We start from the raw sequence: 56,672 nt of genomic DNA, 5'->3' as shown, positions 1-56,672 counted from the left end.
TTTTGAGTTATGATATTCATACCGTTTTTCAGAAACAATATTGTCTAAAACAACAAATATTAATTCAGGTAATATATTTCCATCTAAATCGTTACTGCCCAACTCGGAAGAATTATGTTTTGACTGTGATAGTATATTATTCGCAATATCATTAATTCTCTTAGCTGCATTTCTAATCATAATACGCTTATTTTCTGAAATTGAAGTCACATCAGATAAAGCTGTATTAATTGCAGCTAATGGTGACCGGATGTCATGAGCAACTTGCTCAGCAATTTTTTTTCTTGCATCATAGTAAGCCTTTTCCTTTTGTAAGCTTAATGTCTGGCTATGTTCCTCAATAAATTTAGTCGCTATTTGTCTATACTCATCAATATCTACTTTCGAGAATTCAGTGGCATTATTATTTTGATGTGAAGAAATAAAATCAAGTAAATATCCTGTGCTATTTGAAATAGTCTTTCTCATAGATAAGAATAAAAATAGAAAATTAAAAAGAAATATTCCAATAACTGTTATTAAAATCAATAAAAGACCATGAGAAGCAGGTATTAAAAAAATCGAGTTATATTGCTTTTTGGATATCACATATCCAAGTATTTGGTCATCTTTTTTAATTGCAGTTATACCGGAAAACTGACCATTATCTGCTTTGCAAATAGTATGGATATTGCCACTAATTGACTGACAAGATCCAAGATTCTCCAATGGTTTTTGATCTGAGACAAACTTTATTGAGTCTAATTTGCGTTCATTTTCTAAGTTGTACAATGCCAAATCTAATGCATGTTTATTATTCAGCAGTTGATATCTTCCGATTTCATCCGTAGTAAATGAGTCATTTATAATTAAATTTTTCGATAATGATCCTATCTGATTATTATCGAAATACTCTTTTGCCAGTAGCAAAATCAATCCAAAAACAAAAAACTGAATAAATGCTGAGTATGCCATTTTTTTTATAAATATAGTTTTTATTGAATGGCTTTTATTTTTCATATTTATATCCATCTTTATTGACAGACAAAATTATATAATTTGTCGAACGATGGAACTTACCATTATTGATATATGCCCCGGTGATCCCGTTATAATTAATCTGAGATATACTATGTGTATCAATGAAACCAACCACCTTAAATGCTTTTAAAATCATTCGCATCGCATCGTATGTATATGCAGCTAATATTGTAGGTTGTTCATGATATTTTTTAGTATAAATACTTTCAAATGCCTGCAAAGCAGGGCTTGGTTTTATGAAATCTAAATTGCGAATAAAATACGATTGGATCAATTTATTATTAAGCCGCATAAAAAAAGTTGGACTTACTGATGACCCAAAGTTCTCTGTCCCGATAAATATTGTATTTTGATTATTCATAGCATCGGCAATCTTTGCTGATGCGATTGCACCCGACAATAGAAAAACATAGTTATATTTCTTTTTCTTTAAAAATGTATGTAACTTATTTAAAATTTCTTTATCATTTTCTAAAAAATCGAATGTGTCATATTTAATATATTCTTTATTTAAGACATAAGAATATACCTCTTTATATTTTAACATTTCATCACGATTAATCTCTGTAACTAATAATACGTCATCTATTTTATTAAATCGGCTCCGTAAATAATTTAACATTTCTTTGGCTTGGGAATCATAGCTTGGCATAAATATAAATACATTATTAGGCAGTTTATCTACTTCAGTAGTGCTGGCATACGAGGTAAATATTGGTATATTATTGTTTTTCTGTTCTTTAATTGCCAATAAAAGATCGGAAAGATATTCAAATCCAATGATTGCTGAACAGCCCTCACTTACCATTTTTTTATACGCATGCATTGGCTCTAGAGGCCTATTATTGTAAAAATAATTTTTAATCTCTACTTTACCAAATTTTTCACCTTGGTCTAAAGCAAGATTCGCAGCATTTTCAAATGATTGACCATAGGATTTTAAGTTTTCAACAACTCTCCCTGTTAAGCATATTTTAATTTGATTATTAGCCATGACAGCAGGGCATACTGATAAAAAAAATATTAAGACAATAATTTTAAGAATGTTTGATAAATTCATTTAAAATCTCACTAAAATGATTATTTTCTTCTATGTGTGGATAGTGAGCAGATTTATAGAAAGTTAAAATATTTTTATTTTTTGACAACGCTGCTTCATGTCCGTTCATAACAAAATCATGAAAACCATTTATCCATAATTTAGAGATACCAAGCGTATCAATATCAACTAGAAAATTTAATTCACTTGAATAAAGATCTTTTCTTACACTAATGAACGTTTCTGTATCTGTGGGAAGTCGAATGCGTTTTTGAATTTCCTGAACCATATGAAAACACTCTAAATTTGCCCAGTACAAGTATGGCCTATCTTCGTTTTCTTGAAATAGAGGTGTTAATTGTTCTGATACTTCCCATATTTTATTAAGATCAAGATCATTTATTACATTGAATAATTTATTATATTCAACCAAATTACTCTTTTTTAAATAGGATAGATCAAGCATCAAGTTATTTAGTCGAGGGGTAAGTATAGAATTGGCTGTAGAGACAAAAACACCTGGGATAAATGATGAGAATTTTTTATAGTAATCAAAAAGTAATTTTGCACCATAACTATGTCCAATTAAAGCTTGCGTTTCAATTTCACAAAATTCTGTTATATATAAAATTATTCTTTGTAAATCCTCTATATTATCCTGATGCGAAACGACCATAGATGTTTTCTTAGATTTACCGCAGTTTCGTTGATCATATAATATGATATTATAGTTTAGCGAACTAAATAATTTATTATTATCAATAAGATATTCTAGAGTTCCGCAATTAAACCCAGGACCTCCATGAATAAAAAGAACATAAGGCATACTTGAGTTTTTGGTGAATTTAACTATATAAAAATCTGGATGATTTAAAATGTCTTTATTATATTGTTCCATCAAGAGTCGCTCTCTAAAAAAACTCTACGTATCCAAATGATGGGGGCAGCAATTCTTACAGATATGTTCTTAATTTCTTTTTTTACAAGACTTGGATTTTGATTGAGACAAACTAAATTAAATAAGTTTTGGTCGTTACCTGGCTTCAGAATTCTGATGTATATATCATTGTTATCATCAATAACAATGCATTCTTTTCCTATAGCATTTTCAATTTTATTGTATATTATTCCTGCAACATAATTGCCTGGGTATAAAAGGGGGGTCATTCCATCATCTTTAACAATAGCATTAACAGAATTATGGAGTTCGCTAAATAACAGTAATTCTTTAGCGATATGATTTTCATCGGTCTCTTGTATATCCAAATCTTTTGTTAAATGAATAGCCTCTCGCCCAATGCCATGCATAAGCCATGAGTCTGAGCAATACACATTGAGTTGTTTAGCACGTTTAGCAATTTTTTCAGCCCCCTGCTGAGTTAATCCCCCTCCCCAGCCCAATTCCCATCCTTTGATTGCTGCAGAAGTAATATCGCTATCTTGACAGAATTCATTCCTAGTAAGAGATAAAAGATGGTCACGAACAAATCTTATTCTTTTTCCTCGTGATTCTGCACTAGATGGATTATCGAGTAACGAGTTTTTCATATTATAAAAATAACTAAGTTGGTTGTTTTATAAATACCATAGTATACCAACGGAGTTAAAAAATCATCGTTAAAACTACCTTAAAACAATTATAGATTATATATCTCACAAATTAATGGATAATTTTATCACATCAAAAAAGCCTTCGTGGTTAAATTTTCATTGACTTTTTAACCATTAATAGATAATATTTTATTCTATAGTACGGGGAAAGGGAATTTGATGTGAATTATTTTGAACCATATCAACAAGCACGAATAAATATTGAGAATAGATTTAAAGGGTTATTACACGCGCACACAACTTTAATAAAGTCTCTTATAACGCTAGCAAATCCGCTAACAGGAATAGTTACTGGTATTACTTACCGTGACATTGCCGATTTGTTAACTATCAGCAAAGCTCCTGGAAGAACTGAGTCAGGAACTCCTCAAAAAGAAACAATTCGAAGTTATTTGCGATCCATTGAAAAACAATGTCCCGAAGATTTTAAAGTTATTAGTGAGGGCCAAAAACTACAATTTCAGTTCCCAAAATTACCAGAGATTTATGCCGGTTTTCTTGAAAAATCAGAAGTGTACACAGAGCGCAGGGATGAACAATCCATATCTAAGTCCATTGAAAATCCTAAGAAAAATGATGAATTAAAATCGCTTGAGAACACACAGGAATACACGGAGCTGTACACAGATGACTCCGCAGTAAAGAATAATAATATATTTAATATAACTAACTCAAACAAACAAACTCAAACTGCGGGCAATGATTTTTCTTGCAGCAAAAAACAAATTAGCGACGACTTTTACCCAAAAACAAAAACCATCGAACTGGCTTTGTCCATGGGACTCACCAAGGTGACGGATTTCACGGAAATTCAGGCGTTCATCAAACACAACAAAAAACTAAACACCCAATGGGCTGATTTTAATCCAGTATTCATTACCTGGCTGGAACGAGATGCCCAATACATGCAAAAACAACAACAAAAGGCACAAGGACAATTAAGGAGTAATCACAATGAGCGTGGTACCAATCAAAGCAGTCTTAACCCAACAGCACTTGAACGAGTCAGCCAGCAGCATGGCATTTCAATCGAATCACTCTGGGGCACCTCAGGCAGTGAACTCAACTCCCGTGCATTTATCGAAGGAACACTTGTCCAGCCTATGGATGAAACTGACAGCAATCTACGGACAGCTTTTTATTAGTAAGCATGGGGTTAAGGATACGGGCGTTTGGTTTGCTGCACTTAAAGATTTAACACCTCGTGCATTAGACAGTGGCGTGGAGCGATTAATGACATTGAGTAAAGGCGATAAGTTTTGTGAGTTTCCACCAAATTGCCTGCAATTTCGCGCGTTATGCCTTGGTTTTTATAGTGAGTTGCGTATGCCGAAGCCCTCTGAGGCTCATAGAGAAGTTTTAAATCGTGCCTACACTACCAACCCACAATGGAGTCATATAGTTGTTAAATATACTGCCAAAAAATTGGGTTATAAATTTTTAGAAATAATAAATGAAGGGGAGTCCTTTGCCGTGTTTAAGGAAGCCTATGAGCAAGTTTGCCACTTAGTTCGCCAAGGGCATAGTGTTCCTGAAATTAAAGAAGGGGTAATGCTTCCTAAACCTCAATCAAAAGACGTTGCAACAAAACACTTAAACTTAATGCGCCAACGACTAGGAATTGCATCATGAGACAGATACCAAAATTAAAGCTCTTTTCAAAAGAAGAACTCTATTGCCTTCTAAGCGCCTGCTCTGAATCGTTAACCTTGGCGTATCAAGAAAGTAATGATACTGATTTTTGGCACATTGCAATCCAGGCAAGGCTTGCCTGTGAAGCCTTGGGCTTTGAAATTAATTCACAGAAGAAAACACACCAAATCCATTAAAAAACTTAAGGAAAAACCATGCTCATTTTAACGCGCAGAATAGGTGAAACAGTAGTAGTAGGTGATGACGTATTTATTACGATACTCGGAATTAAAGGCAATCAAATTCGCTTAGGCTTTGATGCCCCTGACCATATTTCAATTCATCGCCAAGAAATCTATCTAAAGGTTCAGGAAGAAAAAACAATGCGCCTTGATTCAGAGGATACTGTAAATGGCAATGGCGTGCCAATAACACCATTAAAACGAACAGAGTCTCATCAATACACTGCTCATTAAGTGATGTAGCTCTAAATGAAGTGCAAATAACCCTTTGCACTAATTAAGCAAAATTAAATCAAAAATCGGATGTTTATCATCTGATGGGAATTTTTTGACTTTAAAAAAGGAATTAGGACATGAATGAAGGAGTTCAAAGATGAACAATGATGAAGAACAGTCAACGGTAAAAACCCGTGCTAAAGAAAAATTGCGCCGTGATTTAGGGTCTGTCATTGAGAACGCTTTAGCCGATCCTAAAACAGTGGAGATCATGCTCAATGCGGATGGGCGTCTTTGGCAGGAACGGCTGGGCGAAAAAATGCAATGCATTGGAACCATGTCAGCAAGTCGTGCTGAATCGGTTATTAAAACCATTGCGGGTTTTCATGGCAAAGAAATTACCCGCTTCAAACCAACCCTAGAAGGGGAGTTGCCACTGGATGGCTCACGCTTTGCAGGCCAGCTTCCTCCTGTTGTTCATGCGCCAACCTTTGCCATTCGTAAAAAAGCTCTATCCATTTTTTCGCTGGATGAATACGTTTTGTCTGGTGTGATGTCAAAAGAGCACTGTGAAGCCATTAAAAAAGCCATTGCAACCCATCGAAACATCCTTGTTATTGGTGGCACAGGCTCCGGTAAAACAACTCTGGTCAACGCCATCATCAATGAAATGGTTTTATTTGACCCAACAGAGCGGGTTTTTATTATAGAAGACACCGGTGAGATTCAGTGTGCAGCAGAAAACTGCGTGCAATACCACACAACCCTTGAAGTCACCATGACCATGCTGCTTAAAACAACCTTAAGAATGCGCCCGGACCGAATTTTAGTAGGAGAAGTTCGAGGCGCTGAAGCCCTGGATTTACTGGATGCCTGGAATACCGGGCATGAAGGAGGGGCGGCCACTCTTCACGCCAATAACCCTGCCGCAGGTTTGACGCGCTTAAAATCACTCATTACGCGTAATCCTTCCGCACCTGCAGACATTGAACCGCTCATAGGCGAGGCAGTTCATTTGGTAGTCCATATCGCCCGAACTCAGGATGGTCGTCGCGTGCAAGAACTCTTAGAAGTCTCAGGCTTTAGCGACGGCCACTACATTACCCGAACTTTATAAGGAGAATTATTTAATGAATAAACACGCTCTGTTTTTAAAACCCCAAGTATTCATTACCTTAGGCTTAATGATGTTGCTCTTACTAGGAACCGAGCCTTCTTTTGCATCAAGCACCAGTGGAGGAGGGTTGCCTTTTGATAGTTGGCTTACAAAAATCAGTAATTCGATCACAGGACCTTTCGCTTTTTCCGTATCGATTATAGGTCTTGTTGCCGCAGGTGCTGCGTTAATTTTTGGTGGCGATATGAATGGCTTCATGCGGTCGTTGATTTTTATCGTGTTGGTCCTTGCTTTCATCATTGCTGCAAAAAACACCCTCTCAGCCATTACAGGAAAAGGGGCGCAAATTGGTTCACATTCGGTTCACAGTCCAAGGGTTGCATCATGAGCCTGCGTTCCATTCCCATTCGACGTGCTGGAAATCGTCACAATCTGTTTATGGGTGGCGACCGAGAACTGGTGATGTTCTCGGGCCTACTGGCCGCAATCCTCGTATTTGCTACCCAAGACTGGATTGCGTTGTTTGTGGGTATTGGGCTGTGGTTTTTATCCCTCTGGATGTTAAGACTTATGGCCAAAGCTGACCCACAACTGCGATTTGTCTATTTACGCCAGCGTCGCTATCAACCTTATTACCCAGCACGTTCCACTCCATTTCGAGTGAATACTGGGTCCCAGGAGAGGCAATATAAATGATTGAATTCATCCTAGTGTTTATTTCGGTATTGAGTATTGCGCTTATTTGGATTTTATTTGCAACTGTGCGCAAATCCTCTACTGAACTTCGTCTTAAAAAACATCAGCAAAAAGAAGCGGGGCTTTCTGATTTACTCAATTACGCAGCCTTAGTTGATGATGGGGTCATTGTCGGAAAAAACGGGGCATTCATGGCCTCTTGGCTCTTCCGTGGTGAGGACAATGCGAGTGCTACCCATCATCAAAGAGAACTGGTTTCTTTTCGCATCAATCAGGCTCTTAGCGCTCTTGGCAGTGGTTGGATGGTTCATGTGGATGCAGTGCGCCGGGCAGCACCTGGCTACAATGAAGGAACCCAATCTCATTTCCCTGATGCACTATCCGCAGCTGTTGATGAAGAGCGACGTCGCCATTTTGAGCGTTTAGGGACGCTTTATGAAGGGTTTTTTATCCTTACCGTGACCTGGTTTCCGCCAAAGCTTGCGCAACGTCAATTTGTGGAGTTGATGTTTGATGACGATGCTGAGAAACCCAACCGCCATGCTCAAACCACCCAACTCATCGAGTCGTTTAAACGAGAGTGCCATAACATAGAATCACGTTTGTTTGGTGCAGTGTCTTTAACCCGATTGGGTAGCGAAAAAGTTCTGAAAGAAGACGGCGGTGAAGTGATGCACGACAATTTCCTGCGTTGGATTCAATTTTGTGTCACAGGCCTTAATCACCCAGTTCTTCTGCCTGGTAACCCAATGTATCTTGATGCGGTGATTGGTGGGCAAGAGCTATGGACCGGTGTCATTCCAAAGATAGGGCGACAATTTATTCAATGCGTTGCCATTGAAGGTTTTCCTTTGGAGTCTCATCCTGGAATTTTAACCACTCTTGCGGAGTTATCGATTGAGTACCGTTGGTCATCACGCTTTATTTTTATGGATAACCATGAAGCCGTTGCACACCTTGAGAAGTATCGAAAGAAATGGATGCAAAAAATACGGGGCTTTTTTGATCAGGTATTTAATACGAATAGGGGGGTCATTGATACAGACGCTATGGACATGGTACAGGATGCTTCAGATGCCATAGCTGAAACCAACAGCGGCATGGTGGCTCAGGGTTATTATACCAGTGTAGTCGTGTTGATGAGTGAGGACAGAGCAAGCCTTGAGCGCGCCGCACGTCACATTGAAAAAGCGATCAACGCATTAGGATTTAGCGCCCGCACTGAAACGATTAATACCATGGATGCCTTCATGGGGACGTTGCCAGGGCATGGCGTTGAAAACGTCCGAAGACCTTTGTTAAATACTATGAATTTGGCTGATTTACTTCCGACCAGTACCATTTGGACCGGTCAAAATGAAGCACCAAGCCCTTTATTTCCTCCAAGCTCACCCGCTCTTATGCATGGAGTAACCAGTGGTAACTCTCCATTTCGCCTCAATTTGCATGTCCGTGATTTGGGTCATTCCATCATGTTTGGACCAACCCGTTCAGGTAAATCAACGCATTTAGGTCTCATTGCTTTGCAATGGCGCCGTTATTTAGGTTCTCGCATCTATGCATTTGATAAGGGAATGTCAATGTTTCCTGCATGCTTGGGTAGCGGCGGAAATCACTACACGATTGCTGCAAAAAATGAGCGCCTGGCTTTTGCACCGTTACAGTTTTTAGAAACTAAAGCAGATAGAGCCTGGGCTATGGAGTGGATTAATACCATTTTGGCATTAAACGGTGTAATGACGACGCATACCCAACGCAATGAAATAGGTTACGCCATCATCAACATGCATCAAAGCCACTCCAAAACCCTATCGGAGTTTTGTCTTACGATTCAAGATGAAATCATTCGAGAAGCTCTAAAGCAATACACCATTGATGGATTAATGGGGCATTTGTTAGATGCGGAAACCGATGGTCTTGGTCTTTCTGATTTTATGACCTTTGAGATTGAGGAGTTGATGAATTTAGGCGAAAAATTTGCGCTTCCTGTATTACTTTATTTGTTTCGTCGTATTGAACAGTCTCTGGATGGTCGTCCGACGCTCATTATTCTTGATGAGGCGTGGCTCATGTTAGCTCACCCGGTATTTCGCAATAAAATCGCCGAATGGCTCGACAGCATGGCCAAGAAAAACTGTTGTGTCCTGATGGCCACCCAACATCTGTCCCATGCGGTCAACTCAGGAATTCTTGAAGTGATTGTGGAATCCACCGCATCCAAAATATTTCTACCTAATCCTAATGCACGTGCTCAAGAATCCGCTGCAACCTATGCCCAGATGGGACTTAACCCAACTCAAATTGACATTATTGCCAGTGCTGTTCCTAAACGAGATTACTACTACGTCAGTGAAAAAGGCCGTCGTTTATACAGTCTGGCGCTTGGACCACTGGCACTTTCTTTTGTTGGGGCCACCGATAAGGAGTCCATAGCCATGATTCAACAATTAGAAAAAACACACAAGGCCAATTGGGTGCATGAATGGCTACGCACCAAAGGATTGGCTCTTAACGATTATGGGGTGACTGCATGAATATGCTCAAAAAAATAAGCTTTAATGGATTCAACAAACAGTCTAAAAACTTAATGCAATCGAATGATAATCCCTACTTAAATGCTAGGCGAACCTGGAATGGGCATGTAGCAGGAGTGATGTCTGCCCTTCAAGTATGGCAGGTGGTAGGCATTACTTCACTCATGATTAGCCTTGCATCCGTGGGTGGCATGATTTACATCGGCAACCAATCAAAATTCATTCCTTTAGTGTTTCAACAAGATTCTTCGGGCAATACCGTTTCAATCACCCGTGCTGACCGTATACCTGATGCAAAAACCGATGATTACCGCACCACCGTAGCTCAGTTTATTGAACACATTCGCCTGGTCACTGCAGATGCGGATTTACAACGAAAAGCGGTGTTGCAAACGTATGCTTTTTTAAATGCACAAGACCCGGCAACGTTAAAAGCCAATGAATACTTAAACGCCAACAAAGAGGTGAATCCTTTTAATCGTGCAGCCAATGAAACCGTCAGTATTGAGATCCGCTCTGTATTACAGCAATCAAAAGAATCATGGCAGGTCGATTGGTTAGAAACAGTAAGAAGTCGTGATGGCTCACAAAAGACAAAACCTACTTTAATGCGGGCAATCGTCTCTATTTATCAAAACGAACCCACCAGCCAAACCACGGACATTGAGGCGCTGCGTAACCCGCATTTTCTCTATATTCGTGATTTTAACTGGTCTAAACAAATTTAACTTAAGGTGATCTCATGAAGAAACAACTGCTTTTTGCATTAATGTGTGTCCCTGTTGTGGCACTTGCTGGCGCTTCCGAGGATATAGCCGATCGCTATTTTTCTAAAAAAGTGGTTCAGCTCACCCCACAGGAACAATCAGCCCTTTCCATTGGTAAAAAATGGCAAACTGGAATGGCGACTAGCAAACCAGTTACGGCTCGAGATGGGTCCATTGCTTTTGTTTATGGCTCAGGCCAGACCCAAATCTTATGTGCCGTACTGCAAGTCTGTGACGTAGCTCTACAGCCTGGTGAGCAAGTGAATAACCTCAATGTGGGCGATCCACGCTTTCTTGTGGAGCCTGCAATCACCGGAATTGGTCCTGCCCAACGATTGCATTTGCTGATTAAAGCGCTTGATGTGGGTCTTGATACGTCTTTAGTAGTCACCACCGACAGAAGAACCTATCACTTACGTCTTCGCTCTTCTCGCAAACAATTTATGCCTTATGTGTCCTTTATTTACCCGGAAGATGCCCAAGCCAAATGGGATGCCATTCGGGTGAAAGAAACCATTGAGCGTCATAACAACACCATACCCCTTACCGGGGAATACTTAGGCAATCTGAATTTTAACTATTGCATCACAGGTAACACCCGCTGGAAACCCACTCGGGTATTTAATGATGGGGTTAAAACCATCATTGAAATGCCTCAAGCGATGCAACAAACGCAAGCACCTACCTTGCTGGTTTTGCGCCATGGGGGATTATTTAAAAAAGCTGAAACGGTGATGGTTAATTATCGGGTACAAAACAATCGGTTTATTGTAGACACCGTTTTTGATAAAGCCATTTTGATTGCCGGTGTTGGCCGAAACCAAGAAAAAATCACCATCACCAGGAGAAAATAATGAGACTCAAACTACCCTTTATCCTGCTGCTTACTTTTAATCTTTTAGGATGTGCCACAGTCCAACAAGGGAGCTTTACTACAACTCCAGTGACCCTAAATAAAGCAATAACCAAAGATTGCATCAATCGTTTGCTTGCTCTTTATCCTCCGGCCCGAACCCGGTTTCAGTTCAAACAGTCCGTTAAAGACTCTTTTGGTGTGTCGCTCATTGAAGGCTTACGACAAAAAGGCTACAGCATCAATGAATCATCAAGTCATGGAGCAAGCTCTCAAGGATCACAAAATGTGGCTTTGTACTACGTAGTCGATGAGCCCATCAAAGGAACCTTATATCGAGTCACCCTCATAGTGGGGCAACAGTCTCTTAGCCGCGCTTATAAAATTAAAAACGGCACATTGACCCCTTTAGGGTTTTGGGTTCGAAAGGAGTAAACACCATGAAAAAAAATGATGATCTGATGTTACCTAATGCATCCCCTGGAACTTTAAACCAAAACGGGGTACGTCGAGTCAATAATCTTCCTCTAATCCTTGTTATCGCAGCTTTTGCGCTGTTTGTACTCATCATTGCCTTCGTCGCCATGAAGCGCGCCAATCAACAACACCCAACAAAGCAAGATCCCATTCCTGTAGAGCGCCATATGGATTCTTCATTAATGGCAGCTGAGATTGTAGCAGGGCGTGAAGGAGGCATTATTATGCCCGCCAAACCGATTGAGAAGGTGAATACCAGCCTGGCACTGCCTGTGGCCTTAGTCGATAATCCAGATAACCCACCCGTTATCCGTAATAAACCTCCTATTTTACGTCCAAAAACGATACGTTCTGGTGAGCTGACCTCACCCGATCTCGATCGCATCAAGATGGCAAAGATGGAACAATTTGAGGATGCGGTAAAAGCAAAAATGAGCATCCCACTTCCCGATCAACTGAGCACTGCATCAACGTTCAAAACGCAACATGCAGGGGATGATGCCCAGTCAAAACTGGCAGCCCTTAAACGTCAAATGGAACTTCTTAATTCAGGAGATCCTACTGCTTCATATCAAGCACGATTACAGCAAATACGCGCTGCTATGGGAGGCCATGAGGGGGATGCGGGGATGCATCTGATTCAAAACCCATCGCAAAATTCAGGCGATCTTTCCGACCGATGGGAGCTTCACTCTACAGTGGAGGCACCGAGTACACCTTTTGTTTTGAGAGCAGGAGCTGTGATTCCCGGAATAATGATTAGTGGTGTCAAACCTGATTTACCGGGGCAAATCATTGGTCAAGTCTCCCAAAATGTCTATGACACTGCCACTGGTAAATACTTATTGTTCCCGCAAGGAACACGCCTCATAGGGATGTATTCAAATGAAGTGTCCTATGGACAGAGCTCAGTGTTGATTGCCTGGCAGCGCCTGGTTTTCCCTGACGGAAAGGCATTAGATATAGGTTCCATGCCGGGTGGCGATAGTGCAGGTTATGCAGGATTTCATGACCAGGTAAATAACCATTACGTGCGTTTGTTTGGCTCGGCTTTACTCATGTCAGGTGTTGTTGCTGGCATCACCTACAGCCAAAACCCAACACAGACGGGGGCCTTTGGCCAACCCGCTCAACCCACTGCAGGCTCTGTGATGAGTGCCGCATTAGGCCAGGAATTAGGGCAGGTTACATCCCAAATGATCGCGAAAAACTTAAATATAGCGCCAAGCCTCACCATTCGTCCAGGCTATGAATTTAATGTCATCGTGGTCAAAGACATGACCTTCACCAAACCTTATCAATCATTTGATTATTAGCATTAAGGAGATAGCACCATGTTGATTCAAAAAATACTCTCTTTAACGGTTAGGACATCAGTTACCGCGATCATCTTGGTTCAAGCGGTCTATGCGAATTTACCAGTCATTGATTTTACTAATTTACTTGAAAGCGTGACTCAGACATCACAACAACTTCAACAATATAAAACGCAATTAAGCCAATATGAAAACATGTTAGAAAATACTAAAAATCTGGATAAATTCACCTGGGATGAAGCCACCAACACCATGGATAACCTAGTCAACTCCATAGATACGCTGAACTATTACAAACAGCAAGCAGGCGGCATGAATGAATATTTATCCCGATACCAGGACGAGAACCATTACCGAAACATGCCTTGTTTTAATGGAGGACAATGCAGTGAAGCAGAGCTTAATGCGTTACTGCAACAAGAAGCAAATGCCTCAGAAGCTCAAAAACGAGCCAATGACGCCATGTTACGGGGCTTAGAACTTCAAGAAGTAGCCATGAAATCTGATGCACGTCAATTGACTCGTTTACAAGAACAAGCACAAGGTGCCCCAGGGCAAATGGCAGCCCTTCAAGCGGCAAACCAATTGGCGAGCGCTGAAACCAACCAACTACTGCAAATTCGAGGCTTAATGGTGGCAGAGCAAAATGCCCAAGCAACACGCCTTGCGGCCATCGCAGATAAAGAAGCGATACAGGCTGCAGGAGATGAGCGCTTCCGCCAAGGGAGTTTTAAAAAAAGTTCAGGAAAAACCTGGTAATTCACTGACATTCAAAAGGAGCACAAACATGAATCAATCACACTTAATGGCGTTGTTACTGGTAGGACTACTCACAGGCTGCGACCAACCACCAAAACCTGCAACCGAACTAACGTGCAAGGACTCTCCAACAGGGCGTTCTAAAGCCGAGCAAACCCTAATAGCAGATGCGTGTTTTCGCCAGGGGAGTTTTAAAAAAAATTCTGGGATGGAGTGGTAAGAACATGAAGAAATTTTTTGCCTCAAGTGTATTCATCTGTTTTTTGACGCTGATGTGTCACTCAGCACATGCAGGAGCATCAGGAATAAACAATGCCGATCTCCTAGACAGCATTCTTGTACGTTTTGCAAATACTGCATCAGGGTGGGGAAAGCGACTGGTTGAATTGGGCACCTGGTTATTTTGGGGATTAACCTTAATCAGTATGGTATGGACTTACGGGTTAATGGCTTTAAAAAAAGCGGATATTGGCGAATTTCTTGCTGAAACCGTACGCTTTTTTGCAACCACGGGTTTTTTCTTGTGGATTCTAAGAAATGGTCCTGCGATTGCAACGGCCATTATGGATTCGTGTCGAATGATGGCATCACAAGCCTCTGGACTTAATAAAGTGGTCTCCCCTTCAGGAATTATTGACATAGGTTTTGATATTGCATCCAAGGTAGTTGATAAATCATCCATTTGGTCTCCCGCCACATCCACTGTGGGCTTATTAATTGCCACCGTGATTCTTATCGTGCTGGCCTTAGTCAGTATCAATTTATTAATCATCCTGATTACCGGATGGATTCTGGCCTATGGTGGGGTGTTTTTATTAGGTTTTGGTGGTGGTCGTTGGACTCAGGACATTGCGATTAGTTATTACAAGATGGTTTTAGGCGTAGGTGTAGAGATGTTTGCCATGGTTCTTTTAGTCGGAATTGGCAAGTCCTTTATCGATCAATATTACGCCGCCATGGGTAATGACATGGCCTTTAAAGAACTGCTGGTGATGTTAGTCGTGGCCATCATTCTCTTACTTCTTATGGATAAAATCCCGTCTAAATTAGGCGCCATTGTAAGCGGTGGAGGAGGCGGTAGCGGCGGTATGGGTGGGTTTGGGCTTGGGGCGGCCCTTGGTGCTGCTGGTATGGCCGGAGCTATGGCGTCCGGTGCCGCAGCTTCGGCAATGGGTGCGGCTACAAGCGCTGCAGGCGGCGGGTCTGCCTTAAAAGCAGCGTTTCAAGCCGCACAAAGCGCTATGGCAGACAGTTCATCAGGTGGCGGCTCATCAAATCAATCCGGTGGAAGCCTTGCAAGTGCTATGGGAGGTGCCAGTCGAATGGCGGCACAAATGGGATCTCAATTAGCCATGGGGGCAGCTCAAACTGTCAAAGATAAATTCGACTCCATGAAAGATGCAGCCCAGGCACGCATTTCTGAAACCTTTGGTGGCCAGGTCGCACAATCCATTAATAACATGAGCGATAGCGGTTCAGGTGGAGAGCACAACACCCAAACTCCGCAGTCAGCAAGTAATGACAGCGCTCCTGATTTTAGTGGCGACAGTCTAGGTGCAGGTAACGTGGTGAGCATAGCCAGTCAGAATGAAGAAGTAGCTCATTTTGTCAATCAATCTCCACGTATTGATGCGGGGGATGAATGATAGCGATTGATTTACCTCCACAGATTGAAGAGCGCGTGGTGTGCTCCATTATGGCTGCCGTGAAATATGAAGTGCCTGCGAACATCGTTCTGGCTGTTGCTGAAAAAGAAGGGGGAACGCCGAAACAGTGGGTTAAAAACAGCAATGGGACCTTTGATGTCGGCTCCATGCAATTTAATACCACCTACCTTAAAGATTTAAAAAAGTACGGCATTACCGCGGACGACGTAGCACAACCAGGCTGTTATTCCTTTGATTTAGCCGCTTGGCGCTTGCGTGGGCATTTGCGTCATGACTCTCAAGACTTATGGACCCGGGCTGCCAACTATCATTCCAGAACCCCTAAATACAACCAGATTTATAGGGAAGATTTAATTAAAAAAGCAGCCAAATGGGGGCAATGGTTAGAGGTGCGTTTTCCAACCTATGGCGTGACCCAACCGGGTAGTGCACCACTACGAGCCATTCATACCAGCATAGCGGTACCGCAACCGCTGAATAAACCAACTAAAAGTGAGACGGTTTACGTCAATCGTAACGCACTAAAGGCATTAGATGCCTTTTATACATCAAACCCGATGCGAGGTTTTTCATGAGACAACACAGCCAGTATAAAAGTGGTCCAGAAGGTAGGAATCACCAAGCACGACACAGCAAATCAATACCCTTATTAGCAATAGCCTCCCTTGCGGCTGGCCTTCAAGCTGCCACTCAATACCTTGCTTATCTTTTTGATTATCATGACGCTTTAGGTGCTTCATGGAACCATGTCTATCTACCCTGGTCAATTGTTACCTGGTGGCAACAAGGATATGTACTTTATCCCCAGCAGTTTACCACCGCAGGAAGTCTGGGTGCCATGCTCACAGCGGTTGGCTTAATAGGGTGTGCCATGTTGAAGCGGGTGGCGCAAAACTCATCAACAACCAATGCACATTTGCATGGCTCCGCCCGGTGGGCCAATCGAAAAGACATTATTGAATCAGGTCTTTTAGGTACCGAGGAAGGGGTTTATGTAGGAGCCTGGGAAGATAAAAACGGCCAGCTCCACTATTTACGCCATAATGGACCTGAGCACATTTTGACTTATGCCCCGACTCGCTCAGGAAAAGGACTGGGGTTAGTTTTGCCTACTTTACTGTCCTGGCCTCACAGCGCACTCATTACCGATTTAAAAGGGGAGCTTTGGGCGATGACCGCAGGATGGCGAAAAAATCACGCGAATAATAAAGTCATTCGCTTTGAGCCAGCTTCTTTAAAGGGTTCTGCCCGCTGGAATCCTCTGGATGAAATTCGAATTGGGACAGAATATGAAGTGGGTGATGTCCAAAATTTAGCAACGTTGATTGTTGATCCTGATGGCAAAGGCCTTGAGTCTCATTGGCAAAAAACCTCTCAAGCCTTATTAGTTGGTCTCATTCTTCATGCCTTATACAAACTAAAAAATGAGGCAATTCCTGCACATTTCCCAAACATCGACCGCATGTTGGCGGATACCCATCTCAGCGTTTCAGATTTATTGAAAGAAATGACGCAATATCCCCATCAAAATAACGTCACTCACCCCGTCATTCATGCAGCCGCTAGAGACATGATTGACCGGCCAGAAGAAGAAGCCGGCTCAGTATTATCCACCTTAAAATCCTATCTGTCGCTTTATCGCGATCCGGTTGTTGCACGAAATGTTAGCGCATCTGATTTTAGCATCAAAGACTTAATGAACCATGACCAACCTGTAAGCCTTTATATTGTCACCCAACCAAACGATAAGGCACGTTTGCAGCCGCTAGTTCGCGTACTCATCAATATGAGCGTACGTTTACTGGCAGATAAAATGGAGTTTGAGCGCTTCCTTCCTGAAACCTCATTCTGGCAACGATTTTTAGTGCGCTGTACTCTGCGTCCTGAACCATCACACACGGTGCGTACCAAAAAAACCTACAAACACCGACTCTTAGGCATGATTGATGAATTTCCAAGCCTTGGAAAACTCGATATTCTGCAAGAGTCTCTTGCCTTTGTTGCAGGCTACGGCATTAAATTTTATCTGATTTGCCAGGACATTAATCAACTCAAAAGCCGTGAGAGGGGTTATGGTCCTGATGAAACCATTACCTCTAACTGCCACATTCAAAATGCATTTCCTCCTAACCGCCTTGAAACTGCAGAGCATCTATCAAAACTCACGGGACTTACAACCGTGATTAAAGAGCAAATCACCACCAGCGGCCGACGTGCGGGACTTATGTTAAGTCAAGTATCACGCACTATTGCCGAAGTACAACGTCCATTATTAACTGCCGATGAATGTTTACGCCTTCCTGGACCTAAAAAAAATTCAATGGGTCTGATTGAGCAGGCGGGGGACATGGTAGTTTATATGGCCGGATTTCCTATGATTTATGGTAAGCAGCCTTTGTACTTTAAAGATCCTGTTTTTACTGCTCGCGCAGCCCTTGCCCCTCCCGCAATAAGCGATACCTTGCGTCAGAGTCTTAGTACAAATGAGGAAATTCATTTATGAAACGACTGGCAAAAAAAGCAAGCATGATGGTGGCCATCGCAAGCTTAAGCTTCATTTTTTTAACTGGACTTCTCACTATCAGTGGCGCTCGGTTTAATACCTCCAGAAGTATTCCACTAGGCCTTTATTGGATAACCAAACACCCCATTCAAAAAGGAGAGTACGTTCTATTTTGTCCACCACAAAAAAGCATCTTCCAAAAAGCATTAAAACGGGGATATATCCATTCTGGTTTTTGTTCTGGTGGCTTTGGTTACATGATGAAACGTGTTCTAGCTTCGCACAATGATGTCGTATCCATCAATCCATGGGGTGTCTGGGTAAACAATCGGTTCGTAGAACATAGTGTTCCGTATCCAACAGATGAGCAGGGGCGGCCATTGCCTGAACTGACTTATCAACAATACCCATTAAAGAACTCTGAATTACTGCTGATGACCGACCAAAACGATCTGTCCTTTGATGCGCGGTATTTTGGCCTCATAAAGCGTTCTCAGGTTAAGGCGGTGATTTCGCCCATCCTCACTTGGGGATCTACTTCTTAAAAAGGAACAAACCATGCGTTTATTTATTGCAGAAAAACCATCCGTGGCTAGTGCGCTAGCCCAAGAGCTTGGAGTAACGGGTAAAGGGGAGGGCTATATTGAATGTGGCACTGATAAAATCACCTGGTGTTTTGGCCACATGCTGGAATGTGCTGAGCCTGATGAGTACACCGCCAATGACGTTCCAAGGCATCCTAAAACCGATAAAAAAATATGGCGAGTTGATGAGCTGCCCATCATCCCAGCAACCTGGATTATAAAACCCAAAGATGAGGCCAAAAAACAACTTAAAATCATTGGGCAATTGCTCAAAGAGGCACAGCTCATTGTTAATGCTGGAGACTCCGACAGGGAAGGGCAGCTCTTGATTGATGAAATCTTAGAATACTTCAATAACCAAAAGCCTGTAGTTCGTTTTTGGGTGTCTGCTCATGATTCCATCTCGTTGCAACGTGGATTCGCGTCCATGAAAGACAATGCACACTATAAAGGATTAAATCTGGCCGCACTCAGTCGAAGCCGTGCGGATTGGTTAATTGGCATGAATTTAAGTCGTGCTTATACCTTAAGTGCTCAGCGTGGCGGGTGTAATACTTTACTGACGGTGGGACGCGTACAAACACCGACCCTGGCCTTGGTTGTTGCCAGGGACCGAGAAATTGAGGCCTTTAAATCAAAGGATTATCATACCATCAAGGCTGCGTTCCAGGTTGAAAACCATGCCTTTTTAGCGACCTTTCATGCAGATGAACATCAGCAAGGTTTAGATTCTGAAGGTCGTTTGATTGATCCTGATATTGCCAATCAAATCCTTAGTCAAGTGACAGGCTACTCGGGATTAATTACCCAATACACCAAAGAACCAAAGAAGAAAAACCATCCCCGCGCTTACTCTCTATCCGATATTACCCTAAGTGCCTCCCAAAAATGGGGCTATACAGCTTCTGAAGTACTTGATGCCTGCCAATCCTTATATGAGACGCACAAACTCACAAGCTACCCCAGAACCGATTGTGGGTTTTTACCCGAATCCCAACTCAATGATGCACCAAAGATTTTAGAGGCTCTAAAACAGGTTATTCCTGAGTTGACTGCGCTTATTGAACGGTGTGATACGTCCATTAAATCAAACACCTGGGATGACAGCAAAGTAGGGGCGCATTATGGAATTATCCCAACTCAGCATCTGGGCAACAGCTCCAGATTAAATGAAAAAGAACGAGTTGTTTATGATTTAATTGTCCGTGCCTATCTTGCCCAATTCTACCCCGTGCACGAATACCTGAGCACCACAGTTCACATTGAAGTGAATGGTATGACCTTTAAAACCGCTGGAACAACCATTATTCATAACGGCTGGCGAGATGTGTATGCCGTTGCAGATGAAGAAGAAACCGCAGGGACTAATGAACAGCAAAACCTGCCTGAAATGAGGGTAAATGAGGCAGTGACATGCTTAAAAGCCACCCGAATCGATGCCAAAACCAAGCCACCAGGTCGATTCACTGAAGGGACCCTGCAACGAGCGATGGAAAACATCCATAGATATATCGTAGGAGAAGAACATAAAAAAATGCTCAAAGAGGGTGATGGAATTGGCACATCAGCAACTCGTGCATCCATTATTTCAGAATTAAAACGTCGTGATTTTTTGGAAACAAAAGGGCGAACTATTATCAGTACTTCATTAGGAAAAAGCATCATTGATGCACTTCCCGAAGTGGTCAAAAGCCCAATTCTAACCGCCATTAATGAGCGTATTTTAAAAGACATAGAAGAGGATGAAACCCTATCTATGGGATTCATTGAAAGGCAAACCCAGTTTGTAAAGGAATGGGTAAAAAAAGCGAATGGTACAGCCATTCACATATCAGGAACTAAAAACGCGCTGACCATTTCCAATCAATACAGCTGCTCAGTGTGTGGCAAAGGACTTGTTCGACGCCCTGGGAAAAAAGGATTTTGGTGGTCCTGTAGCGCTTATCCGCAATGCAAAGAGAGCTATCCCGATGCAAAAGGAAAACCCGCTTATACCCCTAAAAAATCAAGATAAACAAGAGGAACACTTCATGAAAAAACACTTATTTCTTTTAAATATTTGGTTTGGTTTATTGGCTTACAGCACTGTTGCCACATCAAGTCCTGCTTCCACAGAATATGTGAACAGCAAAATTAAAGAAGCTGTTGATACGATTCTCATCCAAGTGGCTAAGGAAAGCCAAAAAACGGAGTCTAAAATCAATGCGATTCCAGTGGTCACGCTCCACGAGATAGGGGAGTCCTATCAAGGGGGGATTGTTTTTTGGGTTGATGAAACCCGACAACACGGGCTAATCGTTGCCAAAATCGATGCAAATCAAGGTGTCGGGATGTCATGGCAAAATGGAGAAAGTGGCGACAAAACAACGAATGCTCTTGGCAACGGAGTTTATGCAGGTCTATCCAACACCCACTTAATCGTTAGTCAACAAACCATTGACGATCAGGAAGGGCGTTTTGCAGCATTGATCGCTCAAAGTTTTTCTGTCCTATCCGATGGGGTTTTTGCGTGCACTGAGAATGAATTATGTTATGGCAACTGGTATTTGCCCTCATTAAACGAATTACATCTTCTAAGAGCTAATCTTTATGACAAAGGGCTTGGAAATTTTTCACCCAATCTTTATTGGTCCTCAACGGAAGCAAGCGTCAACCAATCGTTCGCTTTAGATTGGATCACTGGTGAATCCAGTTCTCTTGATAAATCAAGTACTGAGCCTAAGGTTCGCCCCATTCATTCTTTTTAATTTTAATGAGGAAATCATGAACAAATCAATTCTTACCATAATGTTATTAACCAGTCTAAATGCCCATGCCAGTCACACCGGACTTTGGCGAGCAATAGGTGCATTAGGCGGGCAAATATCGGCCCTTCAAGCTCAAGTCAACCAGCTTCCACAACCCATTCATTATCAGGCAGGTCCAGGAATTGAAATTCAAGGTGCTGTAATCACTGCCAAATTATCCAATCAGCACCATATTGGCGAAGAATATCGCGGCGGTATTGTTTTTTATGTCGATGAAACAGGCCAACACGGATTGATTGCCAGCAAAAGAGATGTTCTAAGCGATGGAGTGCAATGGCGAAATGGGCCCTCAGGAAACAAAGTAACCAATGCACGAGCAGATGGAATAGGCGCTGGAGAAACCAATACACGAGTCATTATTGCAGAGCAAACGATTGATAATCAAAAAGGAACATTTGCAGCCCTAAAAGCCGTATCCTTTCAAGTTCTAAGTGATGGAATAACGCCCTGCCAGACCCCAATTGCCAATGACAGCATGTGCTATGGCGGATGGTATTTGCCAGGTGCTTTTGAATTACAACTCATGCACACCCATTTACAAGAAGCCAACCTGTCCTCCTTTGCGCCAGACCTATATTGGAGTTCAACAGAAGCAAACGCATCCAAAGCCTGGCTCATTAATTTTTCGACCGGAGAATTGGTTGCCAGTGACAAATCCAACACGAATGCTCGGGTTCGCGCTATATCCCATTTTTAATAAATGAAACTAAAAAGGATTAAAAAATGAAAAAAATACATCTGTTGTTTGCCTTGTTGTGTGTTTATCTGCATCCATCCTATGCGTGTTCAGATTGTGACATGCCCTTAAGTTGGGGGTTTTCTGGTAGCTTGGGCCTCACTCATTATGATTCTGTATATAACAATGATGGACAAAGCGTCATGGGAAGATTGAGCTTGAATACCCAATACAATCTGTCTAGTTTTTTTGCTCTTGGAATAGACGCAGGAATACAAAATGGCAATACCATGCGTTTGGATATTCCTAAATCAACCCTGGATGAATTAGGAGGCGAGCCAGTCAGCATCCTTGTTAAACCGATGATAGATATTCTGGTAACAGCACAAATTACTCCTTTTGAAGACGAGCGAATATTTGGTTTTCTCAAAGGAGGAGTGGCCTATCGACAAGCTCAAGTCGATAGAAATGAAGTCAATGATTTATCTCAAATCAGTCCAGAGCTTCAAGCAGGAATAGGCTATAAATTAAACGACAATTTAGCCCTACATATAGAGTATCAACAGGTATTTGGGGGCAATCCCGACTATCAGGTGGATTCTTTAACCGAAACGGCGCGTATCACTAATATTCCTACTCAACAAGCAGTATTACTTGGACTTTCAATCCTTATTTAATCCGTAAAAATGAATTAGAGCGTTTCAAAACTAGCGGCAAATCACTAATCAAAGGAGTTAACTCATGAACCCGAAAACCCAAACACCAAATGACCGTCATTTAAACGTGAAAGCCAATGAAACTCAAGTGTTGTCTGAAAAACTGCTTGATGCACTCACCCCAGGGCTGCAAGTGGAATTTGATCCTGATGAAGCGATGAAAGCTGGCGCCTTCATTGAGGACGCATTAACTGAAGCGGATGCCAAAGACAGCTGTTTTGATGAAATGGATATCATCAATGCAGGTACTAAAGACATAAACATTATCGGGAAGGATCAATAATGAATAAAAAACCGTTTCATGAAGTGATCGCTGAACGATTAATTCAGCAGTTAAAGCAAGGAACAGCTCCATGGCAAAGACCATGGGAACCAGGTGCTCCCAATGCGTTTATACCGATGAACCCAATCACCGGAAAACGTTATAAAGGAATAAATGCCATTGCACTAATGGCCCAGGATTATCGCGATCCGCGTTGGATGACCTACAAACAAGCAGAAGAGGCTCAAGCGCAAGTGCGAAAAGGTGAAAAAGGTTCTGCTATTCAATATTGGAAATTTACCGAAGAACAGATCAAAAAAGATGAGCAAGGTAAACCAGTACTGGATCCTCATGGTAAGCCCGTTAAAATTGAAATTCGCCTTGAGCGGCCACGAGTGTTTTATGCCACCGTATTTAATGCAGAACAAATTGATGGATTACCTCCACGCACTCAAAAGGAAATCGCCTGGAATTCCATCGACCGGGCTGAACAGATTCTAAGTTCATCTGGAGCTGCTATTTTACATGGTGAGAACAACCGCGCGTTTTATAGACCCTCCACGGATACCATCCATCTGCCTGACAAAAGCCAATTCTTAAGCGCAGATAATTATTATGCGGTTGCTTTACATGAACTCGGCCATTGGACTGGGCATTCAACACGAATGGACAGGGATTTGATTCATCCTTTTGGAAGTGATGGCTATGCCAAAGAAGAATTGCGGGCTGAAATTACCAGCATGATTTTAGGGGATGAATTGGGGATTGGTCACGATCCAGATCAACATGCAACTTATATCGAGTCTTGGATTAAAGTATTACATGACGATCCATTGGAACTGTTTCGTGCTGCTGCAGAGGCTGAAAAAATGCAACAATTCATTCTATCTTTCGAACTAAAACAAGAACAAGTACAAAATACCAATCACCCTTTGCCAAACGAGCTGGAAAACAAAATGACATTGGCAAATGAAGTAGAACCTGTAAATCATGATAATCATTTAAATGAAAATCCACCCACCTTAGACGATGAGATTGCCACGCTCAATAAAGCTCAAAGTCAACTCCAAACCCAAGCCCCAACCAACCAAACTCCAGTCACCAATAAGTCTGCAGAGATTGAAAAACTATGGCTCGATATTCCCTTTAAACAAAAAGAAGTAGCTAAAGAACTAGCGGGTGTTCTTCCCGATGGCAAAAAAGCCATTGCATGGGATAAAGAACACTCTCGCTGGTTTGCTCACCCTGGTGCTAATTTAGAACTCTTAAAACCTTGGATTATCAGCCCACAGCTTGATACTGGCTCTAAAGCTCAAGATATCGAGCCATCACAAATCGCCACTGAAAAAACATGGCTTGCTGTACCATACGAGCAAAGAGAAGCGGTCAAACATATTGCAGGAAGGCTTGAGGACGGTAAAAAGGCAGTAGAGTGGGATAAGGCCGCAAAATGCTGGTTTGCACACATTGGCACCAATTTAGAACCTTTAAAACCCTGGATTTTAAACACGAACCTAGAACGGCAACAGCCTGCCTTAACACCTGAGCAGGAATTTTCCGATATATTGAAAAGTATCGGCAGTATTGTTACAGGCGAACATCCTATTATGGATGGAAAAAAACATCGAATCAGCGTTGATGGGGATAAAAAAGGTGAAAAGTCAGGGTTTTATGTGGGGCATCTTGATGGTCATCCTGCGGGTTATGTTAAAAATAACCGCACGGGTATTGAGACAAAATGGAAAAGTAAGGGCTACTCATTAACTGATGAAGAGCGGGCCACATTGCATGCACTTGCAGCCACAAAAATTAAAGAACGGGCTGAGGAACAAAGGCAAGACCAGGAAGAAGCGGCCAAACGAGTAAGCAAACAATTATCCGATTTAGTACTCATAACAACCCCAACGCCTTATTTACAGACCAAAAAAATCGAACCCCATTCTGAAATATTCACAGATGTTAACGGACAAACGACTTATATTCCTGCAACCGATGCAAGTGGCAAACTATGGACTATGCAATACATTAAAGAAGATGGGACCAAACGATTTGCTAAAAACTCTCGCAAGGAAGGATGCTTTCATGCTTTGGGCGGGCTTAACGCATTAGCCGAAGCTCCTGCCCTTGTAATCGCAGAAGGGTTTGCTACTGCTGCAAGCATCTCTCAAGAACTTGGGTTTGCTACAATTTCGGCCTTTGATGCAGGAAACTTAGAGCCAGTAGCGCGAGCTTTGCAAGAACAATTTCCTGATAAACCCATTATTATTATGGGGGATGATGATAAGCATCTTGAAATAAATCAAGGAATTAATCCAGGAAGAAGCAAAGCGCTTGACGCTGCAAAGGCCGTTAATGGCATTGCCTTGTTTCCAATTTTTGCACCTGGTGAACAGGCAGGAGATCCAAAGTCATTTAGCGACTTTAACGATTTGGCATCCAAAAGTGTATTGGGCTCTGAGGGAGTAAAACGCCAGATTAAACCTATTGTCGATAAAATAATTCAAAAAAATGAAACGTCTATTATAGAGCAGAAAGAAATCAAAATGACCAGGCATCAACACAGCACGTTGACCTTATAAAATCATATTATCCAAAGGGTTCCTTGCAAAGAATCCTTTGGAGGATTATCGAGTCACATGAAAATTCAATCTTCATCCTCGTGCGTCTTCCACTATTGAGTTTTTGGACAATGCCATACTTTTGTCTATTTTTGCTAATCACGACTCTTTTTATGTAGTTGTCGAATCACTACTTGGTGTGCACCTAAGCTTAGGATTAGTTCATTTTTAGGGTATTTGTGGGTAAAGACAGTCCTTGTGGACAAATCAGTTAACTCAAACTTGATTTGTTACCTAAATTAGGGTACAATTATAGAAAAATAAGATGGTTGCAATGAATACTTGTAAAGTCACCATTAGTGAACAGGCAAAAAAGGACTTAAAAAAAGTATCTCAGTATATTGCCATTAAGTTGTATCAATGGGTTGAATCAGTATCTCATGATGGGTTATTAGAAGTTAGAAAAATTTCTGGCTACCACGATGAGCCATTACAGGGTAAAAGAAAGGGACAGCGTTCTATTCGATTAAATAAGGCTTATCGGGCTAATGGGCAAATGGAACTTGTTGAAGTGATGGAGGTAAATAAACATGATTACTAACGAAAGCAAAGAAGCACTTGCTTATCTGGAGTCCCTAATAGGCAAAAAACCGACTCTTGGAGATCATTTATTGGCAATTCGTCAGGGTGAAGAAATGACGCAAGCCGCTTTTGCCAAACAACTAGGGGTTTCTCGTCATTATTTATGTGACATCGAGCATAATCGCCGCTACGTAAGTCCTAAAGCTGCTGCTGAATTTGCTGATAAACTAGGATATTCAAGCAAACAGTTTGTGCGTTTGTGCTTGCAAGACATGCTTAATCGAGAAGGCTTAGATTTATTGGTTGACATTCAAAGTGCGGCTTAAATAAGAACATTTAGTAAGTTACTAATAACAGGGGGTTCTATAATAGAGCCCCTTGCGGTTGAAAGAAGAAATGGATTTAAATTGCACTCTTTAGGCCAAAATAAATGATTAATTCAATCAAATGGATTCGTGGTTTTTTTCTGAAAAGCTGAATATTATCTTCTTCAAGAAGAAATACCCGTTATATAAAGCAAAATACACCCAATACATCCAAGCCAAATCAATCCATGAGGCGCCTTTGGGGCTGTTCTCAATTATCTTATATAGTGGGAATTTCTGTTCTATTCCAAACAGAAGTATTGTAAGAAACACACCCACCATTGGAGAAAAAATCGATTTGAAAGGTTGTTTTTTATTCATAAAATTCAGTCCCTATTATAATTTTCACAGATTAACCTACATTATCTGGTGCGCCCTCTTGATGCAATGGTGCCTCTTGCGGTTAACTTGACCATCTCACCAACAGACAACCTCTTCATTCGATGAGCCGTGTCCGAATCAATGGGCAATACCACAATGACATTATCTCGCTTTAAAAGAGCCAACAGTTCACCATCGATTTGACGAATCCCTGCAAACTGCATAAGCCCCTCATCATTTTTATTATACCGTCTATGCTTAGGAATGTCGGCTATTTTTTGACGCTTTAATTCACGCTCAGCAATGTATTTGTCTGCAGCATCCGAAATAAAATTTACTGCTCCTGGCCTAGATACATTCCGTCGCAGCCCGTCATCTGATTGGGTTCTTTGGTGCTCCAGGTGACCAGGTACATGACTCGGCAATAACACTTCACATCGAGTGGAGAACTGAACCATACCGAGTTGGGACAAGTCTCGCAAACGGTTTTTACTTTCGGGCGGCGGTTGCTGTCCAATGCGCCCAAGGTAGGGCTTGGGTGTCCCGCCAGAACTTGATTTTCTTCTGGTTCTTCTGCTGTCAGGGTTGATGACTCTGATTGATCCAAAGTTCTCATTACTGCCTCGATTTGTTCCTCTGCCGTTAAGATCAGATTGTCTTCTTGATTCATGATTATTTTCCTTTGGTTTTGGGTTTTTTATTAACTGTTGACGTTGTAACTCAAGTTGTTCGTTATCAAACCTAAGGTTTAATTTTAACTGTGCTGCAACATTGACGACCTGCTCTTTAAACACATCACTTCCTTTGACAGTAATGCATTCACCATAACGATTCATGGCCATGTGCAAGGCGGTCGCAATTCCTTCTTCGGAAGAACCACGTGACATATTAATCAGCTCTCCGTCATCCCTAATCGCAGAAGTTCCCACGCGATAAATGACGGTTCCTGTTTTAGTAATATTATCGTTTTTTATCTTAAGGTTAGGCTCACCACTTTGCATTCCTTGCCCCGTAACAACATTCCCTTTAAGATTTTGGCGTACTTCACGAGAACGCAGTGCATTAAGCGCATCGGCATCGCCTTCTAGGGCTTTTAATTTCAACCAATCAGCCCAGGTGCTGCGCTGATATTTAAGATAAATGGATTCACGTTCTTTCGCATACTTCTTTCTTGCTGCTTCAATATTGGATTGAACTGCTTGACTGGTCAGAGCATAAAGAGCTTTCTTGGTAACAGGAGTTCCATGCAATAATTTAATTGCCGCACGCTTTAACCGACCGCCTCGCTTCGCTGATTCGATCAGTTGTTTTTTCCGTGTGCGAGCACGAGAAAGCTCAGAGGCACAATTAAATTTGGCGTGGTTCTGTTCCTCTTGATACCTGGCGTAAAGAATCGAGGTATTTATTTTCATGTGAACAGGTTTGAGTGAATAATGAATACCTTGCTCAATAGAAAGAGTTTCAAGCTGATCTAGCCTATACAAACGATTTTGACTACGCGGTGGTGGATTATGACCCACTTTTGCAACCCTTGCTTTTTTTGCTACGGGAGCTACGAAGTCTGGATGAGTCGGGGTATGGTTTTCAAAAGACCCAAATACTTTTTCAAGCTTCGCTTTAGAAAAATCACGTGATACTGAGCTTGCCTTAACACCAATTCCTAAACCATCCACAATCACTAAACCACTACCTCGCACGCGTAGTTCAAGACCGTGTTGCGCCAATACATGATGAAACTGGGACCAATTATTAGCGGCCTTAAGTTGCTCCAAGCACTCAGATTTAATCCAGTTTAAAAGACTCCCGATACCCGCATGATGCTCCATATCATCCGCTCGATTCTCAGAACCCACCTTATGAGGAATATGATTCACCCGTTGCAGACCATGTTCGATTTCAAGCAAAGTTGCAATCTCACCCAGCTTTTTATAGGCCAGATACGGCTCATTCAGGGTATAACGCGTGGGATGGATTTTATTAATGCCCACATGGATATGAAAATTATCCGTATCATAATGCACCACGCTAATTCGTTGATGCTCCCCTAAACCCACGGAAGAACAAACCCTCTGCTCAATATCCTTTAATACGTCAGCTGATGGAATTTCTCCTGCAGGAAAGGAAATTAAAAGATGATAGGTTTTATCACCTTTTGCACGCTGATTAAGTTCTTGCGTTGCCTGTACTTCATGGATTGCCCATTCAATCTCATTGCTCTGGCAATTTGTAATGCGAATTTCGCCAACACGTTCCTGTTTGCCATGCTCATTAGTCATATACTGGATGAGTCCTGCAAAGTTACTTTTCCTAATAACTTTCATTGGAATGTGTCTGACTATCATGTACTAACCCCCTGCAGCGCTTTTGGCTATAAACACGTTCATAGCTTGTTCACTACTTCAAGCATGGCTGCCTGGGTTGCTTTGATACGCTCTAATACGACGGTTATTGTTTTGGGCTCAATATGAGCTAGCCGCTCATCATTGGTAAGCCACAACTTGAGCAGACCACCCAAGCGACCTAAATCAGCATTTATTTTAGAAAGTTCGATGATGTGCTGTTGGTCGATGGAACTCTTTATTTCATAACCTAGAGCCAAACGACGAAGATATACAGCGGTGGCCAATCCCGCATGTGCCGCGTTTTCTTTGATTATTTGCTCTTCCTCTGGAAGTACGGGAATTCGAAGCCGTCGGGCGTGTTTTCTGCTGAGTCTTGTTTCGCTGTTGTTCATCGTAATACCTTTTTTCAAGCGTTGTCCTGACATTAAAACGGCGGCAGCCGTTAGCCTCGCAAGAGCAAGATTTCCGTTGAGCACCGAAGGTGCGAATAAGGAAGGATGTGAAGTGGATACCCAGCTCGCTGGGTGGCCATCTTCACCTATCTTGCCCTGTTTTTTAAATCCATTACGCCAAGAAATAATACCACGGTGCATTCGATTTATCCTTGTTTTTTATAGGAAAAAATTATTTTAGCGTAAGTCATATTAAAAAAGAGGTTTATAGGTTTATAATCGAATTTGAACCGATGTTAGTTGACATGAAATTGACATTTAATTGATTTTATAACAGGTAACTAATTGATATGGGAACATCCTATACAGACCAGCTGGCCAAGTGGGTCAAGGAAAAAAAATCAACACCTCGCAATAAGAATTTGGTAGCATTCTTAGCTGTTCGAGCTGATATAAAAGAAGCGCTTGATGCGGGATATCCAGTTAAAACCGTGTGGGAAAACATGCATGAGTTAAAGCGAATTGAATTTGGTTATGACACCTTTTTGAATTATGTGAATCGCCAAATTCGTCGGCCACAAGCAAATCAACCAACCCCTCAAGTTGAACCCGATTCAGCCCAAACATCAAAGGACAATAAATCCAAATTACCAGACGACCACACAAAAAAAACAACGAAACCAGGAACACTGTCAGGCTTTACCTTTAATCCAGTACCCAATGCAGAGGAATTATTTTAATGGCTAAAATTAATATGGTCTTGCAAGGAAAAGGAGGGGTCGGAAAATCCTTCGTAGCATCAACACTGGCACAGTATATGAAAAACGAGGGGGAAGAGCCTCTTTGTATCGATACCGATCCGGTTAACACCACTTTTTCGGGCTATAAAGCACTGAATGTTACCCGACTGCAAATAATGGATGGCGATGAAATTAACTCTCGTCACTTTGATGACCTCATTGAACTGATTGCGCCAACAACCCATGACGTCATAATTGACAATGGAGCAAGCTCCTTCGTACCACTGTCACATTACTTAATCAGCAGCAACATCCCTTCACTGTTGGCTGAAATGGGGCATGAGCTGGTAGTTCATACCGTCATTACGGGTGGGCAAGCCATGCAAGACACTGTGAATGGTTTTTCACAACTTGCCAGCCAGTTCCCAGAAAATGCTTTATTTGTAGTTTGGCTAAACTCTTACTGGGGACCAGTGCAACACGAAGGTAAAGACTTCGAACAAATGAAAACCTACAAAGAAAACAAAGAAAAGATTTCCGCAATAATTCATATACCGGCACTTAAAGAAGAGACTTTTGGTCGTGATGTAACTGAAATGCTTCAAGAACGTCTTACTTTTAGCGAAGCCATCGCTTCACCCGCTCGAACTATCATGACAAGGCAACGTCTCAAAATAGTGCGAGACGAACTTTTTAATCAACTAACCAATGCGGTAGTAATGTAATGGCCGATCAATTCGAATCACTCATTAACGAGGTTGCCATAAAACATGGGGTTGTCCTTGGACGAAACGATCCAATTCTTATATTGCAGACCATGAATGCCAAACTGATGGAAGACAACGCTAAAACACAACAACTGATGCTCCATCAGTACAAAGAGGATTTAGAGGGGATCGCTTTACGCTGGGGAAATGAGGCAAAAGAAAAATCTGAACGAATTTTGAATGCGTCTCTTGCTGCTGCTAAAGAAACTATGGCAAACGTACTAGAGGAAAGTGCAAGATCCACCGCTTTAACCATACAAAATGATATAGAAAAATTGCTGTCTCATGCAAGTGGGGCATTGCGACGCACAGAACGGATCGCCATGATTAACCTTGCCGCATCAGCGCTTACACTCGTGGCCGCTGGTATGATTATACTTGGCCTCTTAGGATGAAATGGGTCGAGGCCTCAAAGAAGGCCTCAAAATGAAAATGGTTTTTAAATTATTTTGAAAGAATTGCTTCGGCAGTAGTTTGAGCAAGTCCTGTTGTAATATGAGTAATTCCATTAGCACCCATTGAGGCCGCTTGTTTTTTTAATTCGGCCATTATCGATTCTTGAGAAATGGTCATTCCAATCATATTATAATTTGAAGCAGAGACTCTACCAACAACAGTATGGTGTTTTGGCATTGAAGATTTTGAATGATATATCTTTACTTGCTCGGAACTGATTGGCTTTATATGACGGTTAGTAGTTGTTGATACTGCATCCCCACTCCCCATGGTCGCTTTGATATCTGTCGTATTGCATCCTGTTAAAACAATAGCTGATACTGCAATCGCGTTCATTAGTATGAATCTTATTTTCATTGTGTTCTCCATTTTTGTGTTATGGTCTACTTGGCTACAGGGAGTATCTCAAAAAACTTATATCGTGACACGACATACCTACCAAACGTCTTAATTAAAATTAACTGCATCGGATATTTTTCAGGGTATATGCCATCATCTTTCGTTGGCCACGCTTGTAGCGGATGGTGTCCAAAACAAAATAAATCGGTAAAGAAGTTTTTCGCACAATCTCTCTAATCATTTTTAATGTCCTTTGTAAAATATGATATATCGAATACAGTATTATTATATCACTTACGACATTTCACGCAAGCCATATTTGACATTTTTATATCGTATTTGAGATAATAATTTTATTAAAGATATTTTCAGAGGATTTCTATTGAGTACTATGGACTGGAATAAATTAGCTTCTGGGATGCTTAAAGCCGAATTAAAGCGACGCAACATCAGTTATGAGCAACTTGTTACCCTGCTCAACTCAATTGATGTACATGAAACCCACGCCAGTATATTAAATAAAATGAGCCGTGGTGCCTTTCAATTTGCCTTCTTTTTACAATGCGCCGCTGCAATCGGAATAACCAATTTACGACTGGATGATCTGGCGCCAACAACACCTGATGCTAAATCACGTTAATGAACACATGGCCTCATGTTGTTTTTGATGTTTAATTAGGGTTTAATCACCACATCCTTGTTCCCAATAAAAGAGCCATGAATAAAGACGCAAACTGGTATGGTCTGAATATGCTGCCCTTGTATATCGAGATAAGTGAGGGCCAACTTGAAGCATCAGCTGAACAACTCAATAATCTAAACCAAGTCCAATCGAAACCCCATGTACTTGATAGCGAGACCATTGAGCGAATCATTAAACTGCACAGCGCTCAAAATGCTGATAATTGGGTCTTCTTCGAACAATGTAAAAAATGGCGCAATGAAAATCCCACAAATGAGGAATTAAAACTCATTGCTCAGGTTGAAAAAAATACTAATCAGCTTGAAGAGGTGAATAATGAAATTTTAACTTTAGCTAATTCATTTAAGGGTAATACTATTAACAGCATACTTGGTAAAGGGGATTTTGAGTTAGGCTTGGAATACCTGTTAAAACGGCTAGGAAAATCTAACTTATAACAAATGAGACCATCACAAACCAAACTCACCTATGAAAATCCGCTGACCCAAAACGCCCTTAGTTTAATCAATCACTTATAATATAGCGTTTAGTCCTTTTTTTTCTATTAAAGAAAGTAATTTCAAAGAAGTACCCGCGGGTTTTTTAAGCCCCCTCTCCCATTGACTAATAAGATCTTTAGATACATTAAGACAATACGCAAATATAGGTTGGCTCACATTTTCTCGTTCACGCAATGCTTTTATTTCCACAGGTAAAAATTCATGTATCGGGGTTAAACAAGCGCGATCAAATTGCCGCATCGTTTTTTTATCAATAACGCCAGCCTCAAACATATCAACGACCGTTTCATGTACGACCTCAAAAACCTCACTTTTATATGTTTTATTTGTGCTCATTATATAGTACCTCCACAAGTGCACCTGATTGGAGCAATCGCTCAATATCATCACCAGAAAAGCCCAGCATCTGCTGAGATAAATCTTTAAATATTTGCTCTTCTTCCTGACTTATATTGTCACGTTCATTTTTTGGAAATCCATACACCAAAAAAGCAAGATCTTTATATCGATATAAAATAATACACCGATAACCACTCGACTTTCCTTGATTAGCTCGGCCAAGCCTTTGCTTTATAACGCCACCACCATAATCAACATCGATTAGCCCTTTTTCAATCTCTTTTATTAAATTACATAATTGAGAATCTAAAATACGCTCTTTTTTTGCAAATTTAGTAAACCATTTATTTTTAAAAATCCGCAAAATAACATTCCATATTTCTTTTATTATATGTGTAATTATATAGTACTTGGTTCTATACTTCAACAAATACCGACAGAAATACTGAACCAATTCTTAATAGATCAATTCTAAATCATTAATCCTGATGGATAGATGGATCGTAATCCAGAATATTAACACTATAGAAATAAAGGAAAATGCTGAATATTTTGGAGAATTTCACCATCCATAATGGCTATTCCAAAGCTCCGAAATAATGTAAATCCCCTCTTCATCAAGGTAGGATCGAGCATCAACAAAGTTTGATGTACCAACTTTTTCAAGTAGTTCTTGACCGCACTCAGAATCAAAAAAAGAGTACATCATAGCAAGCAATACTTGTTTGCTATGGCTATAACCCCCTATGGCCTCTTTAATGAATTGATAGTTGGGTTCTAACTACCATCTTTTGTGGGCATCATTAAGTGAGGATGCTTTTAGGTTAAAAAATTCAACACCCACTTTTTTTACACCTTGCTTCCAAGCACTATCAAAGCGGATCATGAGATCATTTCTGTTATTCATTAGTTGTTCACCGTTTTGTATTTTAGTCTCATTAACATCTACACTACCTTTAGTGCCTTAGATGAGGCCAAATTATGATTCAAATAATTCTTCTATTGTTTCCTGCATTTCGTCCTGACTGGGCTTCGCATAACGAAAAATTTCTTTTATTGAAACATTTCCACTAAGTTCCTGAGCAAAATGCACCCCATGCTTGTCAGTTACTTTCTTTAAGAAAGTATGCCGAAGTTTATGGGGTGTAAATTCAAATCGCTCATTTTCTGGTAATAGTGCTAGCACTTGTTTTAAGACACGCTGACATATGCGAAAAATATTCCGAGTATTAATACGATTCCCAGCCCTATTAATAAATAATGGTTCGTCAGGTTCTGAAACGCGGCTTTTTAAATAATGTTCCAAGTGCTCTCTAGCTTCTTGAGGTAAAGGAATCTTTATAGTCACCCGTTTACTCTTATGTCGTACTACAGAATGCAGTCCTTTCGAATGATACTGGTGTACATTTAATGAAACCAGCTCAGATTCCCGTAAGCCTGTTCCTAGTAACACATAAAATACTGCCGTTTCCAGTAATGCATTTTGATTTTTTCGGGTGCATATTTTGGCTCGTTGTTCACACGCTGCTTTTAAACGCATAAGTTGTTTTGAATTTAAGCCATTCCATTCTGGCGCATCAGTTTGTAAATCCTTAACCCCGGATAACGGGTCACCAGCAATTAAGGGTCTTTGTTGATAAAGCCATCGGCCTGCATGACGAATTGTTGCCATTGTCCGATTAATGGAAGTCGCTTTGTATGCTTTTCCGGTTTTCTCCGAAATGGTATTGCATAAGGAACGTTGAAATTGTTTACTTACTGCTGGTGTCCAATTATCTACCTGGTCGTGCCCTACTTCGACCTGAAAAAAATTTAAAAATTTAGATAAATCTTTTTGTTTCGCCTGGACTGTTTTTTCCGGTGCACCTTTGACATGAACCTGAACATAAAATGACAACCAGGCTGACAAAGAATTGGTATCAAAATGAACATCCAATGGATGGAAAATCTTATCTACCCCAAACTTCCGATTTTTGTTATTTTGGTCATCCAATAAATTCAAGACATGCTCCATGAGTGTTTTTCTCATTTTACCTCATTTGGGGTAGATAAGGTACGTTATCTGCCCCAAATATGATATTATAAATGAAACTACAATTAGAAATAATTAATCTTGGTGGCGAGATGATAAGACTGTTAAATTGCCCTACAAAATTATTATTAACTTGTACCTTAAATGCTTCAACATCCTGTACAAATAATGAGCCTATTATATTGGTATGTAAAATGTGTAATTTTAATGATAAAAATTCTAATCCTCGTGTAACTACCTCTACTATTTTATTAAAGCCTAATAAACATCAATGAACAATGATCGTCGATTTATCCGATTTAGTTGAAAATGGTAGCTTAGAAATAAAGGAACACGTTTATGTACTTACTTTTAAGAATTTAAATAATGCACAAGCCACATTTATCGATTTAGGAAAGATATTGCTTATTCAATGGGCATCACCCAAGATAGGGGTTCATGTAAAATCGGTAAACAAATTTGATATCAGGAAATTAAGACATGTTTAAATTTCTAGATTTTTTTAAAAACAGTAAAGACCAGATTGTTATATTCCAAGCACCTAATTTGCCACTCATTTGCTGGCTGATACTTACAATATTGAATTTGCTTTGGAGCAATAATCAACCAAAAATCCATAATTTTTTTAACTTGCTCAGTTTTGGCTTTATCTTTACCTGGGCATGGCTAGAGATAACAAGTGGGGTTAACTATTTTCGCCAAGCACTTGGTGTGTTAGTCATTATTATTGCAGTTGTTTTTAATAATTAGCTCTAACGCATGGTCACTGAATTTCTCTCAAATCCTAAAGTCTTCATGAATCTACGCGCTGCTCCGAAACAGGCGTGCCAGCTTCAGCTTGTTTTAGAATTGATTGGATTTGAGTGTCTGTAAATTTTGATTTTTTCATAAGAGTATCCTGTATATAGTTTACGAGAAAATTCTACTTTTGGCACCAGTTATTTTTCGGGGGGATTACCCCCTAATCCTTTAAGAGCTATTTCAAGGCCACTGATTATGAACACATTAAAAAAAATTTCCTTATCCATGAAGAAATATATTTGGGTGTTGTATTTTGCTAAACGTGATCCCAGAGTAAGTTGGAAAGCAAAATTAGTGGCGTTTATAACCTTAGCTTACGCATTAAGCCCCATAGATCTTATTCCTGATTTCATCCCAATTTTAGGTTTTCTGGATGATCTATTAATTATACCGCTAGGTATTTACCTTACGATTAAATTAATACCTAAAGACATTTGGGATGAGTGTAATAGTCGCGCTGCAATAGCTATCAATAAGGGCGAATCATTGCCAAAAAGATGGGGATTTGCCGTGATTATTGTTCTATTGTGGCTGTTCATTCTAGGAATAGTCGGAAGATGGCTATGGAATGCCTATTTGATTTAAACTTAAGAAAATATTTTTTAACACCGTCATGTAATTTTGCAGATCTTATTTCAATTTATGTTATTTCAATCCAAGTGTATTTATAGCTTGTTTTATCAGGAGAGATTATAGATGAGGCGCTTTCGACTAATTTCCCCAACTATCGCAGCACTTGGTGCTGCAATGTTCTTTGGAGCCAGTACGCCTTTTGCTAAACAACTTGTGGGACAGGTATCCCCCGTACTGCTTGCGGGATTATTGTATGCGGGTAGCGGGATCGGATTAATTTTAACGCGTTTAGTTAAAGACCGGGGCTGGAGTCATTCAGGACTATTAAAAGTTGATTGGTTGTGGCTAATCGCTGCCATCAGCTTTGGTGGAATTTTGGGACCAATATTGTTACTGTTTGGCCTACAGCAAACAAGTGCTGCAACTGCGTCACTACTATTGAACCTTGAAGCCGTACTCACCGCGTTATTAGCCTGGGTAGTTTTTAAGGAGAGCACAGCTTCTCGAATTGTACTTGGTATGATTTTTATTGTAGCTGGTGGCATTCTATTATCTTGGCCACAAGGTGAAGCCACCCAACAAAATATGCCAGGAGCTTTAGCCATTGCGGGAGCATGCCTATGTTGGGCGATTGACAATAATTTTACCCGTAAAGTTTCTGCCGGCGATCCATTGTTCATTGCGGGAAGTAAAGGGCTCGTTTCAGGCATCGTGAATATAAGCCTTGCCCTTGGTTTAAATATGACACTCCCTTCTGGGCTAGTAGTAGGTTACGCTTTTCTAGTCGGTTTTATTGGCTATGGAATCAGCTTGGTTCTATTTGTACTGGCTTTACGGGGACTTGGTACAGCAAGAACAGGAGCTTATTTTTCAACAGCTCCTTTTATTGGGGCGGCAATTGCCATTCTGTTTTTTCAAGAAACACCCTCAATTTTGTTTTGGCTTGCCGCAAGCTTAATGGGAATTGGCGTATGGCTACATCTCACGGAACACCATGTCCACGGACATACGCATGAACTACTTAACCATGAACACAATCATATTCATGATAAACATCACCAACATACCCATGACGTTCCTTGGGATGGTGAGGAGCCCCATACTCATCCACATCATCATGATGCTATAAAACATTCACATCCGCATTATCCAGATATTCATCATAGGCACGACCATTCTTGAGACTGGTTAATCCTGTGCCTGCGCTGATGCGGTTTGTGACATTTTTAGAAATTCCACTTAAAAAGCCTGGGTAAATGCTAAGATTCATTCCCTCGCTGCCTTGCATTATAATCAATCACTGGAATGACCATAAGTGATAATTACTCTAGAATTATTGTAGGGAGCAAATATACTGTAGTATGCGCCTCATTTTATTAAGTTAGAAATTTCATGCCAAAGTCTTATTCTTTTTTAATAGTAGAGCCTTCATTGGCAGCACGAATCGTTATTCGCTCACAATTCTTGGATCTGGAGCATCACATAGATTTGGCTTCGGATTTTGAATCTGCAATGGAGTACATAACCGCTAAGCTATACGATCTTATTTTAATTGATATAAACCTTAATCATCGAAACACTTTGATTCATCAAATTAAGAACAATTGGCATATTAGCAAAGAAGCACCTATTATGGGTTTATCTTCATACGAAGATTATGCATTATCAGAAGAGAAGAAGGAGCGAGTCTTTCGTAAGCCCTTCACTAAAAAAGATGTAATAAAAATTATTGAGTTCCTAAATAATTCGAAAAGGAACCATTAAATCATTTCTTTAAACTGGACAAGGAGAAGCCTAATGTTTAAAAAATTATTAATTATCAGCAGTCTTGCGCTTACTATTACAATCCCTAATACACTTTGGGCAAAAGAGAATTGTGCTTGTATGATGGGCTCAATGACCAAATGCCAAAGTGCCATGGATCAAATGATGATGGAGAAGCTAGGTAAGAAAGATAATCAATACGATAAACGCTTCATTGATATGATGATACCTCACCACGAAGCTGCCATTATGATGGCAGAAGATGCTTTAAAAAATGCAACACATCCTGAAATCAAAGAAATGGCTCAGAAAATCATTGACACCCAACAAAAAGAAATTGAGCAATTAAAAACATGGCGTAATCAATGGTATGCAAATGAACCATCAAAAGGAGAATAGCATGTCCCACCAACAGTATGAGGCCTGTATTAAAGCCTGCCAAAAATGTGTGGCTGAATGTGAGCATTGCGCAACGGCTTGCAGCGAAGAAGACAACCGTAAAGACTTGGCCTGTTGTATTACATTGGATCGTGATTGTGCAGCAATCTGCGCCCTTGCAGCAGAGATGATGGCCAGGGGTTCATCCTTTGCTAAAGAAATTTGTGGATTATGTGCTAAAATTTGCCGTGCTTGCGGCGATGAATGCAGTAAGCATCAGCACATGGAACACTGCAAGCGATGTGCCGATGCATGTTATCAATGTGCTGAAGAATGCGAAAAAATGGCTTAATGTTCAAGCTCCTTGCAGATACTGCAATGGAGCTTACAACGAATGGTGCATCATTAATTTTGGCAATTTAATATCTTGATAATTCACCAGCGTCATCATGCCCGTTTCTTGATGATACAACATATGGCAATGCATCATCCAATTACCAGGATTATCAGTATCGAATTGAATGTTCACTGTTGATTTCGGCAACACAATAACCGTATCGTGCAACAAGCCATTCTTTATTTTTTTACCATCAATCTCAGTTACTTCAAATACATGACCGTGCAAATGCATAGGATGAGCCATGGTGGTTTTATTGTTAAAGACCATTTCGACGCGTTTATTTCCAGCAACGATTAAAGGTTTGATGTCTGGCCATTTTTGGTTATTAATAGTCCATATATAGCGCATCATATCGCCTTCTAGATTAACGGTTAAGATTTGGCCTGGTGTTTTATCAGACAGTGGGTGTAATGCTTTAAATTGAAACTCCTGATCATAATTTAAAGCCCCTGCTTTACTTGAACTTTTTTCATTAAGTTTAGGAATAATCGCTTTAGGCGTTGCGAGTATTAAACCAGTTTGCATCTGAGTCCCCTCGCCTTGAGCAAGAATAGGATATGCCGCTTCACCCTGGGGAATAGTCACCAGGACATCAAGTCGTTGTCCCACAGCCAGTTGAAATTGCTCGGATTGTACCGGTTGAATCGATTGGCCATCGAGTGCGATTGCCTCTCCTTTCAAAATACCTGTATTTATAAAAAAATTGGACATTGCAGAACCCGCAATGAAACGTAATCGAACAGTGTCTCCTGGATGAACAGGAACGATTTGAGGATTTTTTAAAGTTTTATAATTGGTTAGAAAAGCATCATAATTGACATCATTTAAATCAGGTGCCGCATTATTCATAGGCATAGAAGACATCCCATTGCCATGATGCATGTGGGTCATTTGCCCTTTTTTTAACTCACTTAGAATCACTTCTGGTTTTTTAAAACTAAAATCTCCGATAAATAAAGTAACCTCTTTATCACTCACCTTATCGTTTGGATCAGCGATAATCAAAGGCGCTGATAAAAATTGCTGTACTTGTAAATCATGATGCGAATGCATCCAATAAGTCCCAGACTGTTTAAGTATGAAATGATAATGATACTCGCCACCTGGGGGAATAGGTGCTTGCGTCACATAAGGTACCCCATCTTGATCATTAGGAACAATAAGACCATGCCAATGTAAGACAGTCGGCTTATCCGTTTGATTTTTTACAATCGCATCAAATACTTGACCTTTGACCCCTTTATATCCCCATGTGCCATCGGGCTGTTCAATGCGAAACAACTCGGCAGGTTTCCCATCGACTTCGGTTTGGAATTTTTTAATCAACAATACTGTAGGGTCACTCGCTTTAGGAGGTACAGGCTCTTGATTTGCAAGAGCCTGTCCTAAAACCAACGTACTTAATAGTACTCCTTGAACACAATAAGACAATTTCATCTAATGTAATCCTTAATTAGACTGTGAGGTTTGATAAAGCTCGCGTAATCCAGTTAATATCTTTTCCAATTTATCCCAATTCGCTTGTGTCCCCTCTTTATCGTTTGCATCACCTGTTTTATCAAGACGTGTAGCCAATTGCGCAACAAAGCTTAAGTTATTCTGCAACGTCTTTTTCTGTTCATCCGATAAATCCAGGCTTTTAGCAGGAAGTGCATTGACTAAATCGCGAATAGCAAACGCATGCTCATGAATGGAAGCTAATTGGTTTTCTTTTAATGCCTGATTTATCGATGCACTATGTTCCTCTATAGCCTTCCAAATGGCAGGAACAGTGGAAGGGATAGTTATTTTGGGAGGTTCATTTGTATTGGCAAAAAGTTCTAAGGGTATTGTCCAAATAAAAAGGCTCATGATTAAACTAAGCCATACCGATTTACTGTTACGCTGTATTTGCTTCATAGTGTTTCTCCTCGTTGTTTATCCTTTAAAGCACTTCGTTTTTCGCGCCATTGTTCGATGGCATTATAGACTGTCGGTACCACAAACATATTAAGCACCGTTGACGTCAATAACCCGCCTAATAGTACTTGGGCTAAAGGCCGTTCTAATTCTTTTCCGGCAGGTGATCCCCAAAGGAGTGGAAAAAGGCCAAGCGCTGCGGTAGCTGCCGTCATGAGCACTGGCACTAATCTATCGAGCGTACCATCAATAACCACTTGCTCACGAGTTTTTCCTTGCAAACGCAATTGATTATAGTGACTAACTAAAATAATCCCATTTCGTGCGGCAATCCCAAACAAGGTAATAAAACCAATCATTGCCGCCACACTCATCTCACCACTGGCGATATAGAGCGAAATGACCCCACCAATTAACGCTAAAGGTAAATTAAACATGACCAACAGAGCTTCTCTAAAGGTACCAAAGGCTTTGTGCAGCAAAATAAGCATAATAAAGATAACCAAACTACCAAAGGTCAGAATCACTTTGGAAGCCTGTTGCTGGCTTTCAAATTGGCCACCGTATTGAATAAAGTACCCCGCTGGAAGTTTAATTTTTTCTTGCACTTCTTGCTCTACTTCTGCTATTACGCTGCCTAAATCACGTCCCTGGACGTTAAAGCCAATCACCAATAACCGCTGGACATTTTCCCGATTAATGGCAAAAGGTTGTGGTTCGACCTTAATTTCAGCCACCGCACGCAAAGGAATTTGGCCTAAATTTCCCTCTGCCTGACCATGCGCATCAATGAGCATGTTTTCAATCGCTTTAATGCTGTCACGACCGGTCTTATCCATACGAAGGTATAAATCAAACGTACGCTGGCCTTCCAGAACACTCGACACACTCACCCCATTTAAAAGCACCTGGACGTCTTCAGAAATCTGCCCCACATTCACGCCATAACGTGTTGCTTTTTCACGGTCAATTTTTATAATGACTTGTGGCACATTAATTTGCTGCTCTTTGTTGACATCGACCACACCTGGAACGGATTTTAAGACTGCTTCTAAAGAGCGTCCCAACTCATTTAACGTGGATAAATTATCACCAAATAGCTTCACTGCCACCTGCGCACGAACGCCAGAGAGCACTTCATCCATACGATGGGCAATAAATTGACCAACATTAAAAACAGTCCCTGGAATATTGGCTAAATCAGCGCGAATACGTCGTAATAATTCATCAGGAGGCATGGATTTATCTTTATCAAAATCAAGACGCACATCAAATTCACTGACATTGGGGGGCAATGCATCTTCATCAAGCTCACTTCGTCCAGCACGTTGGGAAATAGAGATAACTTGGGGGTAGCGCATTAAGGTTTTTTGCACCTGTTGCCCTAAGCGAATTGATTCTTCTAACGACGTGCCAGGCAAGGTACTCATGGCCACAATGAAATTTCCCTCATGAAACTCCGGTAAAAAAGAAGTACCAAAAAAAGGAAGTAAGGCTAAGGCAAACAAAAAAGCGGCCAGTGCGATGGCAACCACCGTTTTAAGGTGTGCTAAAGACCAGTGTAATGCAATTAAAAAATAACGCTTAAGCCCCACTACAAAACGTGTTTCAGACTCAGCCTCCTGCCCATCCTTTTGCTCTAATCCGTAGTGACGCTCTCGCTGAGACAATGCATGCAAACTCACCTCAGTATCGCGTGTTTTTTCCTGACCTCGAACCAATAAGAGATAACAAAGAGCAGGTACCATGGTAATGGACACTATGAGTGAGCCCAAGACAGAAGCAATATATGCAATGGCTAAAGGACTAAAAATGCGCTCAGCAATTCCTGACAGAAAGAAAATGGGCAGAAAGACGAGACTAATAATAATGGTGGCATATACGACTGAGCTTCGTATCTCAAGAACGGCGTCAAAGACGACTTCGATGGCGGGTAGTGGATGGGCATCTGTGCGGTTTACTCTTAATCGGTGCACCACATTTTCTACGGTGATGATGCCATCATCCACCACCTCCCCAATGGCAATGGCCATCCCACCTAGCGTCATCGAGTTAATACCAATGCCAAAATAGTGCAATACTAATAAACCAATAACAAAGGATACAGGCATGGAAAGAAACGTAATGAATGAAGCTCTCCAATTCATTAAAAACACAAATAATATGGCAATAACAATAATGGCGCCCTCCAAAAGGGCGCGGGTTAAATTATGAATTGCAGATTCAATAAAATTGGCTTGACGAAAGACCTCGGTATTTAACTCAACCCCTGCGGGAAGTGTTTTTTTAATGTGTTCTAATGCCTCCTCCACTTTGGCGGTCGTTGTCACCGTATCGGCACCAAATGCTTTAGAAATAGTGCCAATCACCGCAGGCTTCCCATTATACGCACCATCTCCGCGCTTAATTTCCCCACCAAAGGCGACTATTGCCACGTTATTGATAGTGATGGGAACCCCTTTTCGTACGGTAATGGCGGTTTTTTTAATATCCTCCAAGGATTGGATTCGTCCCATCGTCCCTACAACAAGCTCGCTACCTGCTTGGTGAACAAAGGCACCAGGCACATTTTGGTTGGCTGTTGTTAACGCTTGCCGTACCTCTTCAATGGTAATAGCATACGCAAGCATCCGTTCAGGAATTAAACGCACCTGGTATTGTTTCACCTCTCCGCCAATGGACACAACAGATGCGACCCCGCCTAACGCCAAAATCCTGGGTCTAATTGTCCAATCCGCAATCGTACGTAATGTTTCAGGACTTTGTGTATCACTGATTAAGGCATATTTTACAAGCCAGCCAACAGCTGAGGTAACGGGGAGCATCACCGGTGGATTTACGCCTGGGGGAAGTCTGTTGCTCACTTGTTGAATACGCTCATTAACGAGTTGCCGATTTCGATAAATATCAGTTTTATCATCAAAAACCACCGTAATCGTTGATAAACCAACGGAGGTTTTAGAACGTACACTAGCAACCCCTGGCGTGCCATTAATGGCACTTTCCAATGGATAGGTAATCAGCGTTTCAATATCTTGGGTTGCCATGCCAGGCGCTTCGGTTTGTACAACAACTTGCGGTGGAGCAAACTCCGGAAATACATCCACCGGCATTTGTTTTAAGGTGTAACCACCTAAAAGACAAAGAACAAGCGTTAAGGCTAAAATCAAAAGACGATTATGGATTGACCAAGCAATTAATCGAGTAAACATTAGTGGGACTCCTTCTCACCCTTTTTCTGGGTGCCGCCACCGCTTAAGGATAAAGTATACAATTGGCGATTTCCTTGAGTCACCACCTCATCACCCGGTACCAAACCCTCTTTAATTTCGGTGTACTTCTCATCACGAGCGCCAATACTGATTACCGTTCGGTCATAAGCTTTGCCATTCTTTACAAAAACAAAAGTAGCATTGTCGATTTCAAGTACGGCGTTATTAGGTATAGTGAGTGCCGCTTGGGTAAACCGTAATACCACATTGGCACGCACAAACATACCAGGCTTTAGTAGTCCTTCTTTATTATCCAGCCCGATTTGTACGTTCACACTGCGCGTTAAGGGATCTAAATTGGGTTCGATAAGTGTTATTTTTCCTGGAAAAACCCGTTTTGGATAGCTTAAAACATGTACATTGACGTCTTGGCTTACTTTAATTTTACCTAAATCTTCTTCATACACTTGGGCAATGGCCAACAATTGCGCGCGGTTACTGATGTGAAACAAAACGGTATTAGGTTCTACTGCTTGTCCTAAATTGACATTGCGTGCATCAATAACACCTGATATGGGCGCTTTGACCGCCACACTGGGTGGAGGATCGCCAATTAAACGAGATTGCACCGTGGCCAAGACTTGTCCTTTGGTCACTGTATCGCCTAAATTGGCAACCAGTTCAGTCACAGCACCACTAATGCGTACACTGACATCGGCTTGTGCGTTGGGTAACAATTGGATTTGACCATTTAATGTCAAATACTCACCCATAGGACGAGGAGTTGCTTGAGACACCTCAATGTCCAACATCTTTGTTTGTTCAGGCGTCAGTGTAACAGTCTGTGCAGGACCCGATTCATTTACTTCAATTTCCTCTCCATGCGCCATCAGGCATGAGGGATGAAAGAGAGCGCCCAGCAAAAAAAGAAACCCTACCCTTTGACAGATACGATGAGATGCATGAATCATTTGGTCACTTCCTTGGTTGGGGATAAATAAGAACAGAATCCACTTGAATGCGGTGCTCCAATAGCGGTACATAAGGCGACATAGGATTGAAAATACTGCCCCACGGTCGTTAAGTAGGCCATTTGTACCTCGTTTTGTTGCCGTTGGACTTGCAAGACGTTAAGAAAAGAGACTTGCCCATTTTGGTAGGCTTCACGGGCAAGTGTCACATTCTCAAGTCCTAAACGAAGAGAGGTTCCTTGCGTTTGTACCACACTTGTTTTAAGTGCATTAAGTTGACCGTAATTGCTGGCGACTTCTGTTTCAATAGTAAGATTTAAGGCATCAATGGACATCATTGCCTGGGTGCCTGTTGCACTTGTTTCTAAAACTCTTCCCTGGTTACGATTCCATAGCGGCAGTGGAATCGATAACGAAATACCTAAGGTGCGGTCTGCTTGTTGGGGAGGCGCTCCTTCCACCACAATTTTATCTTGCGCTACCCCAACACCTACATTCCAATCGGCAAAACGTTCAGCTTGTGCCAGGCGTCTATCAGCCATTGCACGTTGGCCTGTGAGAAATAAACTGCGTCTGTCAGGACGGTGATTCAAGGCGTACTGAGTAAGCACTTCTAAAGAAGGGCTATTTTTTGCTATCTTAATGGTTTTTTGAATTGACAACGGTGTATTAGGGGCTTGTCCTATCAGTTGATTTAAGAGTGCGTATTGGCTAATCAACTGACTTTTTAAAAGTTGTTTTTCTTGTTTAATGCGTGCGTATTCGATGCGAGCAGAGTTATCATCCAATTTAGAAATCTCAGCTGCATGATAACGGTTATGAATGACACGCACCAATTCCTGATTAATGCTTTGTAGATAATTAAGTTGTTGCATGCGATTTTCGGCAACTACCACTGCATAATAGGCATTCGCGACTTTTGCATTGAGTAGGCGTGTTGCCTCAAAAACCTCAGCTTGTGCGCGAACAATATCGATACGCGCGATGGTTTTTTGCTTCGCTATACGGCCGGAGATGGGAAAAGCTTGGTTAAAACTGATGCTGCGAGTATATTCGCCCTCGTTATTAAATACCCTATCATCATTATTATTTAAATTTAAAGTCGGATTAGACCATAAACCTGCTTGAATCAGACGAGCCTCGGCAATTGCAATGGCGAAACGCGCTGCTTTTAAATCTTTGTTGTGTTGAATAGCCAACTGGGTGAGCTCTTTAAGACCTAAAGGAGGCTTGGCATACACTAGGACTGGCATTAGCACCATAATGCTCACCACCCAATACTTAAAGCCCCAGCTTTGATTCATCATGATGTATACTCTGTCCCTAAAATACATTGTTTTTTTTATAGAGTTATTCTTGTTCTATCATGCCAGTTTATGGCGCAAACGCAACGCATTGACAATCACTGACACGGAACTTAGCGCCATAGCAGCGCCAGCTATCATCGGGTTAAGCAATAACCCTGTTAGTGGATAAAGAACACCTGCCGCGACAGGCACACCCAGTGCATTATAAATAAAGGCAAAAAAGAGATTTTGATGGATGTTTTTTACCGTATGCACGGAGAGCTCATAGGCTTCCAAAAGCTTATTTAAATCGCCCGATAATAACGTCATACCAGCACTTTCAATCGCTACATCACTACCCGTTCCCATCGCAATACCAATATCTGCTGTTGCCAAAGCAATCGCATCATTAACGCCATCACCAACCATTGCGACCACATGTCCTTTTCGTTGTAGTTCGCGAATCACATTGCTTTTTTCATCCGGCAATACTTCAGCAATGACGTTATGAACGCCTACGTGTTGAGCCACCGCTTTAGCTGTCATGGCATTATCACCGGTGAGCATGATGACCTGAATGCCCTTTTTTAATAAGGAGGCGACCGCATGTTGGCTCGACTCTTTAATAGGGTCGGCTACTGTAAAGACACCGGCTAATTGTTTATTGACCGTCATATAAATCACAGTAGCTCCCTCTTTTTGTGCTGTTAATGCCGCATCAGGAATCTCATCATCAGGAACAGACAACCAATGGGCATTGCCAATGGCAATAATCGCATCATTGATTTTGGCTTGAGCGCCTTTACCTCTGACTGCAATAAAATCTGTAGCCTCTTCCAGAGTAATTTGGCGTTTTAGCGCTTCATCACGTAAGGCTTTAGCCAGTGGATGTTCGCTATGACGCTCAAGGGATGCCGCAAGACGCAACAGTTCATTTTCTTGCCAATTCTTACTTGGGATAATTTGGGTTAACGCTGGATGGCCTTGAGTCAATGTTCCTGTTTTATCCACAACAAGTGTGTCGACTTTTCGTAATTGCTCTAAAGAAGCTGCGTTTTTAATTAAGATACCACGTCGTGCGCCTTCACCAATCCCCACCATGATCGACATAGGTGTTGCAAGCCCCAAAGCACAAGGGCAGGCAATAATCAGTACGGAAATAGCAGCAATTAGTCCATAACTTAAAGAAGGCTCAGGCCCTATTAAAAACCAGACGAGAAACGAAAGCCCTGCAATCCCTAAAACCAATGGCACAAACCAGGCTGAAACAGCATCGGCCAACCGTTGAATAGGAGCTTGACTGCGTTGCGCTTCGCTGACTTGGATAATAATACGAGCAAGTAACGTATCTTTGCCCACCTGGGCGGCTTTTATAATGAAGCTTCCTTGTTGATTGAGTGTCCCGCCAATGACGTGATTACCTATTTCTTTTGCCACAGGCATAGGCTCACCGGTTAGCATGGACTCATCGACATCACTTTGACCCTGAATCAACTCCCCATCAACCGGGATTTTTTCACCCGGACGCACTAGCAATCTGTCCCCTACGCGCACCTCATCAAGCGTAATATCCTCATCTTTGTCATGATCATTTAATCGGTGAGCGACTGTAGGATTTAAATGAAGCAATGCGCGAATAGCATCTCCTGTGCGCTCTCGCGCCTTCAACTCCAATACTTGACCTAAAAGCACCAGAGTCGTAATGACTGCTGCCGCTTCGAAATATACAGGAATCATCCCATTTTCTTGCAAATGAAGGGGAAACCATTGGGGGAAAATAACTACTACTAAACTATACCCCCAGGCAACTCCCGTACCTAAGGCAATTAGAGTAAACATATTCAATCGTTGTGATCGAAGCGATTGCCAACCTCTAACGAAGAATGGCCAGCCACAACCCCAAACCACCACTGTGGCAAGCATTGCTTGAAGCCATAAGGATAAAGGCACTGGAATCGATGCGCTCAACCAGCGTTCACCCATCGCTAAAATCACAATGGGAATACTGGCGACAAATGCCACAATGAAACGCCAAAACATATCCTGATATTCAGGATTTTTTTGCTCTGTTAAACTCACTAATTCAGGCTCAAGGGCCATTCCGCAAATGGGACAAGTACCTGGTTTTTCTTGACGGATTTGCGGATGCATTGGGCAGGTATACATTGTATTTCCTGTCTCTTTATCAACAATAGGCATAGGAGGGTTTTTATGTTGATGAGCACAACAACTGTGCTCCTCTTTGGTGTGCTCGGTTTTGTGGTTATGTGTACTCATCATTCACCTCAATCGTATTTTTTAAGCAAGCCCATTATCTCATCCATTTTTTCCTGACGCGATTCCTGACTGCCATGGCAAGCAACCTCATTAAGACAATTTAAAACATGGCGCTCAAGCACGCCAAGTTCAATAGTTTTTACCGCATTACGAACAGCACGCAATTGCGACAAAATATCCACACAATAACGCTGCTCTTCAATCATCCGCTTAATACCTTCAAGTTGGCCTGTCACTCGATTTAGTCGGGATAATTCCTGATGATGCTCTGGATGTTTGGGCATAATTTTTTCTCCTATATACCCCTATAGGTATATACCTGGATGGGGTATATGTCAAGGATACAAAATGCTACTAAAAAGCTAATAAAAATATACTTGCCCATGGTTTTCTATTGGCCAGACTATTTAACAAAACTTCCTCAGCGAATCTTCACCATCTTATTTTTCACGTGCACTAAACAGGGTTATCCTTAGAATTTTGTAAGTTTTATATTTATTTGGCAGGAAAATTCATATTTTAAATGGCAGATTGACTAAATTAAATGTTTCTACTATTCTAGAAGTATGGACATAAAAAATTCACTAAAAATATTCGATACCCTTTCTCAGGAAACTCGCTTGCAAGTGTTTCTATTGCTTGTTCAAGCGGGACCAGAAGGGTTATCCGCAGGAGCAATTGGCGATGAGTTGGGTATTTTACACAATACCCTATCATTTCACTTAAGCCATTTGTCTAATGCCCAAATTGTCACGTCCTATCGTCAAGGGCGTTATGTATTTTATTCAGCAAATTTTGAGTTAATGCGCGATTTTATCACCTTCATGGTTCAGGATTGTTGCAGCAAACAACAAGTTCAAATTCAACAACCTGGGAAACAAGATTGTCTAGTTATTGAATTAACTGATTACTGTAATTCTAAAAAGGAGTAAGTCATGAAACGTTTTCATATTCATATTGGTGTTGAGAACCTTGCTGATAGCATTCGTTTCTACAATGCCCTATTTGGAGCCAAGCCAATAAAAGTTAATTCCGATTATGCCAAGTGGATGCTGGAAGACCCGTGTATTAATTTTGCTATTTCAACCCGTGCTGGAAAACATGGTGTGGAACACTTAGGCATTCAAGTGGATGATGCCGCCGAATTAGACGCACTGAGAAACCAATTTTCTCAAGCTAATATTTCAACCCATAGTGACGGTGAAACAACGTGTTGTTATGCGAAATCAGAAAAATCATGGGTGAGTGACCCTACTGGAATCGCATGGGAAGCCTATCATACTATGGAGGATGCTCAATTTTTTTCTGGAGATAATACAACAGAAAGTTCGTGCTCAATGCCTACCAAAAAGACATCAACCTCTTGCTATGATACACCGTTAAAAACAAAGGGATGTTGTGATTAATGAATACGGAGCCAGTTAAATTATTATTTCTTTGTACAGGTAACTCTTGTCGGTCCATTATGGCCGAGGCAATAACTAATTATTACTCGAATGATCGCTATCTGGCTTTTAGCGCAGGTAGCGCCCCGACCGGAAGCGTACATCCGAAAGCGATAGAAACTCTTGCTCGCCATGGTATCAAACCAAATACACCTCGCAGTAAATCCTGGAATGAATTTAAATCAGAATCTATTGATTTAGTCATTACTGTCTGTGACCAGGCGGCTAGTGAAAGCTGTCCCATTTTCCCTGGTCAACCAAAGAAACTCCATTGGAGTATTCCTGATCCTGCCAAAGTAGAAGGCTCTGAAATGAGAATTAATACATCATTTGAAGCTGTATTTAATCAACTGAAACAACGAATAGAAAAGGAGTTGCTGTCATGACCACTTGCAGTAATCATCGTCTTTCTTTTTTAGATAGATATCTAACATTATGGATTTTCATGACAATGGCTGTAGGCGTTGTTATCGGCTCTATCTTTACAGGCACGCCAAAATTTTTAAATTCCTTATCTATTGGTTCCACCAATATTCCTATAGCGATTGGCCTAATCTTAATGATGTACCCTCCTTTGGCCAGGGTTAAATATGAAGAATTACCATTGGTGTTCAAAGATTGGCATATTCTTCTATTATCATTGATTCAAAATTGGCTTGTTGGACCATTTCTCATGTTTGGCCTTGCTGTTTTGTTCTTACATGGTTATCCCGAATACATGACCGGACTCATTCTCATTGGCTTGGCACGGTGTATTGCCATGGTGATTGTCTGGAATCAACTAGCCGAAGGAGATAATCAGTATGCTGCGGCATTAGTGGCATTTAACAGTATTTTTCAACTGTTGTTTTTTAGTGTCTATGCCTGGTTTTTTCTAACAGTTTTACCACCCCTGGTTGGCATGACAGGGCAAATAGTTCACATTCATTTTATGACAATTGCAGAAAGTGTTTTTATTTATCTTGGTATTCCTTTTTTTGCTGGATTTCTGACTCGCTTTGTATTGATAAAGCGAAAAGGTCTAGCTTGGTATGAAACCAATTTTTTACCAAAAATTTCTCCTATTACCTTTGTTGCTCTGCTTTTTACGATTTTGGCGATGTTTTCTTTGAAAGGCGGGATGGTGTTACAACTTCCATTTGATGTGATTCGTATTGCCATTCCCTTGGCTATTTATTTTGTTGTGATGTTTTTTGTCAGTTTTGCAATGGGAAAAATCATCGGAGCAAGCTATGAGAAAACAACGGCAACTTCATTTACGGCAGCAAGTAATAATTTTGAATTGGCTATTGCTGTAGCCATTTCTGCTTTTGGACTTAACTCTGCCATCGCATTCACAACAGTTATAGGCCCCCTTGTTGAGGTGCCTGTGCTAATTTCACTCGTGAACGTAGCATTTTGGTTACGACGACACTGGTTTTATAACGCAAATCCTGGGTGCTAATCAGCATATTGGTTAAGCGGTACTGGTGCTGATTAAACTTGTTGGTTTTCGACATCATCAGGCAGTAAGTACTATAGAAGAAACCATCACCTATATTGAGGGCTGGTTGCAAAGGAATACTCCATGAATAAAAAATTGTTTCATGCGCTTGAGCGCGAGTGTTTAATTTATTTATCCAGAAAAGAGGTGACGCAAGAACTGCTTCGCCCGCTAATTAATGAATTTCTTTCCACACAACCAGAGCATCTACTGTTAATCCTGGCCAAAGAAGAACAAACGACTGATGCAGTCAGTGATGTAATCGCCCATCAATTCACCGATACCCATGATATTTTAATGCATCGAGTGATACACCACCTTAACGACCTGCTTTATGAAACCATCAAGCCTTATTATTTCCAGAATAAATGCTAATAAAAATCCACTCATCTCCTGATAACAAAAGCCATCAGGAATCAGTTTATGTCTTCCCCTTCTCTTTCTTTAATTGTTCCTGTTTTCTTAAATAAATTTCCTGCCTGTTAATGCTCACCTGTTTAGGCGCATCAATTCCCAATTTGAAATTTCCAGGTTCATGGGTTTTAAAAGGGGTAATCACCACCTTTTGATTGTTCTCCAAAGTAATAATTAACTCAGATTCAAAAGCTACTGTTCTTATTTCCATGTTGGCTTACTCGTTTTAGTTCAAAATAATTGCCAAAAAAGGCATTCATTGATGGGTTTTCCCTATACAGATATTCTAATTTCAAGACACTACCTATTCCAACACCGTCTTCAAAGAAGAATAGCCCCTGTTATACTACAGCAACCATCGGAGTCCCATAGGTGGAGACTGCCAAAAAAGGAGGTTCTTTTTTAATTGCATAAAACCCATTGATGCTAGGCTTAACCTCATTACTTAACTCTTGCACCTCATTGGATTGTTCTGCATCCAGTTGCTCCAGACGAATAATCTGTTGTTCCTGCCTGTCTAACAATTTGCGATACCTTTGATTGCTTTGTTCTAATTGTTTCGTAACCACTGCGAGTTTGCGTTCGGCCTCACATATTCGTTCCGCAACCTGATCAAAACTTTTTTCTTTATTGGTAAGAAACTCATTGAGTCTTAATTGAAAGGAAGTTCTTTGTTCTTCATCTGCAATGACCGTTTTTGATAAGGCCTCCACAGTACTTCTCAGAACAAGGGTAATCGATTGTGCCTGATCAACCTCTTTACCCATTTTTAGTTTAATGTCATCAAGTTCTTTAATTTTATCAGATAACTGATTCTGATTGTCTTTATACGCCAGAACAACCTGCTCTAATTCCTTTTGAGTGTTTTCTAAAGCTTGAGACTGTTCCTCAATAGAGCCTTTAAGCGTTTTGGCAGTCAATTCGAGTTCAATCTGAGTTGCACGCAGTGCCTTTTCGGTATCATTCAACTCACTGATTTGTGACTTTAATGTTTTAATTTGCTCACAAAATTGTTGAACACTCTCGGTTAGACGTTCATTTTCTTTCTGAAATGCATCAATTTCAATGGCCAGTTGTTCGCGCAGGAGATCTAAAGTTGAAATAACCGTATCCAGCAGGTCAACAAGACTTGAAATTCCTGCATTTAATTGTTCGCTATTGTCTGTATTTTGACTCTGATGATTTTCAAGAAGAATACTACTGACTGTATAAACAATTACCGTAACAATACTGAGCGTAATAAGAGCTGCTAGATTTGCCATGAGTCCAATCATCAAAAAAGGTATGGTGAGCACTGCACCTGCGGTAATTTTTTGCCACAAGGGGATTTCATTCCAGAAACTTGCAGCACGAGACAGCCAACTAGGATTGTTATTCATTGATTGAATCAGTTTATTAAGATCTGCTTTAATTTTTTGTATTTTATTTTGAGTCGTTACCATCTTTTCAAAACGTTCTTTATCTTTTTTTGTTTTCTGAGTCAGATTGTCCTGCTCTATATTCTCTGACTGATGAAGATCAGAATCCAACTCAAGTTCCAATTTTTGATACGCCATGATTCTTCCTTACAACGAATGGGTCATCCACTTTTTTAAAATAGAAATAATGTCACATGATTATCAGGTTAAGCTTAAGATAAGCATGGTGACGGGAAACCTCATAATTATTGAGTTAATTACCAGTACCTTTTTTACGTATTGGATTGCGGTGTATCTGCGGTTTTTGAGGCAAAGTATAAAAACCCTGAAAATAAGGTATTAAGGTTGCTCATTGAGGGGGGAAATTGATTTTTAATATTCAGAATGTTACTCATTACCACGTTTCCTTAATTTGGTTTGAAACAACAATCAACCGAGCGCTTTTCCTGGAACGGTTAAATCTTGATCATTCTATCGAATAAATTGTGTTCAGTCATTCTTTTTTTAGTGACTCACTATTCTTGATGATATTGCAGGCTTAAGGTTATCTGAATGGATGTTTTTTAGGATCCCACCAACCACCAATAGGTTCGTTTTCATCAAAATACTCATGCACTTTATTAAAGGAATATTTAGATAATTGTTCATATTCTGATTGGGGTAACAGCATATAGTCTTCTTCATCATCGATAATAGAGTTCAGCATCACTCCGACCAGGTGGCATCCATGCCATTTTGCACGGGTAGTTCGATTTTTTCTTTTGGTGTTTTTATGACACCGTGCGGCAAAGGACTTCACTTCATCGCTCAAGAAGGCATCAAGGTAATGAAAGGTTTTGTAGGCCAGCTGAACATGGTTTGGGTGACCTGCAAACACGGTCGGTTGTCTATTTCCGGGCTTGGGGAGCAATGGAACAGCCAACCGACTTAAGGCTTTTCTGTTGTTCTTAATGGCCTTAACTCACCACGTTTTACCTCATCTGGCATGGCAAAGGAATATCGTCCGAGCATATTAATATGACCATATCCATATGCGGACAGTCTGGCTACATCTTCATCGTATACGGGGAAGCCTTCTTGTCGTAATTGATTAATGGCAGCATCCATGTAAATAGTGTTCCAAAGTGTAATGATATTTAAAACCAGTCCAAGGGCACCTAACTGATCTTCTTGCCCTGCACGATACCGCTGATGAAGTTCTCCTCGCTTACCATGAAAAACAGAACGACCTAAACTGTGTCTGCCTTCGCCCAAATTTAGTTGTACCAAAGTCTGACGACGGAATGACTCATCATGAAGATAATTGAGCATGTGGATAGTTTTGTCAATTCGCCCAATTTCGGCAATTGCTTTGGCTAAACGAGTTGGTTTATCAGCAACTTGAAGAGTGCGCATAATGCCTTCTGCGGGAACTCTCCCGAGTTTTAATGAAGCCAATAAACGTAAAATATCATCCCACTCAGGAGGAACAAGATTTATATTTATACGACTTTTTGCAAGTACATTGAGCTTTCCATAATCAGCCAACGGATCAATCCGCCAGAATCTAGCACCACCCATATCAGCCAATCGCGGACTGAAACGAAGTCCCAACAAACGAAACAGTCCAAATACAATATCACTGTATGCGCCTGCATCTGTCATGATCCGCGTTGGCTGTAATTCCGTCTGTTGCTCAAGAACAACGCCTAACAATATTAGGCTATCACGTAAAGTGCCAGGTACTGTTACAGCATTTAAGCCAGTTCGTTGATTAGAGATTAGATTGTACCAAGTGACACCACGACCTGATTTAAAATATTTTGGATTTGGAGCAGCGTGCACTGTTCTAACCGGTACAACGAAGCGCATGCCATCAGCCGATGCAATATCGCCTCCGCCCCATTTCTTAGCTAATGGAATTTGATTTTGAGCAGAAACTAAAATGGCATTGACCGCCATTATCGTTTCATTTCGAATATAATTTTGATCAACCCATACCAATCTATCTCTTTTTAAAGCAGGTATGTCCTCACGAACAAACGGTTCTCATCCAGTATTGCAAGCGTCTGCTAGCAATTCAGCACATAAACTGATTAATAGATCCTCAGCACGCGCACTTCCTTCATTGATGTGGGTAAATCCATCCGCAAATCCAGTACGTGTGGCTATCTCAAGTACCATCTCGGGTAAATCGACACGTGGTAATTTGGCTTTTACAGCAGCTCTCAATGCTTTTAATGATGGAGGCTCATCAAGTGCATCAAGCTGAGTTAGAATCAGCTCCTCATTACCCTTAACTGTTTCAAATCGAACAGCAGGGTTATTATCAGGGGTTAATTCCATATAGCGCTGGTTTATCAGCATCATCGTCTACACCCCTTATTCAGCAAGGTCTATAGAGCGAGCATTGATAGTTTCATCCTCTAATGGTAATTTTAC

The 56,672-nt window shown here is 41.0% G+C and carries 64 protein-coding genes and 1 pseudogene (1 of these 65 running past the window's edge); 42 read left to right on the top strand and 23 right to left on the bottom strand.

All coding sequences use genetic code 11. The annotated features are described in order from the left end of the window. The 4 genes in view from ACD661_RS16105 to ACD661_RS16090 are tightly spaced (each overlapping or abutting the next) and all read right to left on the bottom strand, a layout consistent with a single transcriptional unit that may run on beyond the window. On the bottom strand, positions 1 to 999 hold the beginning of the coding sequence (locus ACD661_RS16105; RefSeq protein ID WP_400188873.1) for an ATP-binding response regulator. Its footprint begins 1,086 nt before the window's first position; 999 of the gene's 2,085 nt are visible here — the first part of the coding sequence; the start codon lies at positions 997 to 999; its stop codon lies off the left edge, out of view. Continuing rightward, a complete protein-coding gene (locus ACD661_RS16100) occupies positions 989 to 2,080 on the bottom strand; it encodes a type 1 periplasmic-binding domain-containing protein (protein WP_400188872.1) in 1,092 nt (363 codons plus the stop codon). The genes ACD661_RS16105 and ACD661_RS16100 overlap by 11 nt, the downstream gene beginning before the upstream one ends. After that, positions 2,058 to 2,957: an alpha/beta fold hydrolase gene (locus tag ACD661_RS16095; protein ID WP_400188871.1), complete on the bottom strand. Its 900-nt coding sequence runs from the start codon at positions 2,955 to 2,957 to the stop codon at positions 2,058 to 2,060. Before ACD661_RS16095 ends, ACD661_RS16100 begins: the two co-directional genes overlap by 23 nt. Continuing rightward, positions 2,957 to 3,607, bottom strand: coding sequence for a hypothetical protein (locus ACD661_RS16090; RefSeq protein ID WP_058475051.1), 651 nt, complete (start codon positions 3,605 to 3,607; stop codon positions 2,957 to 2,959). Before ACD661_RS16090 ends, ACD661_RS16095 begins: the two co-directional genes overlap by 1 nt. Positions 3,608 to 3,831: 224 nt before the next feature. On the opposite strand from ACD661_RS16090, the gene ACD661_RS16085 reads away from it, so the two are divergent. The 26 genes from ACD661_RS16085 (at position 3,832) to ACD661_RS15960 (ending at position 26,960) form a co-directional block, all read left to right on the top strand. Beyond that, on the top strand, positions 3,832 to 4,815 hold the full coding sequence (locus tag ACD661_RS16085) for a Vir protein (RefSeq protein WP_400188870.1): 984 nt from the start codon (positions 3,832 to 3,834) through the stop codon (positions 4,813 to 4,815). Then, positions 4,778 to 5,302, top strand: coding sequence for a hypothetical protein (locus ACD661_RS16080; protein ID WP_182352916.1), 525 nt, complete (start codon positions 4,778 to 4,780; stop codon positions 5,300 to 5,302). Before ACD661_RS16085 ends, ACD661_RS16080 begins: the two co-directional genes overlap by 38 nt. Further along, positions 5,299 to 5,499 (top strand): hypothetical protein, encoded by a 201-nt coding sequence (locus ACD661_RS16075; RefSeq protein WP_058475054.1) that lies wholly within the window; start codon positions 5,299 to 5,301, stop codon positions 5,497 to 5,499. Before ACD661_RS16080 ends, ACD661_RS16075 begins: the two co-directional genes overlap by 4 nt. Positions 5,500 to 5,517: 18 nt before the next feature. After that, entirely contained in the window at positions 5,518 to 5,778 is a 261-nt protein-coding gene (csrA, locus tag ACD661_RS16070) for a carbon storage regulator CsrA (RefSeq protein WP_298621929.1), read from the top strand. Positions 5,779 to 5,917: 139 nt separating this feature from the next. Next, complete coding sequence (gene trbB / locus ACD661_RS16065) at positions 5,918 to 6,877, top strand: P-type conjugative transfer ATPase TrbB (RefSeq protein WP_400188869.1); 960 nt, start codon at positions 5,918 to 5,920, stop codon at positions 6,875 to 6,877. A 13-nt stretch (positions 6,878 to 6,890) separates the two neighbouring features. Next, positions 6,891 to 7,265 (top strand): TrbC/VirB2 family protein, encoded by a 375-nt coding sequence (locus ACD661_RS16060; RefSeq protein WP_400188868.1) that lies wholly within the window; start codon positions 6,891 to 6,893, stop codon positions 7,263 to 7,265. Next, positions 7,262 to 7,573, top strand: coding sequence for a conjugal transfer protein TrbD (locus ACD661_RS16055; protein WP_058475058.1), 312 nt, complete (start codon positions 7,262 to 7,264; stop codon positions 7,571 to 7,573). Before ACD661_RS16060 ends, ACD661_RS16055 begins: the two co-directional genes overlap by 4 nt. Further along, entirely contained in the window at positions 7,570 to 10,107 is a 2,538-nt protein-coding gene (locus ACD661_RS16050) for a VirB4 family type IV secretion/conjugal transfer ATPase (protein ID WP_400188867.1), read from the top strand. The genes ACD661_RS16055 and ACD661_RS16050 overlap by 4 nt, the downstream gene beginning before the upstream one ends. Continuing rightward, entirely contained in the window at positions 10,104 to 10,835 is a 732-nt protein-coding gene (locus ACD661_RS16045) for a VirB8/TrbF family protein (RefSeq protein WP_083501358.1), read from the top strand. Before ACD661_RS16050 ends, ACD661_RS16045 begins: the two co-directional genes overlap by 4 nt. A gap of 14 nt (positions 10,836 to 10,849) precedes the next feature. Beyond that, positions 10,850 to 11,728 (top strand): P-type conjugative transfer protein TrbG, encoded by an 879-nt coding sequence (gene trbG, locus ACD661_RS16040; RefSeq protein ID WP_058475060.1) that lies wholly within the window; start codon positions 10,850 to 10,852, stop codon positions 11,726 to 11,728. Next, complete coding sequence (locus tag ACD661_RS16035; protein WP_400188866.1) at positions 11,728 to 12,162, top strand: hypothetical protein; 435 nt, start codon at positions 11,728 to 11,730, stop codon at positions 12,160 to 12,162. Before trbG ends, ACD661_RS16035 begins: the two co-directional genes overlap by 1 nt. Positions 12,163 to 12,167: 5 nt before the next feature. Next, entirely contained in the window at positions 12,168 to 13,520 is a 1,353-nt protein-coding gene (locus ACD661_RS16030; RefSeq protein ID WP_400188865.1) for a TrbI/VirB10 family protein, read from the top strand. Positions 13,521 to 13,538: 18 nt separating this feature from the next. Further along, complete coding sequence (gene trbJ / locus ACD661_RS16025) at positions 13,539 to 14,279, top strand: P-type conjugative transfer protein TrbJ (protein WP_400188864.1); 741 nt, start codon at positions 13,539 to 13,541, stop codon at positions 14,277 to 14,279. 28 nt (positions 14,280 to 14,307) lie between these two features. Next, positions 14,308 to 14,499, top strand: coding sequence for an entry exclusion lipoprotein TrbK (trbK, locus tag ACD661_RS16020; RefSeq protein WP_120047486.1), 192 nt, complete (start codon positions 14,308 to 14,310; stop codon positions 14,497 to 14,499). 4 nt (positions 14,500 to 14,503) lie between these two features. Continuing rightward, a complete protein-coding gene (trbL, locus tag ACD661_RS16015; RefSeq protein ID WP_400188863.1) occupies positions 14,504 to 15,925 on the top strand; it encodes a P-type conjugative transfer protein TrbL in 1,422 nt (473 codons plus the stop codon). Further along, complete coding sequence (locus ACD661_RS16010) at positions 15,922 to 16,521, top strand: transglycosylase SLT domain-containing protein (protein ID WP_058475065.1); 600 nt, start codon at positions 15,922 to 15,924, stop codon at positions 16,519 to 16,521. Before trbL ends, ACD661_RS16010 begins: the two co-directional genes overlap by 4 nt. After that, complete coding sequence (locus ACD661_RS16005; RefSeq protein ID WP_400188862.1) at positions 16,518 to 18,449, top strand: type IV secretory system conjugative DNA transfer family protein; 1,932 nt, start codon at positions 16,518 to 16,520, stop codon at positions 18,447 to 18,449. The genes ACD661_RS16010 and ACD661_RS16005 overlap by 4 nt, the downstream gene beginning before the upstream one ends. Then, a complete protein-coding gene (traF, locus tag ACD661_RS16000; protein WP_400188861.1) occupies positions 18,446 to 18,994 on the top strand; it encodes a conjugative transfer signal peptidase TraF in 549 nt (182 codons plus the stop codon). Before ACD661_RS16005 ends, traF begins: the two co-directional genes overlap by 4 nt. A 13-nt stretch (positions 18,995 to 19,007) precedes the next feature. Further along, positions 19,008 to 21,047: a DNA topoisomerase 3 gene (locus ACD661_RS15995; RefSeq protein WP_400188860.1), complete on the top strand. Its 2,040-nt coding sequence runs from the start codon at positions 19,008 to 19,010 to the stop codon at positions 21,045 to 21,047. A gap of 16 nt (positions 21,048 to 21,063) precedes the next feature. Continuing rightward, the gene (locus ACD661_RS15990; RefSeq protein WP_400188859.1) at positions 21,064 to 21,780 is read left to right on the top strand and encodes an Lcl C-terminal domain-containing protein; all 717 of its coding nucleotides are present in this window, start codon (positions 21,064 to 21,066) and stop codon (positions 21,778 to 21,780) included. 16 nt (positions 21,781 to 21,796) lie between these two features. Then, positions 21,797 to 22,537 (top strand): Lcl C-terminal domain-containing protein, encoded by a 741-nt coding sequence (locus tag ACD661_RS15985; RefSeq protein ID WP_318795623.1) that lies wholly within the window; start codon positions 21,797 to 21,799, stop codon positions 22,535 to 22,537. A 26-nt stretch (positions 22,538 to 22,563) separates the two neighbouring features. Next, a complete protein-coding gene (locus ACD661_RS15980) occupies positions 22,564 to 23,193 on the top strand; it encodes an outer membrane beta-barrel protein (RefSeq protein ID WP_133137711.1) in 630 nt (209 codons plus the stop codon). Positions 23,194 to 23,257: 64 nt separating this feature from the next. Further along, positions 23,258 to 23,515: a protein TraD gene (locus tag ACD661_RS15975; RefSeq protein ID WP_400188858.1), complete on the top strand. Its 258-nt coding sequence runs from the start codon at positions 23,258 to 23,260 to the stop codon at positions 23,513 to 23,515. Further along, positions 23,515 to 26,073 (top strand): zincin-like metallopeptidase domain-containing protein, encoded by a 2,559-nt coding sequence (locus ACD661_RS15970; RefSeq protein ID WP_400188857.1) that lies wholly within the window; start codon positions 23,515 to 23,517, stop codon positions 26,071 to 26,073. The genes ACD661_RS15975 and ACD661_RS15970 overlap by 1 nt, the downstream gene beginning before the upstream one ends. 313 nt (positions 26,074 to 26,386) lie before the next feature. Then, positions 26,387 to 26,653 (top strand): type II toxin-antitoxin system RelE family toxin, encoded by a 267-nt coding sequence (locus ACD661_RS15965; protein ID WP_400188856.1) that lies wholly within the window; start codon positions 26,387 to 26,389, stop codon positions 26,651 to 26,653. Beyond that, positions 26,643 to 26,960, top strand: a complete 318-nt coding sequence (locus ACD661_RS15960) for a helix-turn-helix transcriptional regulator (RefSeq protein ID WP_058475073.1) — start codon at positions 26,643 to 26,645, stop codon at positions 26,958 to 26,960. Before ACD661_RS15965 ends, ACD661_RS15960 begins: the two co-directional genes overlap by 11 nt. A 401-nt stretch (positions 26,961 to 27,361) precedes the next feature. On the opposite strand, the gene traI is transcribed toward ACD661_RS15960, so the two are convergent. Further along, complete coding sequence (gene traI / locus ACD661_RS15955; protein WP_400188855.1) at positions 27,362 to 29,662, bottom strand: TraI/MobA(P) family conjugative relaxase; 2,301 nt, start codon at positions 29,660 to 29,662, stop codon at positions 27,362 to 27,364. Positions 29,663 to 29,700: 38 nt separating this feature from the next. Next, positions 29,701 to 30,054, bottom strand: a complete 354-nt coding sequence (gene traJ, locus ACD661_RS15950) for a conjugal transfer transcriptional regulator TraJ (protein WP_182352941.1) — start codon at positions 30,052 to 30,054, stop codon at positions 29,701 to 29,703. 350 nt (positions 30,055 to 30,404) lie between these two features. On the opposite strand from traJ, the gene ACD661_RS15945 reads away from it, so the two are divergent. The 3 genes from ACD661_RS15945 to ACD661_RS15935 are packed head-to-tail and all read left to right on the top strand — an operon-like array spanning position 30,405 to position 31,956. Next, positions 30,405 to 30,794 (top strand): TraK family protein, encoded by a 390-nt coding sequence (locus ACD661_RS15945; protein ID WP_400188854.1) that lies wholly within the window; start codon positions 30,405 to 30,407, stop codon positions 30,792 to 30,794. Next, entirely contained in the window at positions 30,794 to 31,519 is a 726-nt protein-coding gene (locus ACD661_RS15940; protein WP_400188853.1) for a nucleotide-binding protein, read from the top strand. The genes ACD661_RS15945 and ACD661_RS15940 overlap by 1 nt, the downstream gene beginning before the upstream one ends. Further along, positions 31,519 to 31,956, top strand: a complete 438-nt coding sequence (locus ACD661_RS15935) for a conjugal transfer protein TraM (protein WP_400188852.1) — start codon at positions 31,519 to 31,521, stop codon at positions 31,954 to 31,956. The genes ACD661_RS15940 and ACD661_RS15935 overlap by 1 nt, the downstream gene beginning before the upstream one ends. 49 nt (positions 31,957 to 32,005) lie before the next feature. Here the strand turns inward: ACD661_RS15935 and ACD661_RS15930 are convergent, their stop codons facing one another. Further along, positions 32,006 to 32,374: a hypothetical protein gene (locus tag ACD661_RS15930; RefSeq protein WP_400188851.1), complete on the bottom strand. Its 369-nt coding sequence runs from the start codon at positions 32,372 to 32,374 to the stop codon at positions 32,006 to 32,008. 373 nt (positions 32,375 to 32,747) lie between these two features. Between ACD661_RS15930 and ACD661_RS15925 the strand changes: the two genes are divergently transcribed. Beyond that, the gene (locus ACD661_RS15925) at positions 32,748 to 32,996 is read left to right on the top strand and encodes a DUF6471 domain-containing protein (RefSeq protein ID WP_400188879.1); all 249 of its coding nucleotides are present in this window, start codon (positions 32,748 to 32,750) and stop codon (positions 32,994 to 32,996) included. Between the two features lie 77 nt (positions 32,997 to 33,073). Continuing rightward, the gene (locus ACD661_RS15920; protein WP_136627753.1) at positions 33,074 to 33,496 is read left to right on the top strand and encodes a hypothetical protein; all 423 of its coding nucleotides are present in this window, start codon (positions 33,074 to 33,076) and stop codon (positions 33,494 to 33,496) included. 75 nt (positions 33,497 to 33,571) lie between these two features. On the opposite strand, the gene ACD661_RS15915 is transcribed toward ACD661_RS15920, so the two are convergent. The 4 genes from ACD661_RS15915 to ACD661_RS15900 all read right to left on the bottom strand — a co-directional run bounded on the left by ACD661_RS15915 (position 33,572) and on the right by ACD661_RS15900 (position 35,927). Beyond that, positions 33,572 to 33,895 (bottom strand): helix-turn-helix domain-containing protein, encoded by a 324-nt coding sequence (locus tag ACD661_RS15915; protein ID WP_400188850.1) that lies wholly within the window; start codon positions 33,893 to 33,895, stop codon positions 33,572 to 33,574. Further along, positions 33,882 to 34,262 (bottom strand): type II toxin-antitoxin system RelE/ParE family toxin, encoded by a 381-nt coding sequence (locus ACD661_RS15910; protein WP_015444994.1) that lies wholly within the window; start codon positions 34,260 to 34,262, stop codon positions 33,882 to 33,884. Before ACD661_RS15910 ends, ACD661_RS15915 begins: the two co-directional genes overlap by 14 nt. A gap of 198 nt (positions 34,263 to 34,460) precedes the next feature. Continuing rightward, a complete protein-coding gene (locus tag ACD661_RS15905) occupies positions 34,461 to 34,607 on the bottom strand; it encodes a hypothetical protein (protein WP_400188849.1) in 147 nt (48 codons plus the stop codon). A 270-nt stretch (positions 34,608 to 34,877) separates the two neighbouring features. Further along, positions 34,878 to 35,927, bottom strand: coding sequence for a tyrosine-type recombinase/integrase (locus tag ACD661_RS15900; RefSeq protein ID WP_400188848.1), 1,050 nt, complete (start codon positions 35,925 to 35,927; stop codon positions 34,878 to 34,880). 483 nt (positions 35,928 to 36,410) lie between these two features. Here ACD661_RS15900 and ACD661_RS15895 point away from each other — a divergent pair, with 483 nt between their 5' ends. The 6 genes from ACD661_RS15895 (at position 36,411) to ACD661_RS15870 (ending at position 39,798) form a co-directional block, all read left to right on the top strand. After that, positions 36,411 to 36,680 (top strand): hypothetical protein, encoded by a 270-nt coding sequence (locus ACD661_RS15895; RefSeq protein WP_400188847.1) that lies wholly within the window; start codon positions 36,411 to 36,413, stop codon positions 36,678 to 36,680. A 246-nt stretch (positions 36,681 to 36,926) separates the two neighbouring features. Then, positions 36,927 to 37,316 (top strand): YkvA family protein, encoded by a 390-nt coding sequence (locus ACD661_RS15890; protein WP_400188846.1) that lies wholly within the window; start codon positions 36,927 to 36,929, stop codon positions 37,314 to 37,316. Positions 37,317 to 37,427: 111 nt separating this feature from the next. Next, entirely contained in the window at positions 37,428 to 38,486 is a 1,059-nt protein-coding gene (locus tag ACD661_RS15885; RefSeq protein ID WP_286822872.1) for a DMT family transporter, read from the top strand. A 210-nt stretch (positions 38,487 to 38,696) separates the two neighbouring features. Next, positions 38,697 to 39,068 carry a response regulator gene (locus ACD661_RS15880; protein ID WP_400188845.1) on the top strand — a complete coding sequence of 124 codons (372 nt, stop codon included), beginning with the start codon at positions 38,697 to 38,699 and terminating at the stop codon, positions 39,066 to 39,068. Positions 39,069 to 39,101: 33 nt separating this feature from the next. Then, on the top strand, positions 39,102 to 39,467 hold the full coding sequence (locus tag ACD661_RS15875; protein ID WP_246067915.1) for a DUF305 domain-containing protein: 366 nt from the start codon (positions 39,102 to 39,104) through the stop codon (positions 39,465 to 39,467). A gap of 1 nt (position 39,468) precedes the next feature. Continuing rightward, positions 39,469 to 39,798 (top strand): four-helix bundle copper-binding protein, encoded by a 330-nt coding sequence (locus tag ACD661_RS15870; protein WP_265679103.1) that lies wholly within the window; start codon positions 39,469 to 39,471, stop codon positions 39,796 to 39,798. A 33-nt stretch (positions 39,799 to 39,831) separates the two neighbouring features. On the opposite strand, the gene ACD661_RS15865 is transcribed toward ACD661_RS15870, so the two are convergent. Genes ACD661_RS15865 through ACD661_RS15835 form a run of 7 tightly spaced genes read right to left on the bottom strand, consistent with a single transcriptional unit; the run spans position 39,832 to position 49,775 of the window. Beyond that, the gene (locus ACD661_RS15865) at positions 39,832 to 41,283 is read right to left on the bottom strand and encodes a multicopper oxidase family protein (protein ID WP_400188844.1); all 1,452 of its coding nucleotides are present in this window, start codon (positions 41,281 to 41,283) and stop codon (positions 39,832 to 39,834) included. Positions 41,284 to 41,295: 12 nt separating this feature from the next. Beyond that, on the bottom strand, positions 41,296 to 41,745 hold the full coding sequence (locus ACD661_RS15860) for a transporter (protein ID WP_400188843.1): 450 nt from the start codon (positions 41,743 to 41,745) through the stop codon (positions 41,296 to 41,298). Further along, positions 41,742 to 44,957: an efflux RND transporter permease subunit gene (locus ACD661_RS15855; RefSeq protein WP_400188842.1), complete on the bottom strand. Its 3,216-nt coding sequence runs from the start codon at positions 44,955 to 44,957 to the stop codon at positions 41,742 to 41,744. Before ACD661_RS15855 ends, ACD661_RS15860 begins: the two co-directional genes overlap by 4 nt. Beyond that, entirely contained in the window at positions 44,957 to 45,928 is a 972-nt protein-coding gene (locus ACD661_RS15850; RefSeq protein WP_400188841.1) for an efflux RND transporter periplasmic adaptor subunit, read from the bottom strand. The genes ACD661_RS15855 and ACD661_RS15850 overlap by 1 nt, the downstream gene beginning before the upstream one ends. Further along, positions 45,925 to 47,235 carry a TolC family protein gene (locus ACD661_RS15845; protein WP_400188840.1) on the bottom strand — a complete coding sequence of 437 codons (1,311 nt, stop codon included), beginning with the start codon at positions 47,233 to 47,235 and terminating at the stop codon, positions 45,925 to 45,927. The genes ACD661_RS15850 and ACD661_RS15845 overlap by 4 nt, the downstream gene beginning before the upstream one ends. A 57-nt stretch (positions 47,236 to 47,292) precedes the next feature. Further along, complete coding sequence (locus ACD661_RS15840) at positions 47,293 to 49,491, bottom strand: copper-transporting P-type ATPase (protein ID WP_400188878.1); 2,199 nt, start codon at positions 49,489 to 49,491, stop codon at positions 47,293 to 47,295. An 8-nt stretch (positions 49,492 to 49,499) separates the two neighbouring features. After that, positions 49,500 to 49,775: a metal-sensitive transcriptional regulator gene (locus ACD661_RS15835; protein WP_133140681.1), complete on the bottom strand. Its 276-nt coding sequence runs from the start codon at positions 49,773 to 49,775 to the stop codon at positions 49,500 to 49,502. Between the two features lie 282 nt (positions 49,776 to 50,057). Between ACD661_RS15835 and ACD661_RS15830 the strand changes: the two genes are divergently transcribed. The 5 genes from ACD661_RS15830 (at position 50,058) to ACD661_RS15810 (ending at position 52,794) form a co-directional block, all read left to right on the top strand. Then, the gene (locus ACD661_RS15830) at positions 50,058 to 50,423 is read left to right on the top strand and encodes an ArsR/SmtB family transcription factor (protein ID WP_400188839.1); all 366 of its coding nucleotides are present in this window, start codon (positions 50,058 to 50,060) and stop codon (positions 50,421 to 50,423) included. 3 nt (positions 50,424 to 50,426) lie between these two features. Next, positions 50,427 to 50,897: an ArsI/CadI family heavy metal resistance metalloenzyme gene (locus tag ACD661_RS15825; protein ID WP_400188838.1), complete on the top strand. Its 471-nt coding sequence runs from the start codon at positions 50,427 to 50,429 to the stop codon at positions 50,895 to 50,897. Continuing rightward, positions 50,897 to 51,322, top strand: a complete 426-nt coding sequence (locus ACD661_RS15820) for an arsenate reductase ArsC (protein WP_400188837.1) — start codon at positions 50,897 to 50,899, stop codon at positions 51,320 to 51,322. Before ACD661_RS15825 ends, ACD661_RS15820 begins: the two co-directional genes overlap by 1 nt. Further along, a complete protein-coding gene (arsB, locus tag ACD661_RS15815; protein ID WP_400188836.1) occupies positions 51,319 to 52,380 on the top strand; it encodes an ACR3 family arsenite efflux transporter in 1,062 nt (353 codons plus the stop codon). The genes ACD661_RS15820 and arsB overlap by 4 nt, the downstream gene beginning before the upstream one ends. Before the next feature lie 123 nt (positions 52,381 to 52,503). After that, positions 52,504 to 52,794, top strand: coding sequence for a histidine kinase (locus ACD661_RS15810; protein WP_400188835.1), 291 nt, complete (start codon positions 52,504 to 52,506; stop codon positions 52,792 to 52,794). A gap of 46 nt (positions 52,795 to 52,840) precedes the next feature. Here ACD661_RS15810 and ACD661_RS15805 read toward each other — a convergent pair whose 3' ends face one another. The 5 genes and pseudogenes from ACD661_RS15805 to ACD661_RS15785 all read right to left on the bottom strand — a co-directional run. After that, entirely contained in the window at positions 52,841 to 53,044 is a 204-nt protein-coding gene (locus tag ACD661_RS15805) for a carbon storage regulator (RefSeq protein ID WP_061401120.1), read from the bottom strand. A 130-nt stretch (positions 53,045 to 53,174) separates the two neighbouring features. Then, a complete protein-coding gene (locus tag ACD661_RS15800) occupies positions 53,175 to 54,389 on the bottom strand; it encodes a LegC2/C7 family Dot/Icm T4SS effector (protein WP_400188834.1) in 1,215 nt (404 codons plus the stop codon). 134 nt (positions 54,390 to 54,523) lie between these two features. Then, positions 54,524 to 54,646: a hypothetical protein gene (locus tag ACD661_RS15795; protein WP_400188833.1), complete on the bottom strand. Its 123-nt coding sequence runs from the start codon at positions 54,644 to 54,646 to the stop codon at positions 54,524 to 54,526. 149 nt (positions 54,647 to 54,795) lie between these two features. Continuing rightward, positions 54,796 to 55,161: a DUF7168 domain-containing protein gene (locus ACD661_RS15790; protein WP_472975201.1), complete on the bottom strand. Its 366-nt coding sequence runs from the start codon at positions 55,159 to 55,161 to the stop codon at positions 54,796 to 54,798. A 17-nt stretch (positions 55,162 to 55,178) separates the two neighbouring features. After that, positions 55,179 to 56,555 (bottom strand): annotated as a pseudogene (locus tag ACD661_RS15785) (Tn3 family transposase); the annotation flags it as partial. Between the last annotated feature and the right edge of the window lie 117 nt (positions 56,556 to 56,672).

The organism is Legionella lytica, from assembly GCF_044626755.1.
In the GTDB taxonomy this organism is placed as follows: Bacteria; Pseudomonadota; Gammaproteobacteria; order Legionellales; family Legionellaceae; genus Legionella; species Legionella lytica_A.
This window is presented reverse-complemented; position numbering and strand designations above follow the sequence as displayed.

Bases quoted from the DNA above. Each gene is read 5' to 3' on its own strand.
- ACD661_RS16010 (WP_058475065.1), top strand. From the start codon at position 15,922: ATGATAGCGATTGATTTACCTCCACAGATTGAAGAGCGCGTGGTGTGC.
- traI (WP_400188855.1), bottom strand. From the start codon at position 29,662: ATGATAGTCAGACACATTCCAATGAAAGTTATTAGGAAAAGTAACTTT.
- ACD661_RS15945 (WP_400188854.1), top strand. From the start codon at position 30,405: ATGGGAACATCCTATACAGACCAGCTGGCCAAGTGGGTCAAGGAAAAA.
- ACD661_RS15975 (WP_400188858.1), top strand. From the start codon at position 23,258: ATGAACCCGAAAACCCAAACACCAAATGACCGTCATTTAAACGTGAAA.
- ACD661_RS15990 (WP_400188859.1), top strand. From the start codon at position 21,064: ATGAAAAAACACTTATTTCTTTTAAATATTTGGTTTGGTTTATTGGCT.
- ACD661_RS16005 (WP_400188862.1), top strand. From the start codon at position 16,518: ATGAGACAACACAGCCAGTATAAAAGTGGTCCAGAAGGTAGGAATCAC.
- ACD661_RS15870 (WP_265679103.1), top strand. From the start codon at position 39,469: ATGTCCCACCAACAGTATGAGGCCTGTATTAAAGCCTGCCAAAAATGT.
- ACD661_RS16050 (WP_400188867.1), top strand. From the start codon at position 7,570: ATGATTGAATTCATCCTAGTGTTTATTTCGGTATTGAGTATTGCGCTT.
- ACD661_RS15930 (WP_400188851.1), bottom strand. From the start codon at position 32,374: ATGAAAATAAGATTCATACTAATGAACGCGATTGCAGTATCAGCTATT.
- ACD661_RS15890 (WP_400188846.1), top strand. From the start codon at position 36,927: ATGAACACATTAAAAAAAATTTCCTTATCCATGAAGAAATATATTTGG.
- ACD661_RS15880 (WP_400188845.1), top strand. From the start codon at position 38,697: ATGCCAAAGTCTTATTCTTTTTTAATAGTAGAGCCTTCATTGGCAGCA.
- ACD661_RS16075 (WP_058475054.1), top strand. From the start codon at position 5,299: ATGAGACAGATACCAAAATTAAAGCTCTTTTCAAAAGAAGAACTCTAT.
- ACD661_RS16045 (WP_083501358.1), top strand. From the start codon at position 10,104: ATGAATATGCTCAAAAAAATAAGCTTTAATGGATTCAACAAACAGTCT.
- ACD661_RS15835 (WP_133140681.1), bottom strand. From the start codon at position 49,775: ATGCCCAAACATCCAGAGCATCATCAGGAATTATCCCGACTAAATCGA.
- ACD661_RS15795 (WP_400188833.1), bottom strand. From the start codon at position 54,646: ATGAGTAACATTCTGAATATTAAAAATCAATTTCCCCCCTCAATGAGC.
- ACD661_RS15810 (WP_400188835.1), top strand. From the start codon at position 52,504: ATGAATAAAAAATTGTTTCATGCGCTTGAGCGCGAGTGTTTAATTTAT.
- ACD661_RS16095 (WP_400188871.1), bottom strand. From the start codon at position 2,957: ATGGAACAATATAATAAAGACATTTTAAATCATCCAGATTTTTATATA.
- ACD661_RS15935 (WP_400188852.1), top strand. From the start codon at position 31,519: ATGGCCGATCAATTCGAATCACTCATTAACGAGGTTGCCATAAAACAT.
- ACD661_RS15895 (WP_400188847.1), top strand. From the start codon at position 36,411: ATGTTTAAATTTCTAGATTTTTTTAAAAACAGTAAAGACCAGATTGTT.
- ACD661_RS16100 (WP_400188872.1), bottom strand. From the start codon at position 2,080: ATGAATTTATCAAACATTCTTAAAATTATTGTCTTAATATTTTTTTTA.
- ACD661_RS15900 (WP_400188848.1), bottom strand. From the start codon at position 35,927: ATGAGAAAAACACTCATGGAGCATGTCTTGAATTTATTGGATGACCAA.
- trbJ (WP_400188864.1), top strand. From the start codon at position 13,539: ATGTTGATTCAAAAAATACTCTCTTTAACGGTTAGGACATCAGTTACC.
- trbG (WP_058475060.1), top strand. From the start codon at position 10,850: ATGAAGAAACAACTGCTTTTTGCATTAATGTGTGTCCCTGTTGTGGCA.
- ACD661_RS16030 (WP_400188865.1), top strand. From the start codon at position 12,168: ATGAAAAAAAATGATGATCTGATGTTACCTAATGCATCCCCTGGAACT.
- ACD661_RS15905 (WP_400188849.1), bottom strand. From the start codon at position 34,607: ATGATGTACTCTTTTTTTGATTCTGAGTGCGGTCAAGAACTACTTGAA.
- ACD661_RS15875 (WP_246067915.1), top strand. From the start codon at position 39,102: ATGTTTAAAAAATTATTAATTATCAGCAGTCTTGCGCTTACTATTACA.
- ACD661_RS15860 (WP_400188843.1), bottom strand. From the start codon at position 41,745: ATGAAGCAAATACAGCGTAACAGTAAATCGGTATGGCTTAGTTTAATC.
- ACD661_RS15995 (WP_400188860.1), top strand. From the start codon at position 19,008: ATGCGTTTATTTATTGCAGAAAAACCATCCGTGGCTAGTGCGCTAGCC.
- ACD661_RS15980 (WP_133137711.1), top strand. From the start codon at position 22,564: ATGAAAAAAATACATCTGTTGTTTGCCTTGTTGTGTGTTTATCTGCAT.
- ACD661_RS15850 (WP_400188841.1), bottom strand. From the start codon at position 45,928: ATGATTCATGCATCTCATCGTATCTGTCAAAGGGTAGGGTTTCTTTTT.
- ACD661_RS15825 (WP_400188838.1), top strand. From the start codon at position 50,427: ATGAAACGTTTTCATATTCATATTGGTGTTGAGAACCTTGCTGATAGC.
- ACD661_RS15920 (WP_136627753.1), top strand. From the start codon at position 33,074: ATGAATAAAGACGCAAACTGGTATGGTCTGAATATGCTGCCCTTGTAT.
- traF (WP_400188861.1), top strand. From the start codon at position 18,446: ATGAAACGACTGGCAAAAAAAGCAAGCATGATGGTGGCCATCGCAAGC.
- ACD661_RS16090 (WP_058475051.1), bottom strand. From the start codon at position 3,607: ATGAAAAACTCGTTACTCGATAATCCATCTAGTGCAGAATCACGAGGA.
- ACD661_RS15830 (WP_400188839.1), top strand. From the start codon at position 50,058: ATGGACATAAAAAATTCACTAAAAATATTCGATACCCTTTCTCAGGAA.
- ACD661_RS15820 (WP_400188837.1), top strand. From the start codon at position 50,897: ATGAATACGGAGCCAGTTAAATTATTATTTCTTTGTACAGGTAACTCT.
- ACD661_RS16080 (WP_182352916.1), top strand. From the start codon at position 4,778: ATGAAACTGACAGCAATCTACGGACAGCTTTTTATTAGTAAGCATGGG.
- ACD661_RS16055 (WP_058475058.1), top strand. From the start codon at position 7,262: ATGAGCCTGCGTTCCATTCCCATTCGACGTGCTGGAAATCGTCACAAT.
- ACD661_RS15840 (WP_400188878.1), bottom strand. From the start codon at position 49,491: ATGAGTACACATAACCACAAAACCGAGCACACCAAAGAGGAGCACAGT.
- ACD661_RS15805 (WP_061401120.1), bottom strand. From the start codon at position 53,044: ATGGAAATAAGAACAGTAGCTTTTGAATCTGAGTTAATTATTACTTTG.
- ACD661_RS15985 (WP_318795623.1), top strand. From the start codon at position 21,797: ATGAACAAATCAATTCTTACCATAATGTTATTAACCAGTCTAAATGCC.
- arsB (WP_400188836.1), top strand. From the start codon at position 51,319: ATGACCACTTGCAGTAATCATCGTCTTTCTTTTTTAGATAGATATCTA.
- ACD661_RS15845 (WP_400188840.1), bottom strand. From the start codon at position 47,235: ATGATGAATCAAAGCTGGGGCTTTAAGTATTGGGTGGTGAGCATTATG.
- ACD661_RS15855 (WP_400188842.1), bottom strand. From the start codon at position 44,957: ATGTTTACTCGATTAATTGCTTGGTCAATCCATAATCGTCTTTTGATT.
- trbK (WP_120047486.1), top strand. From the start codon at position 14,308: ATGAATCAATCACACTTAATGGCGTTGTTACTGGTAGGACTACTCACA.
- trbB (WP_400188869.1), top strand. From the start codon at position 5,918: ATGAACAATGATGAAGAACAGTCAACGGTAAAAACCCGTGCTAAAGAA.
- ACD661_RS15965 (WP_400188856.1), top strand. From the start codon at position 26,387: ATGAATACTTGTAAAGTCACCATTAGTGAACAGGCAAAAAAGGACTTA.
- trbL (WP_400188863.1), top strand. From the start codon at position 14,504: ATGAAGAAATTTTTTGCCTCAAGTGTATTCATCTGTTTTTTGACGCTG.
- ACD661_RS16035 (WP_400188866.1), top strand. From the start codon at position 11,728: ATGAGACTCAAACTACCCTTTATCCTGCTGCTTACTTTTAATCTTTTA.
- ACD661_RS15800 (WP_400188834.1), bottom strand. From the start codon at position 54,389: ATGGCGTATCAAAAATTGGAACTTGAGTTGGATTCTGATCTTCATCAG.
- csrA (WP_298621929.1), top strand. From the start codon at position 5,518: ATGCTCATTTTAACGCGCAGAATAGGTGAAACAGTAGTAGTAGGTGAT.
- traJ (WP_182352941.1), bottom strand. From the start codon at position 30,054: ATGAACAACAGCGAAACAAGACTCAGCAGAAAACACGCCCGACGGCTT.
- ACD661_RS15915 (WP_400188850.1), bottom strand. From the start codon at position 33,895: ATGAGCACAAATAAAACATATAAAAGTGAGGTTTTTGAGGTCGTACAT.
- ACD661_RS15940 (WP_400188853.1), top strand. From the start codon at position 30,794: ATGGCTAAAATTAATATGGTCTTGCAAGGAAAAGGAGGGGTCGGAAAA.
- ACD661_RS15925 (WP_400188879.1), top strand. From the start codon at position 32,748: ATGGACTGGAATAAATTAGCTTCTGGGATGCTTAAAGCCGAATTAAAG.
- ACD661_RS15865 (WP_400188844.1), bottom strand. From the start codon at position 41,283: ATGAAATTGTCTTATTGTGTTCAAGGAGTACTATTAAGTACGTTGGTT.
- ACD661_RS16060 (WP_400188868.1), top strand. From the start codon at position 6,891: ATGAATAAACACGCTCTGTTTTTAAAACCCCAAGTATTCATTACCTTA.
- ACD661_RS15960 (WP_058475073.1), top strand. From the start codon at position 26,643: ATGATTACTAACGAAAGCAAAGAAGCACTTGCTTATCTGGAGTCCCTA.
- ACD661_RS15970 (WP_400188857.1), top strand. From the start codon at position 23,515: ATGAATAAAAAACCGTTTCATGAAGTGATCGCTGAACGATTAATTCAG.
- ACD661_RS15885 (WP_286822872.1), top strand. From the start codon at position 37,428: ATGAGGCGCTTTCGACTAATTTCCCCAACTATCGCAGCACTTGGTGCT.